Source organism: Ruegeria sp. N11 (assembly GCF_056531525.1).
This window is the reverse complement of the sequence record NZ_JBQFLX010000010.1, coordinates 114070-168434: the sequence shown is the minus strand read 5'-3', so window position 1 is coordinate 168434 and position 54365 is coordinate 114070. Positions and strand designations below refer to the sequence as shown.

Below are 54365 nucleotides of genomic sequence, written 5' to 3'. Positions count from 1 at the left end.
CTTCTGCTCTCATGGCCCATCATGGGTTGCGCCACCTGCCAGGCGGATCATTCGGTATGATCGACTTTCGGATGCGGCAGGCGCTCGATGAACATCTGCGTATACTTGATTTCATCGAACAGGGTTATTTCGATCTTGCGGCGGATCAGATGAGGGTACATTTGCGGCTTTCAATGCACCAAAGGCCCAGCGTAGCCAATCGTGGTGCTCCGGCGCTAGTCCAAGCAACCCGCGGGTCAATCCGGTGAGTGAATGATGAACCGCAAGGAAGCACCCGTAATCGCGTTTTTCCCCGAAGCTAGTTTTGGGGCTGCACTGAATTGTGTGGGGATCGCTCAGGAACTTCGCGCTATGGGTGCACACCCCGTTTTCCTGACCCACGGCGGCTTTGGTGGCGTATTCGCAGACTACGGTTTTGACGAATTCGCTGTCCCTGTTCAGTCAGAGTTGACAGAAGAAGAAACCCAGGCCTACTGGCAGGAATTCCTAAGCCATCATCTGCCGCATTTTAACATGCACCCAACTGACCAACTGGCCACCTATGTAGAGCCCGTTTGGAACGCAATCGTCGAGACAGCGGAAGCGGTCGAACAGGGGTTGGAATCCGCGCTAGAGCGTATCAACCCGGATGTCGTCGTCCTCGACAACGTGATCATGTTCCCTGCTATCGTACGCTCCGAGTGCCCATGGGTCAGGGTCATTTCTTGCGCGGAAACCGAGTTGCCAGACAAGTGCCTACCGCCGTACCTGTCCGGCCTGCCGGCATCTGACGTTGCCGGGTGCGCGACATTCCGCGGCCAGTACCTGGAGACCCTTGGCCCACTTCATGCTCGCTACAACAAATTTCGCCAGGATCGCGGGCTTAAGCTATTGCCTGAAGGTGAGTTCCTGGAAACATCACCGCATCAAAACCTTCTTTTGGCGCCGTCTATCATTCGCCATGATCGTGAGCAGGCGCCGGACCCGAGACAATTCACCTTTCTCGAAGGCTGCGTGCGCCAGGAAGGTCCCTATCGTGTACCTCAGATGCCCCGTAACGAAGGGCCTCTGGTGTACGTGAGTTTTGGCAGCCTCGGTGCCATGGATGTCTCATTCTTTGAAAGCCTGTTCGACGTATTCAAGACAATGGACATGCGTTTTCTGATCAATGTCGGCGCCCAGATCGATGCCTATTCCAGAGTGCCAGACAATGTTCACCTGCAGGAATGGTTCCCGCAGCCTTCCGTGGTTGAACAATGCGATCTTTTTATTCACCACGGCGGCAACAACAGCTTTTGCGAAGCACTGTACTTCGGGGCTCCGTCGCTGATCCTCCCCTATTGCTGGGACGGACATGACAACGCCCAGCGGGCAGTTGATACCTGTGTCGGCCTCAGGCTAAACCGATGGGATTGGACACCGGAGCAATTGGAGAGTGCGATTAACCAACTACTTGGGGACGCGGAGATGAAGGCCCGGCTGGCTGCGAGCTCAGAGAGCATGCAGTTGAGAAAGTCGGTTCAGTTAGCTGCTCAAAAAATTCTGGATTGTGTAAAACCTAACCGAATCTAGTTTATTCTCGTCGGTCATCCGTTTTGACAGGAAGGATGGAAGGGTACATCGCAACTAACTCTAAATCACTGAACCTAAAGTGTCGGTTTTGGGCCGATATTGTTGAAAAACTCCAGTTTTGGCCAAAACCTGTAAAAAATTACCCATTGAGAGGCGGTTGAAGTTTTTGGCCAGGGGGTCGGCCAAAGCATTGGTTCCGCGATGTGCGAGGCTGTCATGGCCTTCTCTGGGCAAGTGGCGTCAACATTGCTGGCGCGATGGAAATAGGCGAAAAAGCGAGTGGGCCGAATTCTCGAGTTTTTCAACAATATCGGCTCTGAGCGGTTGTTCGTTGCGCAGCGCATCAATGACCGAGTTGCGGACGGAGCAACCATCGTCTGAAGCACAGTAGTTTGCTGTGTGGGCAAAGAAGCCACAACCGCACAATAGTCCACAAAGAGGTCCAACTAACGCCAAATCTATGTGGTGACTGCACAATGCAGAGGTCAACTCTGCATTGTGCACAGCGATCTTCGTGTGGCTGCGATGAATGCCATGATCATGAATGCCAGCCTGGTTCAGCAGGAGATGGTATGAGATGCGGAAAGTATATAAGCCAAGCGCGGCTGCACTGGCCGCTGCTTCTGCGGCTCAAGCCCCAGAAAAGGGAACCCCTACAACTGAGGCAAAGCAAGTCACAGGGGATCAGCGTCAGATTGCCGTTAAGCATTCCGAACCTACCAGATATGGTGGTCCTAACAAAGAGGAAAGCCAAGCCTTCGCACCCTTGTGTTCAGGATGAACGGCTTGGCGAACACGTTCCTGCGTGATCGCTACGGCCTCGCCATACCTGAGAGATTGGGACAAGGTGGGCCTTGCCCCGTATGCGGTGGTGACGATCGTTTCAACTGGTTCCCGCGGCGAGATGGTCGCGTCCGGTACTTTTGCCGGAGGTGAAGTGAAACCCGTGACCTGGCCCAACTCATGGTGGATGCAGGCTGTGTCTCCGTCATGAAGGAAGCTTGCAGGGTACTCTATGACGTATCCTAACCTGGCTCGGATTCATGACACACCGGTTCAGCTGTATCTGGAACGTCGCGGCGTATGGGGTGAGCTGGCATCTCAAACCAATGCCCTGCGATATGGGCGGGAATGGTTTGCTGGTGCTGTGCGCCACGTCCTGTACGCCAGACAGCGCGACACCCGTACCAATGAGCCTGTTTCCATGCAGCGCACCTTCATTGCTGAGGAGGGCGGGCGGCTTCGGGTGCCTGACATGAAAACAGGGAAGCTGAAAAAACTGCCCAAGCTTTCCCTCTCAGGAATTCCAACAGGTGGCACGGCCATCATGCTTGATCCGTTTGAGCATGTGAGCCACGGCCTGACGATTGCCGAGGGTGTGGAAGCCGCTCTCGCTGTCGCTGACTATTGGCACCACAGGCCCGTGTGGGCAGTCACTGGCACCATGTTTATGAAAAACTTTGAGCCGCCTGCTTACCTGAATGCTGTGACCATTGTTTCGGATGCAGATGAGCCAGGACTGGATGCAGCCAGAGCGTGCGGTGAGCGCCTGATTAAGAGGGGCATCGAAGTCAAAATTTACAAATCCAGTAACGAAGGGGAAGACCCGGATGAGTTGGCCATCCGACTGAAAAAGGAAATGGCCAATGGCTGACATGCCGAAAGATATGGAAGAGCTGAAGGTCGCTCAAATCCCCACCGAGCAATACGCTCTGAAACACTCGGAGCTTTGGGCAAATCGCAAGGCCCCAAAGATGGGTTTTCTCGGTACTTCGGCTGGCGGTTTCTACACCATCACGGCACTGACTGGCACAGGCAAAACAGCCTTTGTCCTGATGCTTGCCATATGTGCAGCCACAGGGATTGACCATCTCGGCATAGGAAACAATCGCAAGTACAAGGTCGTTTTGTGCCTTGGTGAAAATCCAAACGAAACACTGGAAAAGCTGTGGGCAGCAACCTTGTATCTGGTGCTTAATCCAGAAGACTTGGAAGACACCATGTCCAATCTCACAGGCATTCACTCCCCGGAACAGATTACCAGAGAGATGAGGCTCATGGGCGGTGACTTTGAGCTGGTGATTATCGACACACTGTCAGTTTTCATGGGCCTGACTGAAGGTATGGAAATGAACAGCAACACCCACACCCTGAAGTTCTTGGAAGATTATCGCAGCTCTTTTTGTGAGGCAGGGCAACTGAACTGGTCCTCCGTTTCCTAAACATATCGGCGGACCAGTTCAGTTGGGGAGGCTCAAAATTCGCTGATCCTGTACCTTTTGCCCCGGTAGCTTTCTACCCAACCTTGCCCATCACGGTGTTTTCAACGGTCTGCAACTACCCCGCCTGAACTGCGCGTATTCTCAACTTGTTCGGGCAAAGGGTTCAGACACCTGCTTTCGTCGAAAAGTACTTGGCCAGGTGGTCAATCAACGCACGGACTCGGGCGGTTAGGTGCCTGTTTGGGGGGTAAAGGGCATAGAGGCCAAAGTTTTCAGGATCGTAATCTTGAAAAAGCTGCTCAAGGCTGCCGTTGTTCAGGGCCTGAGCGACAGCATACTGAGGACAGCGGCCAATGCCGAGGCCCGCGATCGCCATGTTTGCGATTGCCGCCGGAGCATTGGCGTGCAAGGCGCCAGATACTTTCACCACAAAATCCCGGGTACCAGACCGGAATCTCCACGAAGTGGCGTCAGTCGGGTTTTCATCAATCAGGCAGTTGTGTGTCGCAAGCGCCATTGGATCGCCAGGGCGCCCGTGTTCCGCCAGGTATTCCGGTGAGGCACATACGACAAGCGGCATATCGGCCAGTTTGCGTGCAATCAAAGTCGAATCCCGGAGCACGCCAATTCTGATGGCCAGATCAATTCCTTCTTCCACAAGCGCGACTCTACTGTCCGAAAGCTTGAGGTCCAAATCCACCTTTGGATGTGCCTGCATAAAAGGAACCAACGCCGTCGCCAGGTTGTTGCTGCCGAACCCGGTTGGCGCGGTGATCCGGATAAGCCCCGCCAGCGCGGACTGCCTTTCCTGAACCAGATCTTCCAGTTCGTCGAATTGTTCCACGATCGGCCGACACCGCTCGAGATAGGCAACACCGACATCCGTCAACGCGACACTTCGGGTCGTTCGGTTAAACAGCTGGGTCGAAAGCCTGCTTTCCAACTGGGCGACATATTTGCTGACCAGTCTCGTCGAAAGACCAAGGCGTTTTCCCGCAGCCGTGAAAGAGCCTTCATGTGCAACGGCCAAAAAGGCGCGCATCGTATCAATCGTATCCATGGCCAAGTTCCTCTGTCTGCCCGCATTCTTTTTATTATTACCATTTTGTTCATAGTAACTGAACAAAGTGTTGGATTATTAATGAAATGGGCAATTGGTATGTTTGGTTCAGTGATCGCTAATGAGCTGCGTCACATAACCTCCAGAGCTTCCTCGGAAAGGGAACTGCAATGCCGAACGCCATTCGTATTCATCGTCACCCGTTGTCGGGTCACTCTCACCGGGTCGAGCTTTTTGCCAAACTCGGCGGCATCAATCATGAACTGGTTGATGTCGACCTGCTGGCGGGCGAACACAAAAAGGAACCCTTCCTGTCTTTGAATTCGGCGGGGCAGGTGCCGGTCATCGAAGACGGAGATTCCGTGATCGCCGACTCCAACGCGATCCTCGTCTATCTCGCGCGCAAGTATGCGCCTGATTGGTTGCCAACCGATCCGGTCCGCGAAGCCGAGGTGCAGAAATTCCTGTCGCTGGCTGCTGGTGAAATAGCCAATGGGCCCGCTGCCGCAAGGCTTGTCACCGTATTTGGCGCCCAGTTGGATGCCGAGCGCGCAAAGGCTGTCGCCAAAACCGCCTTTGACCGTCTCGAGGCACATTTGAATGGGCGTGAATGGCTGGTCGGCAACGCCGCGTCAATCGCCGATGTCGCGATATACAGCTACACCGCACATGCCCCCGAAGGTAACGTCTCGCTATCTGACTACCCCAACATCCGTGCGCTGCTGGCCCGTGTCGAAGCCCTGCCGGGCTTTGTGCCGATGCAAAGCACCAAAGTCGGCCTGGCCGCCTGATTGAACGACGCGCCCGGTCGCAAAGCCGGGCGCGCCGCCTTCTGGCGTATCACCGCAACCGCTGTCCCAGGAGAAGTTTCATGCTTATCGTTGACCCTAGTGCAAAAGACGTCTCACCGTTTCATCGGGGCGAACACATGGCCCAATCCCGTCAGGGTGTCCGTGATATCGAAGACTGGGCGCGCAAGGTGGTTCGTGACCATTTGCCCGAACAACACCGTGACTTTCACACCGCCCTGCCGTTCCTGGTGGTTGCGGCCCGGGACAAAGCGGGTTGGCCCTGGGTCACGTTGGTAGAAGGACCCGATGGTTTCGTTACCTCTCCGGACGCCAAAACGCTATCCGTTGCCGCATTACCCCTGAAAGGTGATGCACTTCACGATGCCATTCACAACGAAAGCGACATCGGCATTCTGGGTATCGAACTGGCGACCCGGCGACGCAACCGCGTGAATGGACGGGCGGGCAAAGTCACATCTTCAGGCTTTGAGTTTCACGTCGACCAGACCTTTGGCAACTGCCCGCAATACATCCGCGAACGTGATTGGCGCCGTGTGGACGGCCGGGCACCCGGACCCACAACAAGAAGCAACAAGTTGTCGGCCCAACAAGCCGATTGGATCAAGACAGCCGACACTTTCTTTATCGCCAGTGGTTTTCGTGGTGAAGGTGAAAGCCCGACTTACGGAATGGACGCATCGCACCGTGGTGGTGATCGCGGGTTTGTACAGGTTCTGGATGACACGCGGGTGCGGTTTCCGGATTTCGCAGGCAACAACCATTTCAACACAATCGGCAATCTGATGCTCGACCCCAGAGCCGGCTACCTTTTTGTCGACTTTGAAAGTGGCAGTTTGTTGCAAGTGGCGGGAACTGCAACAGTAGATTGGGACAGTGCCGAAGTGGAAGAATTTCCCGGCGCGCGGCGATTGGTGACCTTGGACATCCACGAGGTTGTCGAAACGCGCTCGGCTCTCAGCCTTCGGTGGAACTTCGATGCGGACTCGATCCGATCCCTGAGGTTGATCGAGAAGACACCTGAAAGCACCGATGTAAGTTCGTTTCTGTTTGAAGCGCGCGACGGTGGTACTCTGCCAGAGTTCGAACCCGGCCAGCACCTGCCGATCGAACTGGACATTCCAGGGCACGATACACCAGTGCGTCGGACCTATTCATTGTCCAACGGGCCGAATGAGCACCGTTATCGGATTTCGGTCAAGCGAGAACCAAAGGGCCTGGTTTCCCGGTACATGCACGATCACCTCGATCCTGGGGCGATCATCAGCAGCCGCCGACCTTCCGGGGATTTCGCAATGACCTGCAGTAAATGCCCGTTGGTGCTTGTCAGCGCTGGTGTTGGCGTCACGCCCATGGTGAGCATTCTCAGCAAGGTTGCGAATGAGCGCGGCAATCGCCCGGTCTGGTTCGTGCACGGTGCACGGGATGGCCAGCATCATCCATTGGCTCACGAGGTTCGCGAACTGGCCGCCAAGCGGGCAGGCATCAACGTCCATGTGGCATATAGCCGACCGACGGCAAATGATAACTTTGGTAGCGTTTACAATTCCCGGGGCCGCGTCAACGGGGCGTTGCTGGCACAGCTGGTCGACGACGCTGACGCTCATTACTTCTTGTGCGGCCCGGTCGGGTTTATGGCCGATATTCAGGCCGATCTGGAAAGCCGGGGCGTCCCCCTGGGGCAGATTCATACCGAAAGTTTTGGTCCTGTCGGGTGATCCGCACGGAGATCGTTTTTGTGACCAAAAAATAGAACGAGAGGAGCAATGACATGCGCGATTCATATGACGTGATAATTATCGGCGGGGGCAACGCGGGGTTTGGTGTTTCCTCGGTTGTACATGAAGCCGGAAAATCGATCGCCTTCGTCGAGGCGCGCGATTTTGGCGGGACTTGCCCCAATCGCGGCTGCACGCCGAAGAAGGTTCTTGTGGCGGCTGCCCATGCGATACACGAGATCGAACAGGCCCACATCCACGGGATTGAGGTCGGCAAGCCAAAATTGAATTGGGCGAAACTGATCGAACGAGAGAAGGACCTGATCGGTTTTATCCCGGGCGCCATGCAGGAACTGGCCGAAAAGCGTGGCGAGGTGTTGCGTGGCACAGCACGCTTTGTTGGGCGAAACACCATTGAGGTCAACGGTCGTGTCATACATGGCAAAGACATTGTTGCCGCAACAGGATCAAAGCCAGGGCCGCTGCCATTTCCCGGTGCCGAGCTCATGATTACTTCGGACGAAGTACTGTCCGATGCGACATTGCCGAAAGAAGTTGTCTTTGTTGGCGGCGGTGTCATCGCCATGGAATTTGGCCACGTCTATGCGCGCGCTGGTGTTCACGTGACGATCCTTGAAGCCTTGCCGCAACTGCTGCCTCGTCTGGACAGTGATGCTGTGGCGGCGCTGCAAGCGGAAACCGAACGCCTGGGCATTGTTGTCAAAACCGGAGTATCGGTGACAGCAATCCAGCAGACGGCCGACGGGTTGAATGTTCAATACGAGCATGACGGCCGCAGTCAAAATGTTATTGCTGAACGCGTCGTAAACGGCGCTGGGCGCATCGCCAATATCGAAGGGCTGAACCTTGATGCGGCGGGTGTGGAACATGATGGGCTTCGCATTCTGATCGACGACACGATGCGGTCCATCTCCAACCCTTCGGTCTGGGTTGCAGGCGACGCGGTGGCGCAATCCGCCCAGCTTTCCCCCATCGCAACTTACGAAGGTCAGATTGTCGGCCACAACATCGTGCATGGCCCGACCAAAACGCCGGACTACACCGTGATCCCCAGTGCCGTCTACACAGTTCCGGCGCTTAGCACCGTTGGGCTTTCTGAAGAACAGGCGCAGGAAAAGGGCCTGGATGTCTCGGTTACGGTTTCCGACATGTCCGGGTGGTTTTCGACCAAGACCTACGCAGAAACCGCTGCATGGTCCAAGGTTTTGGTCGACAAAAATAGCGACCAGATTGTGGGTGCACATATTCTGGGCCACCACGGTGACGAACTGATCCATCTTTTTGCGATGGCCATGCGTCATGGCATGTCAGCTACCGATCTCAAGTCCTCGCTTTATGCGTTTCCGACCTTTGCTGCCGATATGAAATCCTTGATCTAGGCAGTTAAATGCATGCTGTTTCTTCCGGGTGGAAAGCCTGCTTGCAGGGCATTTCCCCGGAATGGCGGTTCATCTGCATGCGAACACTTTCAGGCTGACCAGTTCCACACGCAACGCGGGCTTTCTGACGTCAGCAACCGATCGGAGACATATGTCCCAAGTTCCGAACCGCTAATTTGGATTGGCCTCGGACCTGACCGTGTAGGGGTTGCATCGGCTGCCGTTCTTGTCGAAGTATGCATGGAACAAAGCGCCGGAACTGATCTCGACCAACAAAATCTTTGTCGACTGGGTAGGCTAACTGGTGCACCGGTGTTTGCCGACGCCAAGGTCTTTTCGTGTGTTGTTTTGTTCCGATTTGCGTAATAGGTTTCCGCCGAAATGATTTTGCAGCGGATGATATCGGTGGTCCTGGCGGCAATTCTGGTCTTATTGACCGGGTTCGCAAGTGTTGCCCACGACATGCCGCTGCATTGCAACGATGGACATTGTGACGAAGTTCAGTCTTCGGAGAGATCTCCGCACTTGGATCGTTTGTCGCCGACCGGCCATCACGAAACGGACGGCGCAGACCATGATGGATGCAATCCTTTCCTCTGCAACCTGATGCTCCTTGCCTCCGACACGTCGGATGCATCACCAGACCAGTTCGAACAGGTATTGAATTGGCAGGTAAGCGAACTTTCGGCGCTGCGTGAGCCGGAACATCCTGACAGACCACCTAACTTCTGAAACGGCACTTCGACGCCGGGTGCACGCGCCTGGTGTTTCTGCCTGGCCGCCGCTCAGCGCGGTCAATATTCTGTTTCATAAAGTCAGGAAGAACCATGAACCGAAAGTATCTCGTTATCGGAGTGTGTGCCGTGGCGGTCGCTGCTGCATACACTATGCTGCGGCCCGGTACGTCTGAAATTGCCACTCCGTCGTCCCCTGCCGCAGGGGGTGCCTTGGTGGCCGTTCAAATGCCCACGATCGAGGGCAAAGCCGCCATTGGTCAGCGCATCTTCGACGAGGCTTGCGCCGCGTGCCACGGCACCAATGCTGTCGGAATTGAAGGTGCCGGACCGCCACTGATCCATGTTATCTATGAACCCAGTCATCACGCCGACGAATCCTTTCAGCGCGCAGTTGCGACAGGTGTAAGAAGCCATCACTGGTCGTTCGGAGATATGCCGCCGGTCGAAGGCTTAACCCGTGGCGACGTTGCCATGGTTGTCGCCTATATCCGCGAAATCCAGCGCGCCAACGGAATTAACTGAGGAACACTCTATGAAGACGCTCAAGATCCTTTCTCTGCTTGCCACGCTTGCCACGCTTGCCACGGGTGCGCTTGCGCATTCCCGCGTGGACACGACGACGCCAGAAAACGGTGCGACGATTGCAGAAGTCCCGTCTGAAATCAGTTTCAACTTTGCGGACGACATCCGTCTGACCCGAGTGGAGATGACCCATCAGGATCTTCATTCGGTCCCACTCGACATTGGGAACCAGACCAGTTTTGATCGTCTCTTCACCCTCCCGCTTCAGGATATGGGGGCAGGCGCCTATCGCATAGAATGGCGCGGTCTGGGCGTGGACGGCCATGCGATGCAGGGCGAATTTTCCTTTACGGTTGACTGAGGATGCCGGACGTCTGGGGCATTGCCGCGATCCTGTCAAAACTCCTGCTGTATGTTGGCATTGCAGGATCCAGCGGGCTGGTGATCATGCGCGCCGCCTTTGCTGATCTCCTCTCGTCGCTGAGCGGCCGGATGCGCGTCCATACTGCGTTCTTGGCTGGGCTTGCGATAGTCGCGTCTGTCACTGGGTTCATGCTGCGCGGGGCCGCCCTGACCGGCGGCGCTGATGGGATGAGCGATCCCGAGATGCTGAGGCTTTTGTGGCAAACACCGGTCGGTGATGTTCTGATCTATCGACTGGTCGGCGCGGCCATGATCCTTGTCGGGTTGTTCGTGCCATTTGCCGGTCAATGGATATCCCTTGGTGGCGGTGTGCTGGCGCTGTGGTCGTTTGCACAGATTGGGCATGTGCCCGGCCTGGAACAAAGCGGCGTAAGGCTTCTGCTGCTTTTGCATTTGCTTTGCCTTGCGTTCTGGATCGGCATTCTTGGTCCGTTACGGCGCTTGTCGTTACAGCCCGAACGCTTGGACGAGGCAGCAGCGCTGGGGGATCGTTTCGGGCAAGCCGCCTCGGTCATTGTCCCTGCGTTGATTTTGGCGGGCTTGCTGATGTCCTGGCTTCTGTTGGGTGATCTTCGCAGCCTTTTTGTTTCGGGCTACGGGCAGGCGCTTCTCATCAAACTGGGGCTGGTGGCGTTGGTGCTTGTGATGGCAGCCGCCAACAAGTTTCGGTTTGTTCCCGCCATGCAGGCAGGTGATCACGACGCAGCGCGGCATCTGGCACGCTCCATCGAAATAGAAACTGCAATCATACTGGTCGTGTTCGCGGCAACAGCTACCCTTACCAGCGTCCTGACCCTTCCGAATTGAGGTTTAAGATGAACCGAAGAGAATTCCTGATCACGACAAGTGCAATGGCATTGGTTCCCGGCGTCGTCATCGCGGCGGCTCCATTGGACCTGATTGCACAGCCAGTCTCTGCGCAAATCTTGCCGGAAGGCGATCCGGCAACGCCGATGCTTGGCTTCAACGGCAGCACGCCCGGTCCGGTCCTTCGCGTCCGTCAGGACGAGGTGTTCGACATCCGTTTTCTCAACCAGATAGACGACGGCTCGGCGGTCCATTGGCACGGGTTGCGGACCGACAATGCGATGGACGGCGTGCCGGGCCTGACACAGGACGTTGTCGAAACGGGTGCAGAGTTCACCTATCGCTTTCGCGCGCCGGACGCCGGAACCTTCTGGTATCACTCGCATAACCGGTCCTGGGAACAGGTTGCAAAGGGGCTTTACGGCCCCCTGATCGTCGAGGAGCAATCCCCGCCTGATGTGGACCATGACGTGATCGTCATGATTGATGACTGGCGCCTGACCGAAGACGGCACACTCGCCGATGGCTTTGAGAACATGCACGATCAGGCGCATCAGGGTCGGCTTGGCAACTATGCCCGTGTGCTTTTCGAACCGGACGCGTCCGTTCGTCTTGGTGACCGTGTGCGCTTGCGGTTGATCAACGTCGCGACTGACAGGATTTTCCCGATTGAACTTGAAGGCATTGACGGCAAGACTGTTGCATTGGACGGTATGCCGCTTTCCGATCCGCAAGAGGTTTCTGACCTGGTTTTGGCCCCGGCCCAACGGGTTGATATCATAGCGGATGTCACTTCCGCTGAAACAATCGCATTTGTATTTCCGACCCGGGATGATCCTTACCTGCTGGGCGAAATCCCGGTTGAAGGCGAGAACACGGCGCGACAACCATCAGAGATATCCGCGCTGCCGCCAAACGCGACGGTGCAGCCCGACTTGGACAATGCCGTTTCCCTGACCTTGACCATGGAGGGCGGGGCCATGAGCCAAAGAATGATGCAGGGGCTGATGGAAGAGGGCATCTGGGCGTTCAACGGACAGTCCGGCCTTGCGGACACCCCGTTCCACAGCTTCCAACGCGGACAGACTGCGCGCATCCAACTGGTGAACGATACCCGCTTTCCCCATGGTATCCATCTGCACGGGCATCACTTTTTCGAGGTCGAAGCCGACGGCAATTTAAGTGCTTTCCGGGATACAACTCTGATTGATCCGGGTGAAACGCGAGAAATCGTTTGCGTGTTCGACAACCCCGGCAAATGGCTGATGCACTGTCACATGCTGGGCCATCAGGCGTCGGGCATGAAAACCTGGGTCGAGGTTGCATGAAACGCGTTCTGATCATCGCAGCCTTTAGCGTTGCAACTGGGGCGATCGCAGGTCACGAACTGGATGGCCGGGACTTGGCCAGCGGTCAGGCCCTTTACGTCCAACATTGCGCGTCCTGTCACGGTGCAAACCTCGAAGGGTAACCGAACTGGCAAACGCCAGACGAAAACGGTGTCTTGCCCGCGCCTCCCCATGATGAGACGGGACACACCTGGCATCACGACAACCTTCTTCTTTTTGAATACACCCAATTGGGTGGAGAAAAAGCTTTGGCGGCACGCGGTATCAGCGACTTCGCAAGTGGAATGCCCGGGTTTGAGGAAGTAATATCCGACGATTAAATCTGGGATATTTTAGCCTACATTAGATCGACGTGGTCTGAACGTGCTCAGGAAACTCAGGCCTCCAGAAATCCGCCGCACGACTGACACCGCTAATAGCCGGTTAACGCCGACGAACCGCGTCTGGGCGTATGCCGCACACGATGTTCTAAATTTGAACTGCTTGAAGAAGTGGTGGGCGACCCTGGAATCGAACCAGGCGTGCGTCTCCGCGAGGGAGTTACAGTCCCCTGCCACACCTTGCGGCCTGTCGCCCACTGTCAGGCGTTGCACCTGACGTGGAGGCGTGATTACTAGCGCCTTAAAGGAGCGTCAACAGGAAAATTCCGCTTTGGCGCAGGAAACCGAATTCCCGGCCCGGAGGCCCTTAAAATGAAGAAACCCAAATGGGTCGTCGAAAAGGAACAGGCGCGCAAAGCAGCCGCGTCCGAGACTGTCTGGTTGTTTGGACTGCACGCCGTCCGTGACGCGCTCATGAACCCGAAGCGTCAGAAATTGCGTCTGATCGTGACCCTGAACGCGCAGGCCAAGCTGGCGGAAGCCATTGAATTTTCAGGAATTGAAGCCGAGCTGGTTGATCCACGTAAATTCACGGCACCGATCGATCCGGGGTCGGTGCATCAGGGCGCGGCGCTTGAGGTCAAGCCGCTGGACTGGGGTGGGCTGGCCGAAAACTGCATCGGTCGTGAACACCCGCGCGTCATTCTGCTGGATCGGGTCACCGACCCGCACAACGTCGGGGCGATTCTGCGCTCGGCCGAGGTGCTGGGTGCAAGCGCCGTTGTCGGCACACGCCACCATTCCGCGCCGGAAACCGGGGCACTGGCGAAAACCGCCAGTGGCGCTCTCGAACGTCAGCCCTATCTGCGGGTGCGCAATCTGGCGGACGCAATCGTCGAGCTGCAGAATATGGGGTTTCTGGTGCTGGGGCTGGACGGCGAGGCAGATCAGACCATCGAAACCACGTTGGCGGGCAAGCTGGACCGGCCGGTTGCACTGGTGTTGGGTGCCGAAGGTCCCGGTCTGCGGCAGAAAACCAAGGAAACCGTCGATCATCTGGTGAAAATTGACGCAGCCGGCGGTTTTGGGTCGCTCAACGTCTCAAATGCGGCGGCGATTGCCCTATATGCATCGAGGCACAAATAACAGGAGAGCGTCATTCCCAGCCCGTCGAAAATTGCCACTTGCTGTTACTGCGGCACGCGTGCCGCGCTGGTTCTGCAGGGAAAACAACGTCACGAGCTCAGCTGTTCCAGTTGTGGCGCCCCCCTGAACGACCTCAAGATGTTGCCCAAACGAAAGCTGACGAAAGAAAGGCGAGCGCGTCCGGCCAAGTCCAAGGCCCGAACGCCGAAATACAAATACAAGAAACGGAAAAAAGGTGTATTCTCGCGCGTGCTGGATGAAGCCTGGGATGTGATCGAAGATATCTTCGACTGACTTGTTTCTTCGGCGACACGGGTGTTCACAACCGCGTCAAGGGGGGTTTCATGGCGCTGAAAAAATTGCATTTTGACGGTCTCGAATTCTAAGAACTCAGACCGACGATGCTGACCCGACGTTTCTTCATTGGCGCAATGGCCGCTATCATGTTCGCACCTGCCGTCCAGGCGCAGGAGGCGCCCGTCTATTTTGCCACTGATGGTGCGGCAATGGCGGGCTATGATCCCGTGTCCTATTTCGTGGATGACGCGCCGGTGCTGGGCCATGCCGAGCATTCGTTGATGTGGAAAGGCGTCGAATGGCATTTCGCATCAGCCGAGAACCAGGAGCGGTTCGAGCGTGATCCGCGCGCCTTTGCGCCTCAGTTCGGCGGATACTGCGCCTATGCTATGGCCCTGGGCCTTCTGTCCAGCACCGACCCGATGGCGTGGAGGGTCGTGGATGGCAGGCTTTATTTGGTGCATTCGCTCGCGATCGAGAAAGTGTGGCAGGAAGACATGGCGCTGAACATTCGCATGGCCGAGGAGCACTGGCCCTCGGTTCTGTACAAGTGACAGGCGAAATTTCGCGTTTTTTTGATCTGTCATCACAAAAATGCGCGCGCCCTCTTTTTTTTGTCGAACTCATGCCTAAATGTCACAGTGACCGCGGAACGGAACTGCCGCGGGTCATTTCACTGTCCCTCGTTCCAACAACTGGCGCTCAGGTCCGACCTGGGCGCTTTTTTCTTTTGAACGCAGCGATTAGGGTGCCCTCATGGCAGATTATTCCGATGAGTTCCTGAAAGGCATCCTGCAACGCACCAAAGTTGTGGCGGTCGTTGGGGTGTCGATGAACCCGGTGCGGCCCAGTTATTACGTGGCGCGATACCTTTCGCTGAAAGGATACCGGGTCATTCCGGTCAATCCGGGGCATGCAGGGAAGCAATTGTTCGGTCAGACCGTTCATGCCTCGTTGTCGGATATTGCCGAACCTGTCGACATGGTGGACATATTTCGCAGATCCGAAGCCGTGCCACCGATTGTGGACGAAGCTTTGCAGGTTTTTCCAAAGCTCAGGACAGTCTGGATGCAGATCGGTGTCGAACATGAAGGCGCGGCAGCAGTTGCACAGGCCAGAGGTGTCGATGTGGTCATGAACCGATGCCCGAAAATCGAATATCAGCGGCTTTTCGGGGAATTGCGCATGGGCGGGTTTGCCACCGGGATCATATCGTCAAAGCTGTGACCGTCAGCCGCCGCCTGCCGTTTTCAGCCGGGCAACTTGTTCCAGTCGCCGCTTTTCCAGAACCTGATCGCGCGGGACCCACTCGTAACGTGTGTCCTCGACCAAAGGTCCCCAGTACAGCACTCCACCATACCGCCACGGGTCCAGTACGATCCCTTCGTACATGGTTTCTCCGCGTCGGCTGATAATGGCGGTCGAGTGGTCGATTCGGAACGGGTTGTCGGCATTGGCGATGGCGCGGTGCAGGGTCAGTGTTTCGAACTCTTCCTGTTTTAGGCGCCGTTCAATGTCTTCGGCCCAGTGCCAGCACAATCCGCGCGGACGCAAGCCCTTATTGACCTTTGCGTTATGGATCAGCGGCGGGTCGGTGATCTCATATTCCTCGACCAACTGCGCGGTGTAGCTGTAGGCGACCCGCGCCGCGCGCTGCGCTTCTGCGGGGTCGATATCGGGTCCGAGGCTTTGGATTTTCGCTGCCAGCCGTTGAACCTCGTCCCCGGTGGAACGGGGCGGCGCAGAACAGGCCGCCAGGATGGCAAGCGTCGCCACAAAAACCAATGCTCTGATCATCGCGCGCGTTCCCTGATCTGTGGCACCCTGACACAGCACTATAGCGGGCAGGAGCAGCGCACGAAACCCACGCTTAGCTCTTGGGACGCGCCGCTTTTTCGGCAATGCCGCTGATGCCCTGACGCCGGGCAAGCTCGTTCAGAACGTCATCCAGCGCCACATCACGGGCGGCCAGCATCACCAGCAGGTGATACAGTACATCCGCCGCCTCGGACGTCAGTCTGGCCCGATCGCCCTTGATGGCTTCGATGATGGCCTCGATGGCCTCTTCGCCGAACTTCTCGGCACACTTTTCGGGGCCCTTGGCAAGCAGTTTGGCGGTCCAGCTCAACTCGGGGTCGGTTCCCTTACGCGCTTCGATGGTTGCGGCCAGTTCGTGCAGGATGCTCATGTCAGCCTCATCGGGATGCCTGCGGCGGCCATGTGTTCCTTGGCCTCGCGGATGGTGTATTCGCCGAAATGGAAGATCGAAGCCGCCAATACCGCGCTGGCGCCACCTTCGGTCACGCCTTCGACCAGATGATCCAGATTGCCGACCCCGCCCGATGCGATCACCGGTACATCTACCGCGTCCGAGATCGCGCGGGTCAGGGGCAGGTTGAACCCGGATTTGGTGCCGTCACGATCCATCGAAGTCAGCAGGATTTCCCCTGCGCCCTTGGCGACCACGGTTCTTGCAAACTCGACCGCGTCAATGCCGGTTGGTTTGCGCCCCCCGTGGGTAAAGATCTCCCACTTGCCGAGGCTGACGGTTTTGGCATCGATGGCGACCACGATGCACTGGCTGCCGAACTGATCGGCGGCCTCGGCCACAACATCCGGGTTCGCCACGGCGGCCGAGTTGAAACTGACCTTGTCGGCACCTGCCAGCAGCAGCGCGCGGACATCTTCCCTGGTGCGGACACCACCGCCCACCGTCAGCGGAACAAAACACTGTTCCGCCGTGCGCTGCACCACATCGAACATGGTGCCCCGGTTTTCATGGGTGGCGTGAATATCCAGAAAGCAGATTTCGTCCGCGCCGGCGGCATCATAGGCCTTGGCCGATTCCACCGGGTCGCCCGCATCGCGCAAGCCGACGAAATTGACGCCCTTAACCACGCGGCCATCGGCAACATCAAGGCAGGGAATGATCCGTGTTTTCAGCATGGCATGTCCTTTGTTGGCGCACCTCTACCGGCAAAGCCCCGCCGATGCCAGACTTGTGATTGCCACATCTCTCGAACCTGTGAAAACTGGTCCTTATTTCATCCGGAGATCAATGAGATGCGTAACCTCTTTTTGACGACCACATTCATATTCACAGGAGCTGTCGCCGCGATGGCTGACGATATCATCAAAGTAGAGACAGCCAAATCCGTGTCCGAGGCGATGGACGCGCTCGAGGCCGCAGTCGGCAATGCGGGCGCCACGGTTTTCGCGCGTGTCGATCACGCAGCGGGCGCCGAGAAGGTGGGTATGACCATCCCGGCCAATCAGGTGCTGATCTTCGGCAATCCGGCGCTGGGCACACCCGCCATGCAGGCCGACCCGCGCGCAGGTCTGTTCCTGCCGCTGAAAGTGCAGGCCTACGAGGACGAAAACGGGCAGGTCTGGCTGACCTATGAAGACCCGAAAGAAACCATGGACGAGCTTGACGCGGTCGAGAATTCCCCGGTCATCGAGAATATGCGTGGGGCACTGGCCAAGCTGACATCGGTCGCCGCTCAGTAGTCAGCTCAGGGCGCGAATGGCCTCGTTCAGATCGATCGCGCCGTCATAGAGCGCCCGGCCGGAGATTGCGCCGTTAAGTTCGACCCCGCAATCACGCAAGGCGATCAGGTCGTCCAGCGAGCTAACTCCGCCCGATGCGATGACCGGGATCGACACGGCGCGGGCCAGTGCCGCAGTGGCCTCGATATTGGGGCCCTGCATCGCTCCGTCGCGGTTGATGTCGGTGTAGATGATCGCGGCAACACCCGCATCCTCGAAGCTTCGGGCAAGATCCGTGACCTGCACATCGGTTTCTTCGGCCCAGCCCTTGGTGGCGACCATGCCATTGCGTGCGTCGATACCGACGGCGACGTGGCCGGGGAACTCTTGTGCCGCTTGACGCACCAGATCGGGGTTCTCGACGGCGACAGTGCCCAGAATGACGCGCGCGAGCCCCTTATCGAGCCATGTTTCGATTGTTGCCATGTCACGGATGCCGCCACCCAGTTGGGCGGGCACATCACAGGCTTTCAAAATCGCCTCGACCGGAGCGGCATTGACGGGTTCCCCTGCAAAGGCGCCATTCAGATCGACCAGATGCAGCCACTCGCAACCCGCTTCGACGAAGGCGCGGGCCTGCGCGGCGGGGTCTTCGTTGAACACCGTGGCCTTGTCCATTTCACCGCGCAGCAGGCGCACGGCCTGGCCGTCTTTTAGGTCGATGGCGGGGTAGAGGATCATGTCGGGCGGCCCTATATCAATGTTATCCGCGCGGGATATCGCACACACAGGGCAGGGGATGCAACGCGACGCAAAGTCAATCTTGCCCGACGGCGACCGGCGCGCCAGACTGCTTGCAAAACAGGGAGGATATCATGAGGAAATTCGTTCTGGCCGCAGGGTTTGCCGCCTTGGCAAGCAGCGCTTATGCGGCCGATCCGGTTGATGGCATCTGGAAAACCCAACCCGGTGACACCGGCGGGTATCTGCACGTTTCCATCGGATCGTGCGGCAGCGCCGTCTGCGGCACCATCGACACGGCGTTTGATGCCAACGGCAATGAGCAGCTGGACTACGAGAATTTGGGCAAACAGATTATCTGGGACATGGTTCCGGAAGGTGGCGGGGCCTATGACAACGGCAAGATCTGGGCGCCAGACCGCGACAAGACCTACAACTCGAAAATGACGCTGGACAGCCAGAACCAGCTGACCGTGAAAGGTTGCGTTGCCGGTGGCCTGATCTGCCGTGGGCAAACCTGGACACGCGTGCAATAGGCCGTCACGGAGCCCAAGTCAGGAAATTTCCGATCATACGCAGGCCGACATCCTGACTTTTCTCGGGGTGGAACTGCATCCCGACCATCGTGTCACGGCCAATCACGGCCGTGACCTCTTGGCCGTAATCCACATAGGCCAACCTCTGCGCCGGGTCCGTCACGCGGAAATGGTAGGAGTGCACGAAATAGGCGTGATCACCTGATTTCACCCCTTCAAACACCGGGTGTCTGCTTTCCAGAACCAGATCGTTCCAGCCCATATGTGGTACTTTCAACGCATGGTCTGACGGCTCGATCCGAACCACGTCGCCCGCGATCCAATCCAAACCATCGGTTTCACGGTATTCATGGCCTTTCGAGGCCATCAGCTGCATGCCCACACAGATACCCAGAAACGGGCGACCCTTTTGTTCGACCGCCTCGACCATCGCGTCATAGATACCCTTATGGCCGCGCAGTTCGGCGGCACAGGCTGGAAACGCACCATCGCCGGGCAGAACCAGCCGATCGGCCCGCGCGACAACATCTGCGTCCGAGGTCACGACGACCTCACCCACATCCAGTTCACGCGCCATGCGCTGAAACGCCTTTTCAGCGGAATGCAGATTGCCGCTTTCGTAGTCGATAATGGTAGTCAGCATCTACAATGCGCCTTTGGTCGACGGAATCGCATCGGCCTTGCGCGGGTCGGTCTCAACCGCCAGCCGAAGGGCACGGGCAACCGCCTTAAAGGCCGCCTCGGCGATATGGTGGCTGTTGAAACCGTGTATCTGGTCGATATGCAGGGTGATACCGCCATGGGTGCTGAGCGCCTGAAAGAACTCGCGCACCAGTTCGGTGTCGAAGGTCCCGATCTTGGGTGTCGGCAAATCCACGTTCCAGATCAGGAACGGACGGCCCGACAGATCCAGCGCACAGCGCACCTGAGCGTCATCCATCGGCAGGTGGCACTCGCCATAGCGGCGGATACCCTTCTTGTCGTCCAATGCCTGCGTCAGCGCCTGACCCAGTGCGATGCCTGTGTCCTCGACCGTGTGGTGATCGTCGATGTGATAATCGCCCTTGGCGCGGATCGTGATGTCGATAAGCGAATGGCGCGCCAGTTGGTCCAGCATGTGATCGAAGAAGCCAACGCCGGTCTGGTTGTCATACTGGCCGGTGCCGTCCAGATTGACCTCGACCGTGATCTCGGTCTCGGCGGTCTGACGGCTAATCTTTGCGCTGCGCATGGGCGAATTCCTTTTGATACAGGCGCGCTTATAGACGGGGATCGCCGGGCATATCCAGACCAAGCATCACATGCGCGCCAAACTGTTGCAGGGGATTGCGCCCGGGCGCGGCCCATGCCAGCCTGCGCGCAACTCAACAAACAGGGTCAACCCCATGTCCACCTGCGTTTTCATCCAGATCCGCTGTAAACCCGGTTCCACCTACACGGTCGCCGAAGAAATCGCTCTGCGCGAAATCCATTCCGAGCTTTACTCGACCAGCGGCGAATACGACCTGCTGCTGAAACTCTATATCCCCGAAACCGAGGATGTGGGGCACTTCATCAACGAAAACCTGCTGGTGATTCCCAATATCGAACGATCCCTGACCACGATGACGTTCAAGGCGTTCTGAACGTTACCCCAGCTCGAACGTCGTGATCCCATAGATACGGTGCAGATCAATTTCCGGCGCGTGGCTGGAATACATGCGGCCGGTTTCGAACACTTTGGTCAACCCCAGTTGTTGCGCCATCGCCATCGCTTGCGTGTTGGGGTTGGGCATGTCGATAAAGACCTCGGCATCCATCTGGTCAGCCGGAAGCGTCATCAGCAGCGACACCAAAAGCGCCTGCGCGATCTCGGGTGTGTCCGCAAACAATGGCCCTACCTTGTACCCGGCCAAACATCGGCGCAGCGTTGCATAGCCTCTGATCCGGCCGCCTTCCTCAAACACCCGCGAGGTATGGTTGGGTGCATCCAGCCAGGCCTGCAGGAACGTGTCGCGCGGGGCAGGAAACAGGCCCCGATCATAAGACTTCAGCTCATCCGTAAGTGTGTCGATCAGTGAAACCTGACCGTGGCCGGAACGGCCCAGGGCGTTGAGGATTTCACCCGCTGTGCCCGAAAATCGGTAGTTGTCATAAGCCAGTTCGAACCCGAACTTCCGGTAATTGTCCTGCTGTTCGACGACCCCGTCCATGCCCATGTTCCGATGTTCGCAATGCGCCTTGACGGCCTCGGCAACCTGCAGCCCGTAGCCCGATCCACGATATTCGGGCAGGACGATGTAAAAACCCAGAAACGAGTAGGTGTCGTCGTAATTCACGGCCGAGGCAGACGCGATCATCTTGCCATCCAGAAATCCGCCCTTGAATCCTTCGGGATCGGAGCTGCGGAAGCACACGGCGTCGTGAAGGCCGGGGTTCCAACCTTCGCGGCCGGCCCAATCAACAGCCGTCTGGACCTCATCCGCTGTCAGAGCGCGAATTACGTATTCTGGCATGGCGCATCTCCGTCGTGATTGCGTGCGACCCGAGAATGCCGCAGCAGACAACAAAGAACCAGAAATTTAAGGGAGGTTGGTATCTGGAGCGGGCGAGGCGATTCGAACGCCCGACCCTAACCTTGGCAAGGTTATGCTCTACCCCTGAGCTACGCCCGCATCAGATACAAATGTTGGTCCAAAGACCTCTCAATGGAGCGGGCGAGGCGATTCGAACGCCCGACCCTAACCTTGGCAAGGTTATGCTCTACCCCTGAGCTACGCCCGCGCCGTTGAGTGAGGCGTGAAGTATAAATTCTGGCGCAAAGCTGCAAGAGGAAAAACGCATCTTCCGCAAAATTTCTTTTCTGGCGACGGAAATCCGGGCCCCATCCGTTCAACTGTCTGAACACGTCAGGAAAGAACGGCGGAAGCGACAGATGAACCCGAAAGAAACCCTGAAACTCTCGGTGCTGGTTGTTTCGATGCTCATGGCGGGCATCGTGGCGCAGGCCGGTGGCGACAAAGGGCAGACCGCCCAACAGATATGGCAGCCTGCATGCCCGGTTGAAGTCGAGGTGCTGGCCGGCTGACCCTAAAGCGCCAGCACGAGGTTGGTGACCGCAGCGACCAGAATGGCGGCAAATGTCAGCAACATTCCCGTCCGGCGCAGAATCACGATCTGAGGTGTGCGCCCGAATCCGTAGGCATGCAGCAATCGTCCGGACAGAATCGCCAAACCCATCAGGTTGACCAGAACGCCCCCCGCACCTTGAATTTCGGCCATGGCGATCAGCAACAGCGTGAACGGCGCGTATTCGACGCAGTTGGAATGCGTGCGGATGGCCTTGATCAGCGCCTTGTTGCCGCCGTCGCCGACCGAGATTTGCCCCATAAACCGCTGCCGGATGACGTTAAGGCTGAGCGCGAGAAACAGGAGGGCAATCAGCGCGGCGTAGATCGGGGTAATGGTCAGCATGGCGTGGCTCCGCAGGGGCATGAAAAAGGGCCGCGCAGTGTCCTGCGCGGCCCGGCTGACATTAACCTGTTTGTCGGCTTATTCCAGTTCGACCAAAAGGTCCTTTGCGTCAATCTGGCCGCCGGGCTGAATGTGAACCGCTTTGACCACCGCATCGCGCTCGGCATGGATGCCGGTTTCCATCTTCATCGCTTCGATGGTCAGCAGCAGGTCGCCTTCCTTGACCTCCTGACCGGCGGTGACTGAAACGGTCGCGACAACGCCCGGCATCGGTGCGCCGATATGGTTGGGATTGCCGGCCTCGGCCTTGGGCCGGGCCTGCGTGGTCGAAGTCACCAGGCGGTTCGGCACCCGGATGACACGGGGCTGACCATTGAGTTCAAAGAAAACTTTGACCTCGCCCTTTTCATCGGTTTCACCAATCGCCTGACAGCGGATTTCAAGCGTTTTGCCCGGATCGATTTCGGCCGTGATTTCTTCGCCCGGCTCCATGCCGTAGAAGAAGGTGCGCGTTGGCAGGGTCCGGACCGGGCCGTAAACCCGGTGGCGGCCCATGTAGTCCAGGAAGACCTTGGGATACATCAGGTATCCGTTCAGATCCTCGTCATCGACCTCCTTGCCTTCCAGTTGCTTGGACAGTTCGGCGCGGGTGGCCTCAAGATCCACGGCGGGAACGTCCTTGCCAGGGCGCTGGGTGTTGGGCGCTTCGTCCTTGAGGACCTTCTTGATGATCGTGTCGGGGAACCCGCCCGGAGGCTGACCCAGATTGCCGCGCATCATGTCGACGACAGAATCCGGGAAGGCCACATCCGTTTCGGGGCTTTCCACGTCGGCACGGGTCAGCCCCTGGCTGACCATCATCAGCGCCATGTCACCGACCACCTTGGAGGACGGCGTCACCTTAACGATGTCCCCGAACATCTGGTTCACGTCGGCATACATCTGCGCCACCTCGTGCCAGCGTTCCTCCAGCCCAAGCGAACGCGCCTGCGCCTTGAGGTTGGTGAACTGGCCGCCGGGCATCTCGTGCAGGTACACCTCGGAGGCGGGGGCCTGCAGGCTGGATTCAAAGGCCGCATATTGGCCGCGCACCGCCTCGAAGTAATCGCTGATCTCGCGGATCGCCTTGATATCCAGTCCGGTGTCGCGTTCGGTATGGCGCAGCGCCTCGACAACGGTGCCCAGCGTCGCCTGGCTGGTGTTGCCACTGAAGCTGTCCATCGCGCAATCCACCGCGTCCACGCCCGCCTCGGACGCGGCCAGAATGGTGGCGCTGGCGATTCCGGCAGTGTCATGAGTGTGGAAGTGGATCGGCAAGCCGACCTCTTCTTTCAGAGCGCGGATGAGGATTTTGGCCGAGGCCGGTTTCAGCAGACCCGCCATATCCTTGAGGCCCAGAACATGTGCACCTGCGTCGCGCAGTTCCTTGGCCATGCCGACATAGTATTTCAGGTCATACTTGGCGCGATCGGGATCCAGAATGTCACCGGTATAGCAGACGGTGCCTTCACAGATCTTGCCGTTTTCAACCACTGCATCCATGGCCACGCGCATGTTCTCGACCCAGTTCAGCGAGTCGAATACGCGGAAGACGTCGATATTCTTCGAGGCCTGACGCACGAACTCCTGCACCACGTTGTCGGGGTAGTTGGTATAGCCGACCCCGTTCGCGCCGCGCAGAAGCATCTGTGTCATCAGGTTCGGCATCGCCTCGCGCAGGTCACGCAGACGCTGCCACGGGCATTCCTGAAGAAAGCGATAGGCCACGTCAAAGGTCGCGCCGCCCCAGCATTCAACGCTGAACAGTTGCGGCAGGTTCGCCGCATAGGTCGGCGCCACCTTGATCATGTCGATCGACCGCATCCGGGTCGCCAGCAGGGATTGGTGGCCGTCCCGCATGGTGGTGTCGGTGATCAGCAACTGCCGCTGCGCTTTCATCCAGTCGGCCACGGCCTGCGGGCCCTTCTGCTCCAGCAGGTTGCGGGTGCCCATTTTGGGCTCACCCTTCAGGGCAGGGGGCTTGGCCTCTTTCAGATCGGCGCGCGGTTCGGGACGATCCTTGGTCTCGGGGTGCCCGTTCACGGTAATGTCCGCGATATAGGTCAGAACCTTGGTGCCCCGATCCCGACGGCGTTTGAACTGGAACAGGTCTGGCGTCGTGTCGATGAACTTGGTGGTGTATTCGTTCGACAGGAAGGTCGGGTGCTTCAGCAGGTTGATGACAAAGTCGATATTGGTGCTGACGCCGCGGATGCGGAATTCACGCAGCGCGCGGTCCATCCGATGGATCGCCTTGTCCGGCGTTGGTGCCCAAGCGGTCACCTTGGTCAGCAGCGAGTCGTAGTACCGCGTGATCACTCCGCCCGCATAGGCCGTGCCGCCGTCCAGACGGATGCCCATACCGGTGGCCGAGCGATAGGCGGTGATGCGGCCATAATCGGGGATGAAGTTATTCTGCGGGTCCTCGGTTGTGATCCGGGTTTGCAGGGCGTGGCCGTTCAGTTGAACGTCCGACTGGCTGGTGGCACCGGTCGCTTCGGCCAGCGTCTTGCCCTCGGCGATCAGGATCTGGGCTTGTACGATGTCGATGCCGGTAACTTCCTCGGTGACGGTGTGTTCCACCTGAACGCGCGGGTTGACCTCGATGAAGTAGAATTTGCCGGTTTCCATATCCATCAGGAATTCGACCGTGCCCGCGCATTCATAGTTCACATGGGCACAGATCTTGCGGCCCAGTTCACAGATTTCGGCACGCTGCTCCTCGCTCAGGTAAGGGGCGGGGGCGCGTTCCACGACCTTCTGGTTCCGGCGCTGGACCGAACAGTCGCGTTCGTAGAGATGGTAGATCTCGCCATGCTTGTCGCCCAGAATCTGAACTTCAACATGCCGGGCGCGGGTGATCATCTTTTCCAGATAACCCTCGCCATTGCCGAACGCGGCTTCGGCTTCGCGACGACCTTCCAGGACTTTCTCTTCCAGTTCGTCCTCGGACTCGATCGGGCGCATACCGCGCCCGCCGCCGCCCCAGGACGCCTTGAGCATAAGCGGATAGCCGATCTGGGCGGCTTCCTTGCGGATCGCGTCCATGTCATCGCCCAAAACCTCGGTCGCAGGGATCACCGGAACTCCTGCCTCGATGGCGACGCGACGGGCACTGGCCTTGTCGCCAAGCGCGCGCATGGTCTTGGCCTTGGGACCGATGAAAGTGATGCCGTTCTGCACGCAGGCATCCACGAAATCGGGATTCTCGGACAACAGACCGTAACCGGGGTGGATTGCATCAGCGCCGCATTCTTTGGCAACACGGATGATCTCGTCTATGCTCAGATAAGCGGCAACCGGCCCCATCCCCTCGCCAATGCGATATGCCTCATCCGCTTTAAAGCGATGCAGGCCAAGCTTGTCCTCCTCGGCAAAGACGGCAACGGTGCGTTTGCCCATCTCGTTGGCCGCGCGCATCACGCGAATAGCAATCTCGCCGCGATTGGCGATCAGGATCTTTTTGAAGTCGGTCATGTCAGGTCCCGGTCTTTATGGTGTGGCCGTGTTCATAGGCGGACAATACGCGCACGTATATCAGTCGTTCTGGGTAGAACCGGCATGTTATCGCTCGCAAACGCCGCCTGTTGGCGCAATCTACTTACACATGCTGCGATGCAGCATCAATATTTGTGATTGCAGATGTCACATTTTGTAAACTTGCAAGGCCCAACTGGCCCATATTGGCCTTCAGATCCTGCCGCAGGATGTCGATGACATGAGCGGGGCCGCGTTCGCCTAACGCCGCCAGACCAAAGAGAAACCCACGCCCCAGCATGACAAAATCCGCGCCAAGGGCCAGCGCGCGAAGGATGTCCAGCCCACCTTCAATACCACTGTCAAAGATAATCGGCAGGTCCGTCGCTGCGCGTATGGCCGGTAGCGCGTCAATACTGGCGGGCGCGCCGTCAAACTGACGGCCGCCGTGATTCGACACCCATATGGCGTCAACGCCCGCCTTTTGCAGCGAAACGGCATCTTCCGGCCGCAGGACGCCTTTGACGACAAACGCGCCATCCCAGTTGTCGCGCAGCCAGGACACGTACTCCATGTCCGGCGACGTTCTCAGAAGATACCCGATATGTGACGTAGGAGGGAGGTTGAGGCTACTGTCCGAATACTTCTCGAGCGTGCGCATTCTGGGTGGTCCCCTACGCAGCATCCCCCTTGCCCAGGCCGGGCATCGCGCAATCTGTGCCAGCAGGCGCGGTGTCAGCCTTGGCGGATGCGTCAACCCGGACTGCACCTGCCGTTCGCGCCGAGATGCAACCGGTACATCCGCAGTCAGCACCAGCGTCCGGAATCCCGCATCGCGCGCGCGGGCCAGCATATCGGTGCGGATGTCGGGATCTCGAGGCGGATACAATTGAAACCAGGCGTTTTCGCCGATGTGGCCGGCCAGATCTTCGGGCATCTGGCTGGCGACCGTAGACAAGGTGTAAGGTATGTTGGCCGCGGCCGCAGCGCGGGCCAATATGCCTTCGGCATCCGGCCAGACCAACCCCGACATTCCAATGGGGGCGATACCGAACGGCAGGGCGCAGTCGTGATCCAGCAGCTTCTTGCTTGTGTCGAACTCCAGTTCGCCATGCAGGATCGACGGGGTCAGTGTAACCCGGTCCAGCGCTTCGCGGTTGCGCCGGATCAGGGTTTCAGCGCCGGTGCCACTTTCCACAAATTCCCAGACAAAGCGCGGCAACCGACGCCGCGCAAGTCGTTTCAAATCGGCAATGCCGGGATATGCACTGTGCAGGTCCATGAGGATTGATCCGATTTGCCGCGCGATTCGGCAAGTTTTTCAAGCGGCTGTCGAGGAAGACGGTTTGATTTTGACCCCCTTGTTCCGAACCAGGCTGTCCCCGATGTCTGCGCCGCAGGACGCGGAACTGGCGACCTGCACCTGATTTCGGCCCCGGTCCTTGGCGGTATGGAGCGCTTCATCCGCCGCGCGCGGAAGATCCTGCGGCATGGTTTCGTGCGCCGGGTAATGGGCGACCCCCACCGAAATCGTAATGCGGGGCAGGGATTTTTCACTATATCTGACCGCAACGGATTCAACCGCCTGCCGTACTTTTTCTGCGCGGGTCAAGGCATCGACGGACCTGCCAATTATATTCGACGGTGGTATTGAAGATGGGCAGGACACCCTTCGCGCGCGGGTACGGCGTAAATCCCCCAACCGGCAGTTGCCGTTAGGGCGATAAGCATCTGCGAAACGCCTACCATTTTCAGCCGCGAACTTCGCACTGCCCATGTCGCCTGCTTCGTCATATGCTCTCCCACAGCAATGGACCGGGCATCAGAAACAAACTTTTGCAGAAAGGTAAGATCGCCGGATGTACACAAAGGTTTAATCTGGAATCCAGTATATTATCTTCTGCGATTTCTTTGTGAACAAGCCGTGAACAAACCCTTTCCCTCGGGCCGCATCCGGCGTAGTTTGGGGGCATGAGCAGTTTTGACGAAATGGACGCCTTCGAGGGCGCATCGCTGTCCCAAAAGGCAATGGCCGCGCGTGCCGTGCCTTACCTGGATGATCTCAACCCGGCGCAGCGCGATGCGGTTGAACGGCTTGACGGTCCGGTTCTGATGCTGGCCGGGGCAGGGACCGGCAAGACCAAGGCACTCACGACCCGGATCGCGCACCTGCTGAATACCGGTCGCGCGCGCCCCAACGAGATCTTGTCGGTGACATTCACCAACAAGGCTGCGCGTGAAATGAAAGAGCGTGTCGGCCGCCTGCTCGGCCAGCCTGCCGAAGGGATGCCGTGGCTTGGCACGTTCCATTCGATTTGCGTCAAGCTGCTGCGACGCCACGCCGAACTTGCGGGGCTGAAATCGAACTTCACGATTCTGGATGGCGACGACCAGTTGCGCCTGCTCAAGCAACTGGTGCAGGCGGCCAATATCGATGACAAGCGCTGGCCTGCGCGGATGCTGGCGGGAATCATCGATGACTGGAAAAACCGTGCACTGACACCCGACAAGATACCTGCTGCTGATGCCGGAGCCTATAATCACAAGGGCGTCGACCTTTACGCCCAGTACCAGACCCGTCTGCGCGAGCTGAACGCGGTGGATTTCGGTGATCTGCTTTTGCACATGGTCACGATCTTTCAGATACATGCGGATGTGCTGGAACAATACCAGCGGTGGTTCCGTTACATTCTGGTGGACGAGTATCAGGACACCAACATCGCCCAGTACCTGTGGCTGCGGTTGCTGGCGGGCGGTCACAAGAACATCTGTTGCGTGGGCGATGATGACCAGTCGATCTATGGCTGGCGCGGGGCCGAGGTGGGCAACATTCTGCGGTTCGAGAAAGACTTCCCCGGCGCCTATGTCGTCCGGCTTGAACAGAACTACCGCTCGACCCCGCATATCCTCGCCGCCGCGTCGAATGTCATTCGCGGCAATGAAAATCGCCTGGGCAAAGAGCTTTGGACCGACGCGCAGGACGGCGAGAAGGTCCGGCTGATTGGCCATTGGGATGGCGAAGAAGAAGCGCGCTGGATTGGCGAGGAAATCGACGCGATGCAGGGCGGCACCCGTGGCGTGCGGCCGATGAACCTTGATGAAATCGCCATTCTCGTGCGCGCCAGCCACCAGATGCGTGCCTTCGAGGACCGTTTTCTGACCATTGGATTGCCCTACAAGGTCATCGGCGGCCCGCGGTTCTATGAGCGGATGGAGATCCGCGATGCCATGGCCTATTTCCGGCTGGTCATCAGCCCCGAAGACGATCTGGCGTTCGAGCGGATCGTGAATACGCCCAAGCGTGGCCTCGGCGACAAGGCGCAGCAGACGATTCAGGCGACCGCCCGACAGAATGGCGTCTCTCTGGTCGAAGGCGCGCGGGTCGCGGTCGAACTAGGGCTGATCAAGGGCAAGGGCGGCACGGCCTTGCGCCAGCTTGTCGATGGGCTGGCCCGCTGGAACGCAATGACCCGGGGTCCAAGGATCGAGGTTGACGACGATTCCGTCATTGATGATGGCACCGCTCCCATTCGTTTTGGCGAACCGGAACATACTCATATTGAACTGGCGCAGATCATCCTCGACGAATCCGGCTATACGGCGCACTGGCAGAACGACAAGAATCCAGATTCCCCGGGGCGGCTGGAAAACCTCAAGGAACTGGTCAATCAGTTGGACAACTTTGAAAACCTGCAGGGCTTTCTGGAACATGTCAGTCTGGTGATGGATAACGAGCAGGAATCGGATGGCGCGAAAGTGTCGATCATGACCCTGCATGCCGCCAAAGGTCTGGAATTTCCCGCTGTGTTCCTGCCGGGGTGGGAGGACGGGTTGTTCCCCTCGCAACGGTCGATGGACGAAGCTGGCCTCAAGGGCCTCGAGGAGGAACGGCGGCTGGCTTATGTTGGCATCACCCGCGCGGAGGAGGTCTGCACGATTTCCTTTGCCGCCAACAGGCGCGTTTTTGGTCAATGGCAGAATTCGATGCCGTCCCGGTTTATCGATGAGCTGCCCGAAGATCATGTGGAGGTTCTGACGCCTCCGGGTCTCTACGGTGGCGGTCAGACCACGGCCGGGATTGAAGCCCGCGCCGCCGAAGCAAACGTTTACAACTCGCCCGGCTGGAAACGGATGCAGGCGCGGCAGGGCCAGTATGGCATGTCGCAACCGCGCGAAAGCCGCAACACCGTCATCGATGCGACCGCGGTGGCAAGTTTCACGCTGGGCGAACGGGTATTCCACCAGAAATTTGGCTATGGCGCAGTGATCGGTATTGAAGGGGACAAGGTCGAGGTCGATTTTGACAAGGCGGGCATGAAGAAGGTTGTCTCGCGCTTTCTGTCCGCCAAGGATGACGTTCCGTTTTAAAGGCCTTCGACCAGAACCATGTTTGCCGTCGCGGTCGCGTGCCGGATTTTCGCCAGTTCGACGTAGTCGGGATCGTCTTTCCATGCCTTTGCGGCTTCGATCGACGGAAACTCCATAAGGACTATCCCTTCCTCAGCCCAGGTGCCCTCGATCACGTCCACTGGTTTGGATGACACTGTCAGAAGGCGACCTCCGTGCCTGTCAAAGACCGGCATGAACCCTTCAAGGTATTTCTGGTATCCGTCTGGGTCGTGAATTGTGATCTGGGCGATGAAATATGCAGCCATTGGAAACTCCTGAAACTTCGGTTCCGGCTTCACCTTACACACACAAGCACAAACAAAAAACGGCGGTTCCCAGGGAGGAGGAAGGGGAACCGCCGTTCTTTTCAACATCGAGGCAGGGAGGAGGAAGGCCCCGATGTATCCGAACCCGGGTCTGATCCCGGTATGAGGAAGACGCGGCGACACAAGGGAGGAGAATAAGTGTCGCCGCGTGCTTTCAACATCGGGGTAGGGAGGAGGAGAGCCCCGATGTGTCATGTCCCGGCTGTCAGGGCCGGTATTTGGGGCGGCAGCATCAGGGAGGAGGAGAGATGCCGCCGCCGAAATGCAGGTCCAAAGGGAGGAGGACGGACCTGATCTCGTTAATCTGTTGTGCGCTTACTGCGCGGTGTAATCCGCAGCGGCCTGCAGGGCCAGTTGACGGATCATCGAGCGTTGCAGGCCCAGATCGGCCAGTTCGCGGTTCGACAGGCCCGACAGTTCGTTGAGTGTCTGGCGGTACAGGCGATAGCGAACAAAACGTGTTTTTACTGCTTCAAACAGTGCCACCAGCCCGGTTGCCGGTGCATTGCCAAGCGCGGAGTGGTTGGTTGCGACTGCCATTTTCAATGCCTCTGACTTGATCGTTTGCCGAAGTGTTCCGGCGTTTGCTTGAGGATGAAAATAGGCAAATGCTGCAGATGCACAATAGCGGGCGTCGTCAATGCCGCTATGCAGCAAATGCATAGATATCAAATTGTTGGGGCGGTCGCGGCCAAGGGCAGCGGGTGCCGTAGGGTCACCTTTGGGGCTTCGGCGGGTGTGCATTTGGGTGAAGCTGTCCGGCGCATGGGCGTGATGGCGGAATGGAAATGGTGTCCAGGCCGATCGTTCGGCACATGCACATTCACATGTTAAGGGGCCCTTGCATTCCGGATGGGAATTCATGGGCTGCCGGTGTTCTTGCGATGTGTGTGGGGAAACTGCGCCATTCGACACGGTTGATTCGAGGCGGTGTTCGGCAAAATACCGATTTTTTGCCAACCGATGTAAGGAGAATTCGAATTTTCTGGGAAATCATGGGACAATTTGGGTTGAGCAGATTCTGTGGATATGTTGTGTGCAGTCGGCAAAGAGTATCTATTTATGGTGCCCATTGGTGAAGTTTATGTTGATTTTTCGCGTGTGGATTGCGTTCAGAATGCGTCAGTGCCCAAAAAACTTGTTGATTTCCATGATTTCCCATGTCATCCCTAATACATCCGATGAGGACGAGGCAGATGGGGCAACAAACGACCCCGACCAAAAATAATCAGGTTTCATACAGGCATCTCGCTTTCATCACTTAACAGATCCGGCGCGCGGGCGAGCAGACATCCCCCCAGGTGGCGCGCGCAGCTGGACATCCCCGCACAGCGGGCGAATGCGGCGGGTTGATCAGTGGCAGCAGATCAACCCGCCGTTTTTCATCAGGGGGGGAACGTAAAGATCAAGTGGGGCGCAAGCGAAAGGGACAGTCGTCTTGGCGCGCAGGTTCAGAGGTGAAAGCCACCACAAGGTGGATACGAAGGGCAGGGTATCGATCCCGGCCTCGTTTCGCCGTGTGCTAGAGGCTTCGGACCCCAACTGGCAACCTGGAGATACCCCCGAACTGGTGATTGTCTACGGGGATCACCGCCGCAAGTTCCTTGAATGCTATACAATGCAGGCGATCGACGAGGTCGACGAAAAGATTAATGCACTGCCGCGCGGTTCGATGCAGCGCAAGATGCTGCAGCGTATGTTCCATGGCCAGTCCTTCCCGACAACGGTCGACGAAACCGGGCGTCTGGTCCTGCCGGCCAAGCTGCGCAACAAGATCGGGCTTGAGAACGAGGCCTTCTTTATCGCCGCCGGCGACACGTTCCAGATCTGGAAGCCCGAAACCTACGAGACCGAAGAACTGGCCGCGGCCGAAGACTGGCTGGACGATCAGCCCGAGGACTTCGATCCTCTGGAGTTCCTAGACGGCGTCGGGGACGCGTAACGGCATGGCCGGCGCCGGGTCCCCTTCCGACAAACCCCATATCCCCGTTTTGCTGCGTCCTTTGCTGGCCGCCGTTGCGCCCGTCTCGGGCGTTTGGCTGGACGGAACCTTTGGTGCGGGCGGGTACACGCGTGCGCTGCTCGAGGCTGGCGCCGACAAGGTTATCGGTGTCGATCGCGATCCGCTGGCTTTTGAGATGGCAGCCGGATGGGCGGGTGACTACGGCGACCGGCTGGTGATGCAGCCGGGCGTTTTCTCGCGACTGGATGAATACGCTCAGGATCTGGACGGTGTCGTGCTGGATCTTGGTGTTTCGTCCATGCAACTGGATCAGGCCGAGCGTGGATTTTCGTTCATGAAGGACGGTCCACTGGACATGCGGATGAGTCAGGATGGCGAAAGCGCAGCCGATCTGGTGAATACCGCAACCGAGGCGCAACTGGCCGACATCCTGTTTCACTATGGCGAAGAACGTGCCAGCCGCCGCATCGCCAAAGCGATTGCAAGGGCGCGGACGGATGCTCCGATCACAACGACCCTGCGTCTGGTTGAAATCATCGAATCCTGCCTGCCGCGCCCGAAACCGGGGCAGTCGCACCCGGCGACCCGCAGCTTTCAGGGGCTGCGCATTGCCGTGAACGCCGAATACGAGGAACTGTTTCAGGGCCTCATGGCAGCAGAACGCGCGCTGAAGCCGGGCGGGCAACTGGCGGTGGTGACGTTCCATTCCATCGAGGACCGGATGGTCAAGCGGTTCTTCCAGGCGCGCGCAGGGAAAACGGGCCGCGCCAATCGCTATGCGCCCGAGATGGAACAGGAACAGCCGCAATTCACCCTGAAAACCCGCAAAGCCGTCGGTCCGGATGATCAGGAATTGCAGGAAAACCCGCGCGCACGCTCGGCCAAGCTGCGTGTGGCTGTACGAACCGAGGCGCCTGCAGGGGAAATTGACGCCCGTGCAATCGGCATGCCGCAACTGGGGGGAAGGGCAAGATGAAGAGTGTTCTGTATGTGTTGACTGCTCTGTCCGTGTTCGGACTGGCGTTGTGGGCCTATCAGGAGAATTACCGCACCCAGCAGGTACTGAAGGAGACGCAAGGTCTGCAACGTGAAATTGGCATGGCGCAGGTTCGGCTGGCCGTGCTGAACGCCGAATGGGCCTATCTGAACCGACCCGACCGGCTGCGCGAACTGGCGGATTTGAACTTTGAACGGCTTGGTCTGCTGCCGCTGCGGGCCGAGCAGTTCGGACGCGCCGACCAGATCGCCTATGCCGAAGACCCCGACCTGCCGATCGTAGATCCGATCGAACTGCAGGCCATCACAAGCATTCAGGCGCTGGGCGAGGTACAGTTTCCATGACCCGCACGCCTCTGCGCCCACTGGCCCGCATCCTTGACGCCCGCGCCCGGGGCGAAAATCCCAAGGCCATCGAGCGCGAGAACATTCGCCAACGTCACGAGGGCATGAAAGACCGCGCCCGCGCCCGTGCCGAAGGGCGTCTTCTGGTGCTGGGGCTGTTCTTCTTTTGCGCTTTTTCGGTCGTTGGCGTGCGGATGGGAATGCTTGCCACGTCCGAAGCGCAGGAGCCACTGGCCAGCGCCCCCGGTGCGGCCATCGCCATGCAGCGCGCCAATATTGTCGACCGCGACGGGCGCATTCTGGCGACCAATCTGGACACTTATTCGGTCTATGCCCAGCCCCCGCTGATGATCGACCCGGTTGCCGCCGCCGATCAGCTTGTGGCCATCTTCCCCGATCTCGACAAGGATCGTCTGGTCAAGGATTTCACCGGCAACCGCAAGTTTCTGTGGATCAAGAAACGTATCTCACCCGAGCAAAAGCAGGCGGTGCACGACATTGGCGACCCCGGTATCCTGTTCGGCCCGCGCGAGATGCGGCTGTATCCGAACGGCAGGCTGGCCGCGCATATCCTCGGTGGGTCGGGGTTTGGTCGCGAAGGCGTCAGCGCGGCTGAGGTGATTGGCGTTGCCGGTGTTGAAAAACAGTTTGACGAGTATCTGCGCGATCCGGCCAACGGAAACAAGCCGCTGCAACTGTCGCTGGACCTGACCGTTCAGGCCGCGGTCGAACAGGTGCTTTACGGCGGCATGAAGATCATGAATGCCAAAGGTGCTTCGGCTGTCCTGATGAACGCCCACACGGGTGAGGTGATTTCGGCGGCCTCCCTGCCGTCCTTTGACCCCAATGACCGTCCGCGCCCGCCGACTTCGGGGTTTGATCCCTCGGACAGCCCGCTGTTCAACCGTTATGTTCAGGGTGTCTACGAACTGGGATCGGTCTTCAAGATATTCACCGCCGCACAGGCGGTCCAGCTTGGGCTGGTGAATTCGAACACCATCATCGACACCTCGGGTCCGATGAAGATCGGGCGCTTTCCGATTGGTGAATTCAACGGCAAGAACTACGGCAAGATCAGCGTGGCGGACGTGATCGTCCACAGTTCGAACCGGGGCACCGGGCGTCTGGCCCTGCAAATTGGCGCACAGCGACAACAGGATTTCCTTGAATCGCTGGGCATGTTCGAACCCACCCCGTTCGAAATTGTCGAGGCCGCAGGTGGCGCGCCCCTGAAACCCAAGAAATGGGGCGAATTGAGCACGGTGACCATCTCATACGGCCATGGCCTGTCGACCAGCCCCATGCATCTGGCGGCCGGGTATGCGTCGATCGCCAATGGCGGCCACTATGTCAGCCCCACGATCCTGCGAAAGAACGGTCCGCAATACGGGCCCCGCGTGTTGTCGGAAAATGCGGCGCAGCAGGCCCAGAGGATGTTGCGCAAGGTCGTGACGGACGGGACCGCCAGCTTTGGTGAAGTTGCAGGCTATGATGTCGCGGGCAAAACCGGCACCGCCGACAAGCCAAAACCGCGCGGCGGCTACTATGACGACAAGGTCATCGCCACCTTTGCGACGATCTTCCCGGCCTACGACCCGAAATACGTTCTGATCGTCACGCTCGATGAGCCGTCGATCGTGGCCTATGGCGAAAAACGCCGCACGGCAGGCTGGACGGCCGTCCCGGTGGCTGCCGAACTGATCGGCCGGGTCGCACCTTTGCTGGGCCTCAGACCCCGGCTTGAGCCTCAGGCGCGCGCTGCTATAACGCTGACCTCGAACTAGGCCGTCGGACAAGAGGTGGGTCATGGGCGCAAGGTCAAAGAAACTAAGCCAACTGGCCCTGACCGCACGGGGCGGCGCGAATCCCGACATCACCGGTCTGGCGGTTGACAGCCGCGAGGTCAAAGACGGTTTTCTCTTCGCAGCGCTTCCCGGGACACGCGTTCATGGGGGCGAATTCATCCAGTTCGCTCTGCGCATGGGAGCCGCCGCCATCCTGACCGATGCAAGGGGCGCTGAGATCGCGGCCAGTGAACTGGCTGCATCGGACGCGGCTCTGATTGTTGTCGAAGATCCGCGTCAGGCGCTGGCAGGCGCGGCGGCCCTGTGGTTCGGCGCGCAGCCGCAAACCATCGTGGCCGTCACCGGGACCAACGGCAAAACCTCGGTTGCCACGTTTGTCCGCCAGATCTGGACTGAACTTGGCCACGCCGCCGTGAACCTCGGCACCACCGGTGTCGAAGGCGCATGGACCGCACCGCTGGCCCACACCACGCCGGAACCTATCACCTTGCATCGCTGTCTGGCGGCGGCAGCGGGAAATGGCGTGACCCACGCCGCGATGGAGGCGTCCTCGCACGGGCTGGAGCAGCGCCGCCTGGACGGTGTGCACCTGGCGGCCGCCGGATTCTCGAACTTCACGCAGGATCATCTGGATTACCACGAAACGTTCGAGGCGTATTTCGCCGCCAAAATGGGCCTGTTCGACCGGGTTCTTCCGCAGGATGGAACGGCAGTCGTCAATCTGAGCGATCCCAAGGGCGCCCAGGTGCGCCGAATTGCCGAACAGCGCGGTCAGACGGTCCTGACAGTCGGGCTCGGCGATGCGGACCTTTGCCTGATGAACCAGCGCTTTGACGCGACCGGGCAGGATTTGCGGTTTTCGTGGCAGGGCAAAACGCATCTGACCCGCCTGAACCTGATCGGGGGGTTTCAGGCCGAAAACGTACTGCTGGCCGCCGGGCTGGTCATCGCGGCCGGGGATGAACCCGAGCGTGTGTTCGAAACCCTGCCGTACCTAACAACGGTTCGCGGGCGGATGCAGCTTGCCGCAACCCGCGAAAACGGGGCTGCGGTCTTTGTCGATTACGCCCACACGCCTGACGCGGTCGCCACGGCGCTGAAAGCGATGCGCCCGCATGTCATGGGTCGCCTGATCGCCATCGTCGGCGCGGGCGGGGACCGGGATGCCACCAAGCGCCCGCTGATGGGCAGGGCTGCGGCTGATCACGCTGACATCGTCTTTGTCACCGACGACAATCCGCGCAGCGAAGATCCGGCCACCATCCGTGCCGCCGTTATGGATGGCGCGCCGGAAGCCACCGAAGTGGGTGACCGCGCCGAAGCCATCCTGCGTGGCATCGACGCGCTGCAACCGGGTGACGCGCTGCTGATTGCGGGCAAAGGGCACGAGACGGGCCAGATTGTCGGCGATCAGGTTTTGCCGTTCGACGATGCGGAACAGGCCAGTATCGCCGTGGCCGCACTGGACGGGAGGGTGGCATGACGCTCTGGACAGCGGCTGAGGCTGCCGCGGCAACCGGCGGGCGTGCGACCTCTGACTGGGAAGCAAACGGCGTGTCCATCGACACCCGCACCATCCAGCCGGGCGATCTGTTTGTCGCACTGAAGGCCGCGCGTGACGGGCACGACTTTGTGGCGCAGGCGCTCGAGAAGGGCGCAGGCGCAGCGCTGGTCTCGCGTATTCCGGATGGCGTTCCAGACGACGCGCCATTGCTGATCGTCGACGATGTTCAGGCGGGGCTCGAAGCGCTGGGGCAGGCCGCACGCGCCCGGACAAACGCGAAAGTTGTCGGCGTGACCGGCAGTGTCGGCAAGACCTCGACCAAGGAAATGCTTGCAACGATTCTGGAAACGCAGGGCAGGACCCATGCCAGCGTCGCCAGTTACAACAACCACTGGGGAGTGCCGTTGACGCTGGCCCGGATGCCGCGCGACACCGAGTTTGCGGTGATCGAGATCGGCATGAACCACCCGGGCGAGATTGCGCCGCTGGCGCGGCAGGCAAAGCCGCATGTGGCGCTGGTGACGACTGTGGCGGCGGTTCACCTCGAAGCTTTCGAGTCGGTCGCTGCTATCGCCCGTGAAAAAGCTGCGATTTTCGAGGGACTGACCGAAGGCGGCGCAGCCATCGTCAATGCGGACATCGAACACGCGCACATCCTGCGGGAATGTGCGCAGAAGCTCGGTCTGAAAACAGTCGAATTTGGCCGCGATGGGCAGGATTTCATTCTGGAAGGCGCGGCACAGGAGGTCGATTCGGTTTCCGCAACGGCAATGGTGGGCGGCAAAACGATCCGTTTTGGCGTCAGGTCCGCTGGTCTGCATTTTGCCATGAACGCATTGGGTGCATTGGCAGCTTGTGTCGAAATGGGTGTGGACCTGGATCAGGCGATCGCTGGACTGGGGCAATGGTCGCCGGTCAAAGGGCGTGGTGTGCGCGAGCAGATCACCCTGGCTGATGGCGGCAATATCGAACTGCTCGACGACAGCTATAACGCCAACCCCACCTCGATGGAGGCGGCGCTGAATGTACTGGCCGCGTCGCGCGGCTCCCGCCGGATCGCATTTCTGGGCGATATGAAGGAGTTGGGCGCACAGGAAATCGCCATGCACGCCGGTATGGCTGACCTGCCTGCCATGGGCGAGGTCGATCAGATCCATTGCATCGGCCCGCTGATGCAGTCGTTGCATCAGGCGTTGCCCGCAGAAAAACGGGGATTGTGGTTTGAGACGAGCGCCGATATGGCCGACCGCCTGCCGGAACTGGTCCGGGATGGAGACACCGTTCTGGCCAAGGGCTCGCTAAGCATGGCGCTGGCCCGTATTGTTGACGGTTTGCGCAAAATGGGGCAAGTGGGCGCGCCCGGGTCATGAGCGTTTGCCCCCGTGACCACCGCGTGAGAAAGGTATCGCTATGTTGTATTGGCTGACCGGCCTGTCGGACGGAGGAGATTTCTGGAACCTCTTCCGGTATATCACCTTCCGTGCAGGCGGTGCCTTCATGACGGCGCTGATCTTCGGCTTCCTGTTCGGCAAACCGCTGATCAACGTGCTGCGCCGCAAGCAGGGCAAAGGTCAGCCGATCCGCGATGATGGCCCAGAGGGGCATTTTTCCAAGGCCGGAACGCCCACGATGGGTGGGTTGCTGATCGTTGGGGCGCTGGTGACATCGACGCTGATCTGGGCGCGATGGGACAACCCGTATGTCTGGATGGTGCTGTTCGTAACCCTGGCATATGCGGCCATAGGCTTTGCCGACGATTATGCCAAAGTGTCCAAGCAGAACACACAAGGCGTTTCCGGCCGAATGCGCATGGCGCTGGGCATCATCATTGCAGCCCTGGCGGCGCTTTGGGCGACGTTGAATCACCCCGAAATGCTGCAAAGCCAGCTGGCATTGCCGATCTTCAAGGACACGCTGATCAATCTGGGCATCTTTTATATTCCCTTCTCGATCGTGGTGATTGTCGGGGCCGCCAATGCGGTGAACCTGACCGATGGTCTGGACGGTCTGGCGATCATGCCCGCGATGATTGCGGCTTCGACGCTGGGCATCATCGCTTACGCGGTGGGGCGGGTCGACTTCACCGAATATCTGGACGTGCACTACGTGCCGGGCACAGGTGAGATTTTCATCTTCACCTCGGCGCTCTTTGGCGCGGGGCTTGGGTTCCTGTGGTACAACGCGCCGCCGGCTGCGGTTTTCATGGGTGACACCGGATCCTTGGCCTTGGGCGGGGCGCTGGGCGCAATTGCCGTGGCCACCAAACACGAGCTGGTACTGGCGGTTGTCGGCGGGCTGTTCGTGGTCGAGGCGCTGAGCGTGATCATTCAGGTGCTGTATTTCAAACGCACAGGCCGCCGCGTGTTCCTGATGGCGCCGATCCATCACCATTACGAGAAAAAGGGCTGGGCGGAACCCACCATCGTCATCCGCTTCTGGATCATCTCGCTGATCCTGGCGATGATCGGTCTGGCGACGCTCAAGGTCCGCTAACGCTCCCGCCAGGTTCGGCGGACCTGCGGTCCGCCTGGTCACCTGTTGGGCCCGGCTCGCGCTGCCGCGCGAGCCTTTCCGGACCCTTGCCTTCGCTCAGGTCTTCTGCGCAGTGTGGCGGCAAATTGAAGGTCGAAGGAAGGGTGGCGGCATGATCCCGGTCAAAGGGTTTTCAGGGCAGAAAGTTGCGGTTCTGGGGCTGGGCCGGTCCGGTCTGACCACGGCGCGCGCGCTGCGGGCGGGTGGGGCCGATGCGATCTGCTGGGATGACAATCCGACGGCGCGTGACATAGCGTCAGGCGAAGGGTTCACCTGTGCCGATCTGCGGCGTCATGGGGCCTTCGATGACATCGCCACTCTGATCGTCTCCCCCGGCATTCCGCATCTCTATCCCGAACCCAACCCGGTCGTGGCGGCCGCGCTTGAGGCCGGTGTGCCGGTCGACAACGATATCGGCCTGTTCTTCCGGTCATTCGCGGATCAGACATGGAACAGCTTTGACACCCCGCCACGTGTGATCGCCGTAACCGGGTCGAACGGCAAATCCACCACCGCAGCGCTGATCCACCATATCCTGACAGAGGCCGGTCGCGAGGCGCAGCTGGCCGGGAATATCGGACGCGGAGTGCTGGATATTGATCCCGGCGGTGATGGTTCGGTCGTGGTGCTTGAGCTTTCCAGCTATCAGACCGAACTTGCCCGTGCGCTGACGCCGGATGTGGCTGTGTTCACCAACCTCTCGCCCGACCATCTGGACCGCCATGGCGGTATGGGCGGGTATTTCGCCGCCAAGCGCCGCTTGTTTGCCGAAGGCGGACCGGATCGCGCGGTCATCGGCGTGGATGAGGCCGAAGGCGCGTTTCTGGCCGGTCAGATGTCCGAAGGCCCTGCCGACGACCGCGTCATCCGGGTATCGGTTGCGCGCAAGCTGACCGGGCCGGGCTGGCAGGTTTTTGCCCGCAAGGGGTTCCTGTCGGAGTACCGCAAGGGGCGCCAGGCCGGATCAATCGACCTGCGTGGGATCAAGGGACTGCCAGGGGCGCATAACCACCAGAACGCCTGCGCCGCTTATGCTGCCTGCCGGTCAGTGGGGCTTGCGCCAAAAATGATCGAGCAGGCCCTGCACAGCTATCCCGGCCTGCCGCATCGCAGCCAGATCATCGCCGAAGCGAACGATGTGACCTATGTGAACGATTCCAAGGCGACTAATGTGGACAGCGCGGTAAAAGCGCTGAGCGCGTTCCGCAACATCCGCTGGATCTGTGGGGGGCTGGAAAAGGACGGTGGCCTGTCCGGCCTGAACGAGGTGAAGGATCAGGTCCGCAAAGCCTACGTGATCGGGCGCGAGGCCGCAGGATTCGCCATGCAACTTGAGGTCGAAACCGAAATCTGCACCACGATGGCCACGGCGGTCGAGCGCGCGATGCAGGACGCGCAGCCGGGTGAGACGGTATTGCTGGCTCCGGCAGCGGCCAGTTTCGACCAGTACGACAATTTCGAGCAGCGCGGAGATGACTTCACCGCGCAGGTGCGCCAACGGCTGGATTGAGCCGCGTTTGCAATAGGCCGCCGGTTCGGGCAGGCTTGGACCCTGCCTGCTTGAAGACTGTCCCTGGCGGTATTACCTGCGGGTAAATCAATACGAGGTCACGAAAATGTTCAATCGCAAGTCACTTCTGGTCGTTCCCGCACTTGTTCTGGTGGGCGCCTGCGCCAACTCCGGTGCCAATTACCAACCGGTCATCGATGGACCTGTGGGTCCGAACTACAACTCGGATCTGGCGCAATGCCAGCAGCTGGCGGCGTCGCAGGCCAGCGTTGACGGCTCGACCGCCGGCAACGCGGCGATCGGCGCAGCGGGTGCTGCCGCCACGACCGCCATCATTCAGGACAGCAGCTCTAACCTGGGCAGGGCCGCCGCCGCCGGCGCGGTGATCGGTGCGGGCGCGGATGTCATCGCGAAAAACCAGAACAAGGAAGTTATCGTGCGCAACTGCATGCGCGGACGCGGGTACAACGTCGTCGGCTAACGCCCCGCGATTGCAGTTCCGGCGGCGTAGCCCGAAGACCACGCCCATTGGAAGTTGTAACCGCCCAGCCAGCCGGTGACATCCACCGCTTCGCCAATCGCATAGAGGCCGGGGACATCCCTGGCCTCCATCGTTCTGGACGACAGATCGTCGGTGTGAATTCCGCCAAGCGTGACCTCGGCCGTGCGATAGCCTTCCGTGCCAGAAGGCGTCAGTTGCCAGTCGGACAGGGCCGCGATCAGGTCGTTCAGCGCGGCATCGGACTGATCCGCCAGATTGCCCTGCATCGGGATGTACTGTTTCAGGTAATCCACCAATCGCGCGGGAAGGTGGCGCGCCAGCTCCGTGGTCAGGGCCTTGCGGCCACCGCTTTGCCGCTGGTCCCGCAGCATGTCGAACAGCGGCAGATCCGGGATCAGGTTCACCCTGATCGTCTCACCTTCGCGCCAATAGGACGACAATTGCAGCACCGATGGTCCGCTGAGGCCGCGATGGGTGAACAACAGTGCCTCGTCAAAACTGGTCCGGGCGTTTGACAACCGTGCGGGCAGGGACACGCCCGACAGGTCCCGGAACTTGCCGTCCGAAAAGGTAAAAGGCACCAGCGCCGCCTGCGTTTCCGTCAGCCGCAGACCGAACTGCCGAGCAATGTCATAGGCCAGCCCGGTCGCGCCCATCTTGGGGATCGACTTGCCACCCGTGGCCAGCACCAGATTGGCGCAGGTCAGGCTCAGACGCTTACCTTCACGCTCGACCTCCAGTGCAAAGCCGCCTTCGGTCTTGCGCAGGTCATTCAGTTCGGTTCGGATCCACAATTCGGCCCCCGCACGCTGCATCTCGTCCAGCAGCATCTGGATGATCTGCTTTGACGACCCGTCACAGAACAGCTGACCCAGAGTTTTTTCATGCCAGGCGATGCCGTGGCGGTTTACCAGATCGATAAAATCCCACTGCGTATATCGCGCCAGCGCCGATTTGCAGAAATGGGGGTTTCGCGACAGGAAGTTCTGCGGCCCCGCATACATGTTGGTAAAGTTGCAGCGCCCACCGCCCGAGATGCGGATTTTCTCTCCGGCTGCCTTGGCGTGATCGATCACCAGAACACGCCCGCCACAGTGGGCGGCGCACATCATGCCGGCGGCTCCGGCACCAAGGATGATCGTGTCAAAGGTCATGTGCAAGCGCATGGCCCGGTTTTCCCGCAACCGCAAGGCCGAGATGTTTTCCAACGCCCCAATTTCTTTTGTTTCGGCCTTTCCAACAGGCGATCGACACGACGAGGACTTGCCTGCCGGTCACAACTTCGAAGTTTTCCCGCGGCGGCACTTGACCTGCACGAGCCTCAAATCCTACGAATTCTTCGGTAAAGTGACGATTTGTCTGCGTTAATAAATTTGGTGGAGGGGCCGCATGCCCACGAACGTATATGGTGCCTTTCGGTCTGACAGCACATTGTCCGATGCAGGGGCTTCATCCAGTGTCGTGGGATCCACGTTCCAGATATCGGCCTACAGCCAGATCACGATCCAGGACGGCGCAGACGCCACGATTATCGATGGCGACAACATCTCAAACGAGACCGGCAACGACCCGACCCAGACCCTGAACGGAGAGATCATCTTCTGGGATTTCACCGTTTCGGTGACGGACGGCACGAATACTTACCAGATCGGCCTTTTCGACTATGACCTCGACGGGGATGGAAATTCGATCGGGGTCGACAGCGAGGACGGTTATTTTCTGGGCTTTATCGGCGGGACCATACCGCCCCTGAACACGACGCTGACCATCACCGCCATTATAGACAATGGCCCGGACATCGATGTCGACACTGTTGTCCCTTGCTTTGTGGAAGGGACAAGCATCCAGACGCCTGATGGTCCACGCCTGATCGAGACCTTGCAGCCGGGCGATGTGGTTACGACCCTGGACAATGGGCCGCAGTTAATCCGCTGGATCGGTTCGCGCGAACTGGACAGCATTGATTTGCAGGTCAAGCCAAAGCTGCGGCCGGTTCGGATCACAAGGGGCGCGCTTGGGAATGGTCTGCCCAAAGACGACCTGCGAGTGTCCAGGCAGCATCGGATGCTGGTCCGATCCCCGATCGCGGCCAGAATGTTTTCCAAGCACGAGGTTCTGGTGCCTGCGCACGAGCTGGTTGGGATGCCTGGTATTTCCATCGTAGAAGACGACCAGCAGGTGACGTATTTTCACATGCTGTTTGATCGGCATGAGGTGATTTTTGCCGAAGGGGCGCCGTCGGAAAGCCTGTTCACCGGACCACAGGCCCTCAAAAGCATAGGTGAAGAGGCCACCGCCGAAATCGCAGAACTGTTTCCCGAGATCATGTCCGAAACCTATGCGCCCGAAATGGCGCGGCTCATCCCGCGAACCGGAGGGCAAACGCGGACACTGGTCAAGCGTCATCTGAAAAACAGCAAGCCGCTGGTTTCTGAGGCCTGAGGTCCACCCGTACCACAGTCGTGGGGGCACGGAGCCCCTGGCATTCTCGCGATGGGAATTCCGCTGACCGCCCTCATTCCACTGGCCCAAACGCAAAAATCGCGTTAGACTCTCAATCAGATCCCGAAAACGGGACGTGAACGAGGCAGAAAGTGGCGGTATCTCATGACTGAGATGGTGTATGGCGCGGTCCAGGACCAGCGCGGCGAACCGATTCTACCAAAGTGGTGGCGCACGATTGATCGCTGGTCGATGTCCTGCGTTCTGATCCTGTTTGTCATCGGGCTTTTGCTGGGGCTTGCCTCATCACCGCCACTGGCGGGGCGCAACGGGTTCGACCCGTTCCACTATGTCGAACGTCAGGCGTTTTTCGGCGGATTGGCGTTGATCGCAATGCTGCTGACCTCGATGATGTCGCCGACATTGGTGCGACGCCTGGCGGTGCTGGGTTTTCTGGCTTCATTTGTGGCTCTGGCCTTTCTGCCCGTCTTCGGCACCGATTTCGGCAAAGGCGCGGTGCGCTGGTATTCGCTGGGGTTTGCCTCGCTGCAGCCGTCCGAGTTTCTGAAACCCGGGTTTGTTGTCGTGGCTGCATGGCTTCTTGCCGCATCACAGGAAATCAACGGCCCGCCGGGGCGGTTGTGGTCTTTCGCGCTGTGCATGGCGATTGTCGGAATGCTGGTGATGCAACCCGATTTCGGGCAGGCGTGCCTGATCCTGTTTGGTTGGGGTGTTATGTACTTTGTGGCAGGCGCACCTATGCTGTTGCTGGTCGGCATGGCTGCATTTGTGGTTCTGGGCGGCATGTTCGCCTATTCGAACTCGGAACACTTCGCCCGCCGTATTGACGGTTTCCTCAACCAGGAGGTCGATCCGACCACCCAGTTGGGCTATGCCACCAACGCCATCCGCGAGGGTGGGCTGTTCGGTGTCGGCGTCGGTGAAGGGCAGGTGAAATGGTCGCTGCCCGACGCGCATACGGATTTCATCATCGCCGTGGCGGCCGAGGAGTATGGCCTGATCCTGGTTCTGATCATCATCGCGCTATACTCACTTATCGTCGTGCGGTCGCTGCTGCGCCTGATGCGCGAGCGAGACATGTTCATCCGTCTGGCCGGAACCGGTCTGGCCTGCATGTTCGGTGTTCAGGCGATGATCAACATGGGCGTTGCCGTGCGCTTGTTGCCGGCCAAGGGCATGACGCTGCCGTTCGTCAGCTACGGCGGCTCATCGCTGATTGCAGGCGGCATTGCGGTCGGCATGCTTTTGGCGTTTACCCGCACCCGCCCACAGGGCGAACTGGGTGATATTCTGCGCGGACGAGGTTGATGAGCAAACCCTACCTTCTGATTGCGGCGGGCGGCACCGGGGGCCACATGTTCCCGGCGCAGGCGCTGGCCGAGGCGATGCTGCAAAAAGGATGGCGCGTGCGCCTGTCCACCGATGCACGTGGTGCCCGGTACACCGGCGCCTTCCCTGACGCGACCGAGATTGTCGAGGCATCTTCGGCCACTTTCGCACGTGGTGGCTTGGCGGCCAAGGCGATGGTCGGGCCCCGGATCGCCGCCGGTGTGACGGGGATGGCGTTTCAGATGATGCGCGACCGCCCGGATGTGGTCGTGGGCTTTGGCGGCTATCCTTCGATTCCGGCGTTGGGCGCGGCGACGATGCTGAAAATCCCCCGCATGATCCATGAGCAGAACGGGGTACTGGGCCGTGTGAACCAATTGTTCGCCACCCGTGTTGCACAAGTGGCCTGCGGCGTCTGGCCCACCGATCTGCCCGAAGGTGCACATGGCATCCATACCGGCAACCCGGTTCGCGCCGCTGTTCTGGATCGGGCCGCCGCAGGGTATATCCCGCCGGGTGATTACCCGATGTCGATCCTTGTGATGGGTGGCTCGCAGGGCGCACGCATCCTCAGCGATATGGTGCCCGGAGCCATCGCCGCACTGCCCGAAGATATCCGCAACCATATCCGCGTCTCTCATCAGGCGCGCGACGAAGATGGCGAACGGGTCACTGCGTTCTACGGCGACCACGGCATTCGCGCCGATGTTCGGCCCTTTTTCGACGATGTGCCCCGCCGCATGTCAGATGCCCAACTGGTCATCAGCCGTTCGGGCGCATCCAGCGTCGCCGATATCTCGGTGATCGGCCGCCCCTCGATCCTGATCCCCTTTGCTGCCGCGGCAGGGGACCACCAGACCGCCAATGCGCGCGGACTGGTTCAGGCGGGCGGGGCGATCATGATCCCCGAAAATGCACTTGACGTTGCCTCGCTGACACAGCAAATCACCACGGTTCTGACCAACCCCGAAGCCGCACAGAAAATGGCCCGTGCCGCCTTGTCCGCGGGGGCGCCGGACGCAACCGAGCGACTGACAGCCCTTGTCGAACATCTGGCGCAGAAGGAGACCGCATGACCCCAGCAACCAAACTGCCGCAGGACGTAGGCCCGATCCATTTCGTCGGGATCGGAGGGATCGGGATGTCTGGCATCGCCGAGGTGTTGCTGAACCTTGGCTATCGGGTTCAGGGCTCTGACCTGAAAGCGTCCAAGATCACGGATCGTCTGGCCGGTCTGGGGGCCGAGATATTCGTGGGTCAGCGCGCCGAAAACCTGAAGAACGCTGCTGTGGTCGTTGTCTCGACCGCGATCAAGCCGGGCAATCCCGAACTGGACGAAGCCCGTGCGCAGGGTCTTCCGGTCGTCCGCCGCGCCGACATGCTGGCCGAGCTTATGCGCCTGAAATCCAACGTCGCCATCGCCGGAACCCACGGCAAGACCACAACAACCACCATGATGGCCGAACTTATGGTGGCGGGCGATTTCGACCCCACCGTGATCAATGGCGGCATCATCCACGCCTATGGCTCCAACGCGCGCATGGGGCAGGGCGAATGGATGGTGGTCGAGGCCGACGAATCCGACGGCTCGTTCAACCGCCTTCCCGCGACCATCGCCATCGTAACCAATATTGACCCCGAGCATATGGAGCATTGGGGCGATTTCGACACCCTGCGCGACGGGTTCTATGAATTCGTCACGAATCTGCCGTTCTACGGTCTGGCCGTTTGCTGCACGGACCATGCCGAAGTGCAGGCGCTGGTGGGCCGCATCACCGATCGCCGCGTCCGCACTTACGGTTTCAACGCGCAGGCGGATGTGCGGGCAGTGAACCTGACCTACAAGGGCGGTGTGGCGCATTTCGACATCCACCTGCAATACGAAGACAAAGTGATCGAAGGTTGCACCCTGCCGATGCCGGGCGACCACAACGTCTCGAACGCCTTGTCCGCCGTGGCCGTCGCCCGTCATCTGGGCATGAAGGCGTCGGAAATCCGCGAGGCGCTGGCGAATTTCGGCGGTGTCAACCGCCGCTTCACCAAGGTTGGGGAAGTCGACGGCGTCACCATCATCGACGACTACGGCCACCACCCGGTTGAAATCGCTGCCGTGCTAAAGGCGGCCCGTCAGGCCACCGACGGCCGTGTCATCGCCGTGCACCAACCGCACCGTTATTCCCGCCTGTCGAACCTGTTTGATGACTTCTGCACCTGCTTCAACGACGCCGACGTGGTCGCCATCGCCGAGGTGTTCGCGGCCGGGGAAGACCCGATCGAAGGCGCCTCGCGCGATGCTCTGGTGCAAGGCCTGATCCGCCATGGCCACCGCCATTCCCGCGCAATCCTGAGTGAGGACGATCTGGAACGCCTTGTTCGGGAACAGGCCCGTCCGGGCGACATGGTTGTCTGCCTCGGCGCTGGTACAATCAGCGCTTGGGCCAATGGATTGCCCGAAAGATTGCAGCGAAAACAAGCTGTTTGACCCTCGCGCTCATTTGGCGCACAACCCAAATGTATGATATGCTGCGGGCGGCTTCCGCGCGTCCTTGGAGGGGCGAATGGATTATTCGATGATCTTCTCAGCGCTCTGGGTGATCTGCGCTACTATCGTGGCGTTGCTTCCGATGCGGCTGCAATTCCCTCCGGGTATCATTTTGCTGATCTGTGCGCCGGTGCTGATCGTTTGGCTGGGCTACGTACATGGCTGGCTTTGGTCGCTGCTGGCTTTGGGCGGCTTTGTCTCGATGTTCCGCAATCCGATCCGCTATTACTGGCGCAAATGGGTGCGCGGGGAGGTCGTGGAATGAACTGGTCCATTGCTCTCGCCGCTCTCTGGGGGGTTGCCGCGAATGTGCTGGCGATGATCCCCAGCAAGGACAATCACTGGACTCGCGCCTATGTCCTGATCGCGTTGGGTATCCCGATCCTGGGATTTGTGACCTATCAGAATGGCCCATGGGTCGGTCTGATCGTACTGGCCGCTGGCATGTCGGTGCTGCGCTGGCCGGTGATTTATCTGACCCGTTGGACAAAGGCGAAAATGCAGGGCATGAAGGCGGCTGACGAATAACCGGCCAACTTCACGAGGTCCGCCATGGCGACGATCACCACATTTGCCTATCTGCCGCTCATTTCCCTTGTTCTTGGTGCCGCCGCAGGGTTCACGGCGGGTCGCTGGATCGGCCTGCGTGGTCTTTTGTGGCTGATTGGGCTGGCGTCTGCTGCCGGGCTGGTGCTGATCGTGATGCTGGCCAGCGTTGGAACGGGCGAAGAAGAGCAGGCATTCGGTCCGCTCGTCTGGCTGACCGCCGGTGTGCTTCCGTTTCTATTCGCCGCGATCATGGGCGGGGTCGGCGGGCGCAGCCTGGCTGCGCGTGCAGCCGAATGACAACCCTCCCCGCGACCCGAGGCCGCCTGTCCGAGGCCCGTCCGCTGGCCGACCTCACATGGCTTCGTGTCGGAGGACCGGCGGATTATCTGTTCCAGCCAGCCGACCTTGAAGATCTGCAATCGTTCCTGCGCGACCTGCCGGCGGATGTTCCGGTGTTCCCGATGGGCGTCGGTTCGAACCTGATTGTCCGCGACGGCGGCTTGCGGGCCATGGTGATCCGGCTGGGGCGCGGCTTCAACGGCATCTCGGTCAAGGGAAACACTGTTACCGCAGGCGCGGCGGCACTGGACGCGCATGTGGCGCGCAAGGCGGCGGACGCGGGGGTCGACCTGACCTTCCTGCGAACCATCCCCGGCTCCATCGGTGGTGCGGTGCGAATGAACGCAGGCTGTTACGGCAACTACACGGCGGATGTACTGCGCAAGGCCACCATCGTGACTCGGCAGGGCAGTGTTGTGGACCTGTCGCCCGACCAACTGAACTTCCGCTACCGCCAGACAGATCTGCCCGAAGGCGCGGTTCTGGTCTCGGCCACGTTCGAAGGCCCTCCGGGCGATCCCGAGGACCTTCATGCGCGCATGGCGGCGCAGTTGCAAAAGCGCGACGAGACACAGCCCACCAAGGATCGCAGCGCCGGTTCCACTTTCCGCAACCCTGCCGGTTTCTCCTCCACAGGCCGGGCCGATGACGTCCATGACCTGAAGGCGTGGAAAGTGATCGATGATGCGGGCATGCGCGGCGCGACACGCGGCGGAGCGCAGATGAGTCCAAAGCACTCGAACTTCCTGATCAACACCGGCACCGCCACCGCCGCCGACCTCGAAGGGCTGGGCGAGGAGGTGCGAAAAAAGGTTTACGAAACAAGCGGCATCACGCTAGAGTGGGAAATCATGCGGGTCGGTGATCCGCTGACAGAATAAAGCCCCATCCGTCAGACCATAGCAGGCAAATTCAGGCGGCGGATCAAAGGCATAAACAAGATACGGACCACCACATAAGGTCCGGGGACATTGAGGCGCACGAAGTGGGTAAGTCGAGCAGGACAAACCCCAAAGTGGCGGTATTGATGGGCGGCCCCTCGAAGGAACGCGAGGTCTCGCTCAGCAGCGGGCGCGAATGCGCAGCCGCCCTTAGGGAAGAAGGCTTTGAGGTGGTCGAACTGGACGCTGGTCCCGACCTTTACGCGCGTCTTCTGGATATCAAGCCTGATGTGGTTTTCAACGCCCTGCATGGCCGCTGGGGCGAGGATGGCTGTGTGCAGGGGATGCTCGAATGGATGCGTATCCCGTATACGCATTCCGGCGTTCTGGCTTCGGCCCTGGCCATGGACAAGCAGCGCAGCAAGGAAGCGTTCCGCGTCGAAGGCCTGCCCATCGCAGAAAGCATCATCGCCCCAAAGGATGAGGTCGAAGCCGACCACGTCATGCCTGCGCCTTATGTGGTCAAACCCAACAACGAAGGCTCCAGCGTCGGTATCTATCTGGTGCACGAAGGCACCAACGGTCCCCCGAAACTGTCCGACGACATGCCGGATCAGGTAATGGTCGAGCAATATGTGGCGGGGCGCGAACTGACCGTGACCGTGATGGGCGACCGTGCCCTGACCGTAACCGAGATCATGACCGAAGGCTGGTACGACTACGACGCCAAGTACAAGCCCGGTGGCTCGTCGCACGAACTGCCTGCCAAGATTCCGGCTGACATTTTCGACATGTGCATGGACTATGCCGTGCGCGCTCATAAGGTGTTGGGGTGCAAGGGCGTCAGCCGCACCGACTTCCGCTGGGACGATGCACGGGGCGCGGATGGTCTGTTCCTGCTGGAAACCAATACCCAGCCCGGCATGACGCCGACCTCGCTGGCGCCAGAACAGGGCGCGCATCTGGGCATGAGTTTCGGCCAGTTTTGCGCCTGGATGGTGGAGGACGCCTCATGCGACCGTTGACCGCCACCCGCGCACCCGTGATCCATCGCAGCAAGCCTCTGGCCGGGCAGGATGCCGATTTCGCCACTGCCGAGCCGACCCCTCAGGCCAAGCCGAAACTGCAACTGCGCGGCGCCCGGTTTTTTGGTCGCAACGCCCGCCGCTCCGATCCCGCGCCGTCGCGGCTCAGCTACCGGTTCCAGCGCTGGATGCTGACACCGGGCATCCGGCTGAGCGTTCGTCTGGGCCTGCCGGTTTGCGTTGTTGCGGCGGCGGTCGGGCTCTATTTCGCGTCCGAAGACCGGCGCGAAGCGCTCAGCGCCTATATCGCCGACATCAAGACCTCGGTTCAGGAGCGCCCCGAATTCATGGTCAACCTGATGGCCATCGATGGTGCGGGGCCGGGCCTGTCCGACGACATCCGCGAAGTCGTGCCGTTGGACTTCCCGATCAGTTCCTGGGATCTGGATGTCGAACAGATGCGCGACACCATAACCGGACTGGACCCGGTGAAATCGGCCACCGTCCGCATTCGCCCGGGCGGCATTCTTCAGGTCGATGTGGTCGAGCGTCAGCCGGTCATCGTCTGGCGCACGCGCGACGGGATCGAGTTGTTGGACGAAACCGGTGCCCATGTGGATCAGGTCGCCTCGCGCAAGGATCATGCGGATCTGCCGCTGATCGCGGGTCAGGGGGCGGATCAGCATGTCGGCGAAGCGCTGCGGATCCTGACCACAGCGCGCAGCCTTGGTGACCGCGTGCGCGGACTGGTACGCATCGGTGAACGCCGCTGGGACCTGGTCCTCGATCGTGGCCAGCGCATCATGCTGCCAACCGACCGCCCTGTTCGCGCGCTCGAGCGGGTATTGGCGGTAAACGAGGTACAGGACCTTCTGGAACGCGATGTGGCCGTGGTCGACATGCGCCTCGGTCAGCGTCCGACCATCCGAATGACCAAAGCCGCCAGCGAAGACTGGTGGAATACAAAAGTGACAACGAGTAGCGGGCAGTAGCGACAATGATGACCGATCTTTACCAGTCCCAGCGGGCCATGCGGCAGATGCGCAGGCAAGCCGTGCAAAGGGGCGTCATCGCCATTCTGGACGTGGGCAGTTCCAAGATCGCCTGTCTGGTGCTGCGATTTGACGGTACCGGCCGGCTGAGCGATGACAACAGCATCGGTTCATTGGCCGGGCAGACCGGGTTCCGTGTCATCGGCGCCGCGACGACCCGCTCGCGCGGAGTGCAGTTCGGCGAAGTCACTGCCATGCAGGAAACCGAACGCGCCATCCGCACTGCCTTGCAGGCGGCACAGAAGATGGCGGACATTCGCGTTGATCACGTCATCGCCAGTTTCTCGGGCGCGAACCCGCGCTCCTACGGTCTGGACGCTCAGGTCGATCTGGAAGGTCAGCTTGTGACCGAAGCCGAGGTCGGACGTGTGCTGAACGCCTGCGACGTGCCCGATTACGGGGCCGGGCGCGAGGTTCTGCATGCCCAGCCGGTGAACTTCGCGCTGGACAACCGGTCCGGCCTGATCGACCCGCGGGGACAAATGGGGCAGAGCCTTGCGGTCGATATGCACATGCTGACCGTTGATGCGGTGGCGATTCAGAACATCGTGCGGTGCATCAAACGTTGCGACCTGGAATTGGCGGGGATAGCGAATTCAGCCTATGTCTCGGGCATCTCGGCGCTGGTCGAGGACGAGCAGGAACTGGGCGCGGCCTGTATCGACATGGGCGGCGGCACCACCAGCGTGTCGATCTTCATGAAGAAACACATGATCTATGCCGATTGCGTGCGCATGGGTGGTGATCACGTGACCTCGGACATTTCCATGGGCCTCGGCGTTCCAGCGGCAGTGGCAGAGCGGATCAAGACTTTCAATGGCGGCGTGCATGCCACAGGGGCCGATGATCGCGATCTGATCGATATCGGTGGCGATACCGGCGACTGGGAACATGACCGTCGCACCGTCAGCCGTGCCGAACTGATCGGAATCATGCGCCCAAGGGTCGAGGAAATTCTCGAAGAGGTCCGCGTGCGACTGGACGCAGCCGGGTTCGAACACATGCCCAGCCAGCAGATCGTCCTGACCGGAGGCGGCAGCCAGATCATGGGGCTGGACGGCCTCGCCACCCGTATCCTGGGTCAGCGCGTCCGCCTTGGTCGCCCCTTGCGCGTTCACGGCCTGCCGCAATCGGCCACAGGGCCAAGTTTTTCATCTGCTGTCGGCCTCAGCCTGTTCGCCGCCCATCCGCAGGACGAATGGTGGGATTTCGAGATCCCGGTCGACACCTACGCGGCGCGCCCCTTCAAACGCGCCGTGCGCTGGTTCCGTGACAATTGGTAGATGGCTGCTTCGGGGGCTGATCGCCCCGTTGCTGTTGCCCGCCGGCGCGGTCGCTCAGACCGCCATCTCTCCCGACGCGTTTCTGGATGCGGTCATCGGCAAGACGGTCACGTTCTATGAGATCCGCAGCGGTCAGCTGGTCGGAACAGAGCAGTTTTTAAGTCGCAACACCTCGGTCTGGCGCGAGAATGGCCTGGGCTGCGTCTATGGTCAGATCACCACGCCAAACGGGCAGATCTGCTTCCTCTATGACAATGACACGGACGGGGTGCCAGTCTGTTGGTGGCCGTTTCTGCACCACGACCGGCTGCTGGTGCGCCTGGCCACCTTCATCGGCGGTGAAATTCAGGAGGTCCGCCGAATAAGCGAGGATAGCCTCAACTGTCCAAGTGTCCCTGTCAGTTGAAAAATCGGCTTGCGGTGCCCGAGAATATCCCTCAAGATATCCACAAGGCCCGACAGAGGCCCGGCGGCAGGACCCGAGCAGGTACCCGCAAAACAAGAACTGACCCCTCTGTGACGCATCTTCTGGCTGGCGGCACGAATTGCGTATGCCTTGTGGCGCCTTGCGTTCGCTCCGCAACATCTGGCGGATCGCGCGAAATACCGCCTCTGGCTGCCTTATTTCCTCCATATTTTGTGGATTCCTGCGATTTTTGACGTGACGTTTGTGGATATGACCGGTAGAATTAAAGGCGGATAGGTAAGAAAAACACCGCTTTGGCGGGTTATAAGAACAGGCGGACAGAGCATGACATTGAATCTTTCGATGCCCGGGCACGACGAACTGAAGCCTCGGATCACAGTATTTGGCGTGGGCGGTGCAGGCGGCAATGCCGTCAATAACATGATTGAAAAACAGCTGGACGGCGTCGATTTCGTGGTCGCCAACACAGACGCGCAGGCGCTGCAGCAAAGCCAGTCCTCGGCACGG

59 protein-coding genes, 3 tRNA genes and 1 pseudogene (2 of these 63 only partly in view) are annotated in these 54365 nt (G+C 59.6%); 45 read left to right on the top strand and 18 right to left on the bottom strand.

The annotated features are described in order from the left end of the window. The 5 genes from ACR0J8_RS12825 to ACR0J8_RS12805 form a co-directional block, all read left to right on the top strand. On the top strand, positions 1-248 hold the end of the coding sequence (locus ACR0J8_RS12825; protein WP_480890531.1) for a GntR family transcriptional regulator. Its footprint begins 856 nt before the window's first position; only the last 248 of its 1104 coding nucleotides appear in the window; its start codon lies off the left edge, out of view; its stop codon occupies positions 246-248. 7 nt (positions 249-255) lie between these two features. Further along, complete coding sequence (locus tag ACR0J8_RS12820; RefSeq protein ID WP_480890528.1) at positions 256-1551, top strand: nucleotide disphospho-sugar-binding domain-containing protein; 1296 nt, start codon at positions 256-258, stop codon at positions 1549-1551. 777 nt (positions 1552-2328) lie between these two features. Beyond that, entirely contained in the window at positions 2329-2487 is a 159-nt protein-coding gene (locus tag ACR0J8_RS12815; protein ID WP_480525057.1) for a primase-helicase zinc-binding domain-containing protein, read from the top strand. Between the two features lie 268 nt (positions 2488-2755). Continuing rightward, on the top strand, positions 2756-3205 hold the full coding sequence (locus ACR0J8_RS12810; protein ID WP_480890525.1) for a toprim domain-containing protein: 450 nt from the start codon (positions 2756-2758) through the stop codon (positions 3203-3205). Continuing rightward, positions 3198-3773, top strand: coding sequence for an AAA family ATPase (locus ACR0J8_RS12805; RefSeq protein WP_480525061.1), 576 nt, complete (start codon positions 3198-3200; stop codon positions 3771-3773). The genes ACR0J8_RS12810 and ACR0J8_RS12805 overlap by 8 nt, the downstream gene beginning before the upstream one ends. A 163-nt stretch (positions 3774-3936) precedes the next feature. Here the strand turns inward: ACR0J8_RS12805 and ACR0J8_RS12800 are convergent, their stop codons facing one another. Continuing rightward, a complete protein-coding gene (locus tag ACR0J8_RS12800) occupies positions 3937-4833 on the bottom strand; it encodes a LysR family transcriptional regulator (RefSeq protein ID WP_480525063.1) in 897 nt (298 codons plus the stop codon). A 170-nt stretch (positions 4834-5003) separates the two neighbouring features. Between ACR0J8_RS12800 and ACR0J8_RS12795 the strand changes: the two genes are divergently transcribed. The 9 genes from ACR0J8_RS12795 (at position 5004) to ACR0J8_RS12755 (ending at position 12720) form a co-directional block, all read left to right on the top strand. Further along, on the top strand, positions 5004-5624 hold the full coding sequence (locus ACR0J8_RS12795; RefSeq protein WP_480525065.1) for a glutathione S-transferase family protein: 621 nt from the start codon (positions 5004-5006) through the stop codon (positions 5622-5624). An 80-nt stretch (positions 5625-5704) separates the two neighbouring features. Further along, the gene (locus tag ACR0J8_RS12790) at positions 5705-7360 is read left to right on the top strand and encodes an FAD-binding oxidoreductase (protein WP_480525067.1); all 1656 of its coding nucleotides are present in this window, start codon (positions 5705-5707) and stop codon (positions 7358-7360) included. A gap of 53 nt (positions 7361-7413) precedes the next feature. Then, positions 7414-8760, top strand: coding sequence for a dihydrolipoyl dehydrogenase family protein (locus ACR0J8_RS12785; RefSeq protein ID WP_480890521.1), 1347 nt, complete (start codon positions 7414-7416; stop codon positions 8758-8760). 381 nt (positions 8761-9141) lie between these two features. Next, positions 9142-9492 carry a hypothetical protein gene (locus ACR0J8_RS12780; RefSeq protein WP_480525072.1) on the top strand — a complete coding sequence of 117 codons (351 nt, stop codon included), beginning with the start codon at positions 9142-9144 and terminating at the stop codon, positions 9490-9492. 95 nt (positions 9493-9587) lie between these two features. Beyond that, positions 9588-10019 (top strand): c-type cytochrome, encoded by a 432-nt coding sequence (locus tag ACR0J8_RS12775; RefSeq protein WP_480525073.1) that lies wholly within the window; start codon positions 9588-9590, stop codon positions 10017-10019. A gap of 10 nt (positions 10020-10029) precedes the next feature. Then, entirely contained in the window at positions 10030-10380 is a 351-nt protein-coding gene (locus ACR0J8_RS12770; protein WP_480525074.1) for a copper resistance CopC family protein, read from the top strand. A gap of 2 nt (positions 10381-10382) precedes the next feature. Then, complete coding sequence (locus ACR0J8_RS12765) at positions 10383-11249, top strand: copper resistance D family protein (protein WP_480525076.1); 867 nt, start codon at positions 10383-10385, stop codon at positions 11247-11249. 8 nt (positions 11250-11257) lie between these two features. Further along, positions 11258-12577 (top strand): multicopper oxidase family protein, encoded by a 1320-nt coding sequence (locus tag ACR0J8_RS12760; protein WP_480525078.1) that lies wholly within the window; start codon positions 11258-11260, stop codon positions 12575-12577. Then, the gene (locus ACR0J8_RS12755; RefSeq protein ID WP_480890516.1) at positions 12574-12720 is read left to right on the top strand and encodes a c-type cytochrome; all 147 of its coding nucleotides are present in this window, start codon (positions 12574-12576) and stop codon (positions 12718-12720) included. Before ACR0J8_RS12760 ends, ACR0J8_RS12755 begins: the two co-directional genes overlap by 4 nt. Positions 12721-13090: 370 nt before the next feature. On the opposite strand, the gene ACR0J8_RS12750 is transcribed toward ACR0J8_RS12755, so the two are convergent. Then, positions 13091-13174: transfer RNA gene (locus ACR0J8_RS12750), tRNA-Tyr, on the bottom strand. Positions 13175-13290: 116 nt separating this feature from the next. On the opposite strand from ACR0J8_RS12750, the gene rlmB reads away from it, so the two are divergent. The 4 genes from rlmB (at position 13291) to ACR0J8_RS12730 (ending at position 15588) form a co-directional block, all read left to right on the top strand. Then, positions 13291-14064, top strand: a complete 774-nt coding sequence (gene rlmB, locus ACR0J8_RS12745; RefSeq protein WP_170615167.1) for a 23S rRNA (guanosine(2251)-2'-O)-methyltransferase RlmB — start codon at positions 13291-13293, stop codon at positions 14062-14064. 12 nt (positions 14065-14076) lie between these two features. Beyond that, positions 14077-14358: a hypothetical protein gene (locus ACR0J8_RS12740; protein WP_480525280.1), complete on the top strand. Its 282-nt coding sequence runs from the start codon at positions 14077-14079 to the stop codon at positions 14356-14358. A 107-nt stretch (positions 14359-14465) separates the two neighbouring features. Further along, positions 14466-14915, top strand: a complete 450-nt coding sequence (locus ACR0J8_RS12735; RefSeq protein WP_480525083.1) for a YHS domain-containing (seleno)protein — start codon at positions 14466-14468, stop codon at positions 14913-14915. Between the two features lie 202 nt (positions 14916-15117). Next, a complete protein-coding gene (locus ACR0J8_RS12730; RefSeq protein ID WP_480525085.1) occupies positions 15118-15588 on the top strand; it encodes a CoA-binding protein in 471 nt (156 codons plus the stop codon). Between the two features lie 3 nt (positions 15589-15591). Here the strand turns inward: ACR0J8_RS12730 and ACR0J8_RS12725 are convergent, their stop codons facing one another. The 3 genes from ACR0J8_RS12725 to hisF form a co-directional block, all read right to left on the bottom strand. Beyond that, positions 15592-16158: a hypothetical protein gene (locus tag ACR0J8_RS12725; protein WP_170615173.1), complete on the bottom strand. Its 567-nt coding sequence runs from the start codon at positions 16156-16158 to the stop codon at positions 15592-15594. A gap of 73 nt (positions 16159-16231) precedes the next feature. Then, the gene (locus tag ACR0J8_RS12720) at positions 16232-16549 is read right to left on the bottom strand and encodes a phosphoribosyl-ATP diphosphatase (RefSeq protein WP_480525087.1); all 318 of its coding nucleotides are present in this window, start codon (positions 16547-16549) and stop codon (positions 16232-16234) included. Beyond that, complete coding sequence (hisF, locus tag ACR0J8_RS12715; protein ID WP_480525088.1) at positions 16546-17307, bottom strand: imidazole glycerol phosphate synthase subunit HisF; 762 nt, start codon at positions 17305-17307, stop codon at positions 16546-16548. Before hisF ends, ACR0J8_RS12720 begins: the two co-directional genes overlap by 4 nt. 117 nt (positions 17308-17424) lie before the next feature. On the opposite strand from hisF, the gene ACR0J8_RS12710 reads away from it, so the two are divergent. After that, entirely contained in the window at positions 17425-17871 is a 447-nt protein-coding gene (locus tag ACR0J8_RS12710; RefSeq protein ID WP_480890510.1) for a DUF302 domain-containing protein, read from the top strand. Here the strand turns inward: ACR0J8_RS12710 and hisA are convergent, their stop codons facing one another. Then, positions 17872-18591 carry a 1-(5-phosphoribosyl)-5-[(5-phosphoribosylamino)methylideneamino]imidazole-4-carboxamide isomerase gene (gene hisA / locus ACR0J8_RS12705; protein ID WP_170615179.1) on the bottom strand — a complete coding sequence of 240 codons (720 nt, stop codon included), beginning with the start codon at positions 18589-18591 and terminating at the stop codon, positions 17872-17874. Between the two features lie 134 nt (positions 18592-18725). On the opposite strand from hisA, the gene ACR0J8_RS12700 reads away from it, so the two are divergent. Beyond that, a complete protein-coding gene (locus ACR0J8_RS12700) occupies positions 18726-19127 on the top strand; it encodes a DUF2147 domain-containing protein (protein WP_480525092.1) in 402 nt (133 codons plus the stop codon). Between the two features lie 4 nt (positions 19128-19131). Here ACR0J8_RS12700 and hisH read toward each other — a convergent pair whose 3' ends face one another. Both hisH and hisB read right to left on the bottom strand, forming a co-directional pair. Next, positions 19132-19770: an imidazole glycerol phosphate synthase subunit HisH gene (gene hisH, locus ACR0J8_RS12695; protein ID WP_480525094.1), complete on the bottom strand. Its 639-nt coding sequence runs from the start codon at positions 19768-19770 to the stop codon at positions 19132-19134. Further along, positions 19771-20358, bottom strand: coding sequence for an imidazoleglycerol-phosphate dehydratase HisB (hisB, locus tag ACR0J8_RS12690; RefSeq protein WP_480525096.1), 588 nt, complete (start codon positions 20356-20358; stop codon positions 19771-19773). A gap of 154 nt (positions 20359-20512) precedes the next feature. Between hisB and ACR0J8_RS12685 the strand changes: the two genes are divergently transcribed. Next, positions 20513-20752 (top strand): Lrp/AsnC ligand binding domain-containing protein, encoded by a 240-nt coding sequence (locus ACR0J8_RS12685; protein ID WP_480890506.1) that lies wholly within the window; start codon positions 20513-20515, stop codon positions 20750-20752. A 3-nt stretch (positions 20753-20755) separates the two neighbouring features. Here ACR0J8_RS12685 and ACR0J8_RS12680 read toward each other — a convergent pair whose 3' ends face one another. The 3 genes from ACR0J8_RS12680 to ACR0J8_RS12670 form a co-directional block, all read right to left on the bottom strand. Beyond that, positions 20756-21622: a GNAT family N-acetyltransferase gene (locus ACR0J8_RS12680; RefSeq protein WP_480525100.1), complete on the bottom strand. Its 867-nt coding sequence runs from the start codon at positions 21620-21622 to the stop codon at positions 20756-20758. Positions 21623-21706: 84 nt separating this feature from the next. After that, positions 21707-21781: transfer RNA gene (locus ACR0J8_RS12675), tRNA-Gly, on the bottom strand. A 34-nt stretch (positions 21782-21815) separates the two neighbouring features. Then, positions 21816-21890, bottom strand: a tRNA-Gly gene (locus ACR0J8_RS12670). 151 nt (positions 21891-22041) lie between these two features. On the opposite strand from ACR0J8_RS12670, the gene ACR0J8_RS12665 reads away from it, so the two are divergent. Continuing rightward, positions 22042-22194, top strand: coding sequence for a hypothetical protein (locus tag ACR0J8_RS12665; RefSeq protein WP_480525102.1), 153 nt, complete (start codon positions 22042-22044; stop codon positions 22192-22194). 2 nt (positions 22195-22196) lie between these two features. Here ACR0J8_RS12665 and ACR0J8_RS12660 read toward each other — a convergent pair whose 3' ends face one another. The 4 genes and pseudogenes from ACR0J8_RS12660 to ACR0J8_RS12645 all read right to left on the bottom strand — a co-directional run. Beyond that, positions 22197-22580: an MAPEG family protein gene (locus tag ACR0J8_RS12660; protein ID WP_170615194.1), complete on the bottom strand. Its 384-nt coding sequence runs from the start codon at positions 22578-22580 to the stop codon at positions 22197-22199. A gap of 78 nt (positions 22581-22658) precedes the next feature. Further along, on the bottom strand, positions 22659-26096 hold the full coding sequence (locus tag ACR0J8_RS12655; protein ID WP_480525105.1) for a pyruvate carboxylase: 3438 nt from the start codon (positions 26094-26096) through the stop codon (positions 22659-22661). A 124-nt stretch (positions 26097-26220) separates the two neighbouring features. After that, positions 26221-27378, bottom strand: a complete 1158-nt coding sequence (locus tag ACR0J8_RS12650; RefSeq protein WP_480525107.1) for an alpha-hydroxy acid oxidase — start codon at positions 27376-27378, stop codon at positions 26221-26223. A gap of 39 nt (positions 27379-27417) precedes the next feature. Further along, positions 27418-27714: pseudogene (locus tag ACR0J8_RS12645) on the bottom strand (GGDEF domain-containing protein); the annotation flags it as partial. 353 nt (positions 27715-28067) lie between these two features. Between ACR0J8_RS12645 and ACR0J8_RS12640 the strand changes: the two are divergent. After that, entirely contained in the window at positions 28068-30464 is a 2397-nt protein-coding gene (locus ACR0J8_RS12640; protein WP_480525109.1) for an ATP-dependent helicase, read from the top strand. On the opposite strand, the gene ACR0J8_RS12635 is transcribed toward ACR0J8_RS12640, so the two are convergent. Both ACR0J8_RS12635 and ACR0J8_RS12630 read right to left on the bottom strand, forming a co-directional pair. Beyond that, the gene (locus ACR0J8_RS12635) at positions 30461-30751 is read right to left on the bottom strand and encodes a DUF1330 domain-containing protein (protein ID WP_480525110.1); all 291 of its coding nucleotides are present in this window, start codon (positions 30749-30751) and stop codon (positions 30461-30463) included. The genes ACR0J8_RS12640 and ACR0J8_RS12635 overlap by 4 nt on opposite strands. A gap of 375 nt (positions 30752-31126) precedes the next feature. Further along, on the bottom strand, positions 31127-31351 hold the full coding sequence (locus tag ACR0J8_RS12630) for a DUF1127 domain-containing protein (RefSeq protein ID WP_170615206.1): 225 nt from the start codon (positions 31349-31351) through the stop codon (positions 31127-31129). Between the two features lie 898 nt (positions 31352-32249). Between ACR0J8_RS12630 and mraZ the strand changes: the two genes are divergently transcribed. The 9 genes from mraZ to ACR0J8_RS12585 all read left to right on the top strand — a co-directional run bounded on the left by mraZ (position 32250) and on the right by ACR0J8_RS12585 (position 41947). Next, the gene (mraZ, locus tag ACR0J8_RS12625; protein ID WP_170677960.1) at positions 32250-32753 is read left to right on the top strand and encodes a division/cell wall cluster transcriptional repressor MraZ; all 504 of its coding nucleotides are present in this window, start codon (positions 32250-32252) and stop codon (positions 32751-32753) included. 4 nt (positions 32754-32757) lie between these two features. Further along, a complete protein-coding gene (rsmH, locus tag ACR0J8_RS12620) occupies positions 32758-33750 on the top strand; it encodes a 16S rRNA (cytosine(1402)-N(4))-methyltransferase RsmH (protein WP_480525112.1) in 993 nt (330 codons plus the stop codon). Beyond that, a complete protein-coding gene (gene ftsL / locus ACR0J8_RS12615; RefSeq protein WP_170615212.1) occupies positions 33747-34115 on the top strand; it encodes a cell division protein FtsL in 369 nt (122 codons plus the stop codon). Before rsmH ends, ftsL begins: the two co-directional genes overlap by 4 nt. Then, positions 34112-35899, top strand: a complete 1788-nt coding sequence (locus tag ACR0J8_RS12610) for a peptidoglycan D,D-transpeptidase FtsI family protein (protein ID WP_480525114.1) — start codon at positions 34112-34114, stop codon at positions 35897-35899. The genes ftsL and ACR0J8_RS12610 overlap by 4 nt, the downstream gene beginning before the upstream one ends. Positions 35900-35921: 22 nt before the next feature. Then, positions 35922-37403 carry a UDP-N-acetylmuramoyl-L-alanyl-D-glutamate--2,6-diaminopimelate ligase gene (locus ACR0J8_RS12605; RefSeq protein ID WP_480525116.1) on the top strand — a complete coding sequence of 494 codons (1482 nt, stop codon included), beginning with the start codon at positions 35922-35924 and terminating at the stop codon, positions 37401-37403. Then, the gene (locus tag ACR0J8_RS12600) at positions 37400-38794 is read left to right on the top strand and encodes a UDP-N-acetylmuramoyl-tripeptide--D-alanyl-D-alanine ligase (RefSeq protein ID WP_170806606.1); all 1395 of its coding nucleotides are present in this window, start codon (positions 37400-37402) and stop codon (positions 38792-38794) included. The genes ACR0J8_RS12605 and ACR0J8_RS12600 overlap by 4 nt, the downstream gene beginning before the upstream one ends. A 40-nt stretch (positions 38795-38834) precedes the next feature. Beyond that, a complete protein-coding gene (gene mraY / locus ACR0J8_RS12595) occupies positions 38835-39917 on the top strand; it encodes a phospho-N-acetylmuramoyl-pentapeptide-transferase (protein WP_170615220.1) in 1083 nt (360 codons plus the stop codon). Positions 39918-40068: 151 nt separating this feature from the next. Further along, on the top strand, positions 40069-41466 hold the full coding sequence (murD, locus tag ACR0J8_RS12590) for a UDP-N-acetylmuramoyl-L-alanine--D-glutamate ligase (protein ID WP_480525118.1): 1398 nt from the start codon (positions 40069-40071) through the stop codon (positions 41464-41466). Between the two features lie 106 nt (positions 41467-41572). Continuing rightward, positions 41573-41947, top strand: a complete 375-nt coding sequence (locus ACR0J8_RS12585; protein WP_170677948.1) for a glycine zipper family protein — start codon at positions 41573-41575, stop codon at positions 41945-41947. Here ACR0J8_RS12585 and ACR0J8_RS12580 read toward each other — a convergent pair. Next, entirely contained in the window at positions 41944-43122 is a 1179-nt protein-coding gene (locus ACR0J8_RS12580; RefSeq protein WP_480525282.1) for a BaiN/RdsA family NAD(P)/FAD-dependent oxidoreductase, read from the bottom strand. The genes ACR0J8_RS12585 and ACR0J8_RS12580 overlap by 4 nt on opposite strands. A 235-nt stretch (positions 43123-43357) precedes the next feature. Here ACR0J8_RS12580 and ACR0J8_RS12575 point away from each other — a divergent pair, with 235 nt between their 5' ends. The 13 genes from ACR0J8_RS12575 to ftsZ form a co-directional block, all read left to right on the top strand. Further along, positions 43358-44410, top strand: a complete 1053-nt coding sequence (locus ACR0J8_RS12575; protein WP_480525120.1) for a Hint domain-containing protein — start codon at positions 43358-43360, stop codon at positions 44408-44410. 165 nt (positions 44411-44575) lie between these two features. Beyond that, entirely contained in the window at positions 44576-45739 is a 1164-nt protein-coding gene (gene ftsW, locus ACR0J8_RS12570) for a putative lipid II flippase FtsW (RefSeq protein WP_480525122.1), read from the top strand. Further along, on the top strand, positions 45739-46836 hold the full coding sequence (locus tag ACR0J8_RS12565) for a UDP-N-acetylglucosamine--N-acetylmuramyl-(pentapeptide) pyrophosphoryl-undecaprenol N-acetylglucosamine transferase (RefSeq protein ID WP_480525124.1): 1098 nt from the start codon (positions 45739-45741) through the stop codon (positions 46834-46836). Before ftsW ends, ACR0J8_RS12565 begins: the two co-directional genes overlap by 1 nt. Further along, positions 46833-48242, top strand: a complete 1410-nt coding sequence (murC, locus tag ACR0J8_RS12560) for a UDP-N-acetylmuramate--L-alanine ligase (RefSeq protein ID WP_480525126.1) — start codon at positions 46833-46835, stop codon at positions 48240-48242. The genes ACR0J8_RS12565 and murC overlap by 4 nt, the downstream gene beginning before the upstream one ends. Positions 48243-48318: 76 nt before the next feature. Next, positions 48319-48567 carry a DUF2484 family protein gene (locus ACR0J8_RS12555; RefSeq protein WP_480525128.1) on the top strand — a complete coding sequence of 83 codons (249 nt, stop codon included), beginning with the start codon at positions 48319-48321 and terminating at the stop codon, positions 48565-48567. Further along, complete coding sequence (locus tag ACR0J8_RS12550; protein WP_170677935.1) at positions 48564-48830, top strand: DUF2484 family protein; 267 nt, start codon at positions 48564-48566, stop codon at positions 48828-48830. The genes ACR0J8_RS12555 and ACR0J8_RS12550 overlap by 4 nt, the downstream gene beginning before the upstream one ends. Before the next feature lie 24 nt (positions 48831-48854). Then, positions 48855-49148 (top strand): hypothetical protein, encoded by a 294-nt coding sequence (locus ACR0J8_RS12545; RefSeq protein ID WP_170615238.1) that lies wholly within the window; start codon positions 48855-48857, stop codon positions 49146-49148. Further along, on the top strand, positions 49145-50071 hold the full coding sequence (gene murB / locus ACR0J8_RS12540; protein ID WP_480525130.1) for a UDP-N-acetylmuramate dehydrogenase: 927 nt from the start codon (positions 49145-49147) through the stop codon (positions 50069-50071). The genes ACR0J8_RS12545 and murB overlap by 4 nt, the downstream gene beginning before the upstream one ends. Before the next feature lie 104 nt (positions 50072-50175). Next, positions 50176-51096 carry a D-alanine--D-alanine ligase gene (locus tag ACR0J8_RS12535; protein ID WP_480525132.1) on the top strand — a complete coding sequence of 307 codons (921 nt, stop codon included), beginning with the start codon at positions 50176-50178 and terminating at the stop codon, positions 51094-51096. Next, the gene (locus ACR0J8_RS12530; protein WP_480890491.1) at positions 51084-52088 is read left to right on the top strand and encodes a cell division protein FtsQ/DivIB; all 1005 of its coding nucleotides are present in this window, start codon (positions 51084-51086) and stop codon (positions 52086-52088) included. The genes ACR0J8_RS12535 and ACR0J8_RS12530 overlap by 13 nt, the downstream gene beginning before the upstream one ends. A gap of 8 nt (positions 52089-52096) precedes the next feature. Further along, on the top strand, positions 52097-53431 hold the full coding sequence (gene ftsA / locus ACR0J8_RS12525; RefSeq protein ID WP_480525284.1) for a cell division protein FtsA: 1335 nt from the start codon (positions 52097-52099) through the stop codon (positions 53429-53431). Beyond that, complete coding sequence (locus ACR0J8_RS12520) at positions 53418-53837, top strand: hypothetical protein (protein ID WP_480525134.1); 420 nt, start codon at positions 53418-53420, stop codon at positions 53835-53837. Before ftsA ends, ACR0J8_RS12520 begins: the two co-directional genes overlap by 14 nt. Positions 53838-54182: 345 nt before the next feature. Next, positions 54183-54365, top strand: the beginning of a protein-coding gene (gene ftsZ / locus ACR0J8_RS12515; protein WP_480890488.1) for a cell division protein FtsZ. It continues 1434 nt past the right edge of the window; the window shows 183 of its 1617 coding nt (coding positions 1-183); the start codon lies at positions 54183-54185; the stop codon falls past the right edge of the window.

What these genes read in the sequence shown, in the direction of transcription:
- ACR0J8_RS12600 (WP_170806606.1), top strand. Translation starts at nt 37,400, where the DNA reads ATGACGCTCTGGACAGCGGCTGAGGCTGCCGCGGCAACCGGCGGGCGT.
- ACR0J8_RS12710 (WP_480890510.1), top strand. Translation starts at nt 17,425, where the DNA reads ATGCGTAACCTCTTTTTGACGACCACATTCATATTCACAGGAGCTGTC.
- hisB (WP_480525096.1), bottom strand. Translation starts at nt 20,358, where the DNA reads ATGCGCAGCGCAAAGATTAGCCGTCAGACCGCCGAGACCGAGATCACG.
- ACR0J8_RS12725 (WP_170615173.1), bottom strand. Translation starts at nt 16,158, where the DNA reads ATGATCAGAGCATTGGTTTTTGTGGCGACGCTTGCCATCCTGGCGGCC.
- hisF (WP_480525088.1), bottom strand. Translation starts at nt 17,307, where the DNA reads ATGCTGAAAACACGGATCATTCCCTGCCTTGATGTTGCCGATGGCCGC.
- ACR0J8_RS12735 (WP_480525083.1), top strand. Translation starts at nt 14,466, where the DNA reads ATGCTGACCCGACGTTTCTTCATTGGCGCAATGGCCGCTATCATGTTC.
- mraY (WP_170615220.1), top strand. Translation starts at nt 38,835, where the DNA reads ATGTTGTATTGGCTGACCGGCCTGTCGGACGGAGGAGATTTCTGGAAC.
- rlmB (WP_170615167.1), top strand. Translation starts at nt 13,291, where the DNA reads ATGAAGAAACCCAAATGGGTCGTCGAAAAGGAACAGGCGCGCAAAGCA.
- ACR0J8_RS12795 (WP_480525065.1), top strand. Translation starts at nt 5,004, where the DNA reads ATGCCGAACGCCATTCGTATTCATCGTCACCCGTTGTCGGGTCACTCT.
- ACR0J8_RS12565 (WP_480525124.1), top strand. Translation starts at nt 45,739, where the DNA reads ATGAGCAAACCCTACCTTCTGATTGCGGCGGGCGGCACCGGGGGCCAC.
- ACR0J8_RS12650 (WP_480525107.1), bottom strand. Translation starts at nt 27,378, where the DNA reads ATGGACCTGCACAGTGCATATCCCGGCATTGCCGATTTGAAACGACTT.
- ACR0J8_RS12665 (WP_480525102.1), top strand. Translation starts at nt 22,042, where the DNA reads ATGAACCCGAAAGAAACCCTGAAACTCTCGGTGCTGGTTGTTTCGATG.
- rsmH (WP_480525112.1), top strand. Translation starts at nt 32,758, where the DNA reads ATGGCCGGCGCCGGGTCCCCTTCCGACAAACCCCATATCCCCGTTTTG.
- ACR0J8_RS12660 (WP_170615194.1), bottom strand. Translation starts at nt 22,580, where the DNA reads ATGCTGACCATTACCCCGATCTACGCCGCGCTGATTGCCCTCCTGTTT.
- hisA (WP_170615179.1), bottom strand. Translation starts at nt 18,591, where the DNA reads ATGATCCTCTACCCCGCCATCGACCTAAAAGACGGCCAGGCCGTGCGC.
- ACR0J8_RS12815 (WP_480525057.1), top strand. Translation starts at nt 2,329, where the DNA reads ATGAACGGCTTGGCGAACACGTTCCTGCGTGATCGCTACGGCCTCGCC.
- ACR0J8_RS12530 (WP_480890491.1), top strand. Translation starts at nt 51,084, where the DNA reads ATGCGACCGTTGACCGCCACCCGCGCACCCGTGATCCATCGCAGCAAG.
- ACR0J8_RS12575 (WP_480525120.1), top strand. Translation starts at nt 43,358, where the DNA reads ATGCCCACGAACGTATATGGTGCCTTTCGGTCTGACAGCACATTGTCC.
- murB (WP_480525130.1), top strand. Translation starts at nt 49,145, where the DNA reads ATGACAACCCTCCCCGCGACCCGAGGCCGCCTGTCCGAGGCCCGTCCG.
- ACR0J8_RS12680 (WP_480525100.1), bottom strand. Translation starts at nt 21,622, where the DNA reads ATGCCAGAATACGTAATTCGCGCTCTGACAGCGGATGAGGTCCAGACG.
- ACR0J8_RS12800 (WP_480525063.1), bottom strand. Translation starts at nt 4,833, where the DNA reads ATGGATACGATTGATACGATGCGCGCCTTTTTGGCCGTTGCACATGAA.
- ACR0J8_RS12785 (WP_480890521.1), top strand. Translation starts at nt 7,414, where the DNA reads ATGCGCGATTCATATGACGTGATAATTATCGGCGGGGGCAACGCGGGG.
- ACR0J8_RS12770 (WP_480525074.1), top strand. Translation starts at nt 10,030, where the DNA reads ATGAAGACGCTCAAGATCCTTTCTCTGCTTGCCACGCTTGCCACGCTT.
- ACR0J8_RS12700 (WP_480525092.1), top strand. Translation starts at nt 18,726, where the DNA reads ATGAGGAAATTCGTTCTGGCCGCAGGGTTTGCCGCCTTGGCAAGCAGC.
- ftsA (WP_480525284.1), top strand. Translation starts at nt 52,097, where the DNA reads ATGACCGATCTTTACCAGTCCCAGCGGGCCATGCGGCAGATGCGCAGG.
- ACR0J8_RS12545 (WP_170615238.1), top strand. Translation starts at nt 48,855, where the DNA reads ATGGCGACGATCACCACATTTGCCTATCTGCCGCTCATTTCCCTTGTT.
- murC (WP_480525126.1), top strand. Translation starts at nt 46,833, where the DNA reads ATGACCCCAGCAACCAAACTGCCGCAGGACGTAGGCCCGATCCATTTC.
- ACR0J8_RS12630 (WP_170615206.1), bottom strand. Translation starts at nt 31,351, where the DNA reads ATGGCAGTCGCAACCAACCACTCCGCGCTTGGCAATGCACCGGCAACC.
- ACR0J8_RS12755 (WP_480890516.1), top strand. Translation starts at nt 12,574, where the DNA reads ATGAAACGCGTTCTGATCATCGCAGCCTTTAGCGTTGCAACTGGGGCG.
- ACR0J8_RS12730 (WP_480525085.1), top strand. Translation starts at nt 15,118, where the DNA reads ATGGCAGATTATTCCGATGAGTTCCTGAAAGGCATCCTGCAACGCACC.
- ACR0J8_RS12655 (WP_480525105.1), bottom strand. Translation starts at nt 26,096, where the DNA reads ATGACCGACTTCAAAAAGATCCTGATCGCCAATCGCGGCGAGATTGCT.
- ACR0J8_RS12775 (WP_480525073.1), top strand. Translation starts at nt 9,588, where the DNA reads ATGAACCGAAAGTATCTCGTTATCGGAGTGTGTGCCGTGGCGGTCGCT.
- ACR0J8_RS12640 (WP_480525109.1), top strand. Translation starts at nt 28,068, where the DNA reads ATGAGCAGTTTTGACGAAATGGACGCCTTCGAGGGCGCATCGCTGTCC.
- ftsW (WP_480525122.1), top strand. Translation starts at nt 44,576, where the DNA reads ATGACTGAGATGGTGTATGGCGCGGTCCAGGACCAGCGCGGCGAACCG.
- ACR0J8_RS12685 (WP_480890506.1), top strand. Translation starts at nt 20,513, where the DNA reads ATGTCCACCTGCGTTTTCATCCAGATCCGCTGTAAACCCGGTTCCACC.
- ACR0J8_RS12580 (WP_480525282.1), bottom strand. Translation starts at nt 43,122, where the DNA reads ATGACCTTTGACACGATCATCCTTGGTGCCGGAGCCGCCGGCATGATG.
- ACR0J8_RS12765 (WP_480525076.1), top strand. Translation starts at nt 10,383, where the DNA reads ATGCCGGACGTCTGGGGCATTGCCGCGATCCTGTCAAAACTCCTGCTG.
- ACR0J8_RS12550 (WP_170677935.1), top strand. Translation starts at nt 48,564, where the DNA reads ATGAACTGGTCCATTGCTCTCGCCGCTCTCTGGGGGGTTGCCGCGAAT.
- ACR0J8_RS12820 (WP_480890528.1), top strand. Translation starts at nt 256, where the DNA reads ATGAACCGCAAGGAAGCACCCGTAATCGCGTTTTTCCCCGAAGCTAGT.
- ftsL (WP_170615212.1), top strand. Translation starts at nt 33,747, where the DNA reads ATGAAGAGTGTTCTGTATGTGTTGACTGCTCTGTCCGTGTTCGGACTG.
- murD (WP_480525118.1), top strand. Translation starts at nt 40,069, where the DNA reads ATGATCCCGGTCAAAGGGTTTTCAGGGCAGAAAGTTGCGGTTCTGGGG.
- ACR0J8_RS12605 (WP_480525116.1), top strand. Translation starts at nt 35,922, where the DNA reads ATGGGCGCAAGGTCAAAGAAACTAAGCCAACTGGCCCTGACCGCACGG.
- ACR0J8_RS12555 (WP_480525128.1), top strand. Translation starts at nt 48,319, where the DNA reads ATGGATTATTCGATGATCTTCTCAGCGCTCTGGGTGATCTGCGCTACT.
- ACR0J8_RS12635 (WP_480525110.1), bottom strand. Translation starts at nt 30,751, where the DNA reads ATGGCTGCATATTTCATCGCCCAGATCACAATTCACGACCCAGACGGA.
- ACR0J8_RS12720 (WP_480525087.1), bottom strand. Translation starts at nt 16,549, where the DNA reads ATGAGCATCCTGCACGAACTGGCCGCAACCATCGAAGCGCGTAAGGGA.
- ACR0J8_RS12805 (WP_480525061.1), top strand. Translation starts at nt 3,198, where the DNA reads ATGGCTGACATGCCGAAAGATATGGAAGAGCTGAAGGTCGCTCAAATC.
- ACR0J8_RS12610 (WP_480525114.1), top strand. Translation starts at nt 34,112, where the DNA reads ATGACCCGCACGCCTCTGCGCCCACTGGCCCGCATCCTTGACGCCCGC.
- ACR0J8_RS12780 (WP_480525072.1), top strand. Translation starts at nt 9,142, where the DNA reads ATGATTTTGCAGCGGATGATATCGGTGGTCCTGGCGGCAATTCTGGTC.
- hisH (WP_480525094.1), bottom strand. Translation starts at nt 19,770, where the DNA reads ATGCTGACTACCATTATCGACTACGAAAGCGGCAATCTGCATTCCGCT.
- ACR0J8_RS12585 (WP_170677948.1), top strand. Translation starts at nt 41,573, where the DNA reads ATGTTCAATCGCAAGTCACTTCTGGTCGTTCCCGCACTTGTTCTGGTG.
- ACR0J8_RS12810 (WP_480890525.1), top strand. Translation starts at nt 2,756, where the DNA reads ATGCAGCGCACCTTCATTGCTGAGGAGGGCGGGCGGCTTCGGGTGCCT.
- ACR0J8_RS12790 (WP_480525067.1), top strand. Translation starts at nt 5,705, where the DNA reads ATGCTTATCGTTGACCCTAGTGCAAAAGACGTCTCACCGTTTCATCGG.
- ACR0J8_RS12760 (WP_480525078.1), top strand. Translation starts at nt 11,258, where the DNA reads ATGAACCGAAGAGAATTCCTGATCACGACAAGTGCAATGGCATTGGTT.